Annotated in this window: 57 protein-coding genes and 1 pseudogene; 6 read left to right on the top strand and 52 right to left on the bottom strand. The window is 42.9% G+C overall.

Going from position 1 to position 57671, the window contains the following annotated elements; translation table 11 throughout:
- Nucleotides 1–28 precede the first annotated feature (28 nt).
- The 17 genes from F9817_RS13475 to F9817_RS13395 form a co-directional block, all read right to left on the bottom strand.
- Nucleotides 29–226: a hypothetical protein gene (locus tag F9817_RS13475; protein WP_161156371.1), complete on the bottom strand. Its 198-nt coding sequence runs from the start codon at nt 224–226 to the stop codon at nt 29–31.
- Nucleotides 227–305: 79 nt separating this feature from the next.
- Nucleotides 306–797 carry a GlcG/HbpS family heme-binding protein gene (locus F9817_RS13470; protein ID WP_345789734.1) on the bottom strand — a complete coding sequence of 164 codons (492 nt, stop codon included), beginning with the start codon at nt 795–797 and terminating at the stop codon, nt 306–308.
- A 283-nt stretch (nt 798–1080) separates the two neighbouring features.
- Complete coding sequence (locus F9817_RS13465) at nt 1081–1623, bottom strand: RBBP9/YdeN family alpha/beta hydrolase (protein WP_161156370.1); 543 nt, start codon at nt 1621–1623, stop codon at nt 1081–1083.
- Nucleotides 1624–1689: 66 nt separating this feature from the next.
- A complete protein-coding gene (locus F9817_RS13460; RefSeq protein ID WP_161156368.1) occupies nt 1690–1839 on the bottom strand; it encodes a hypothetical protein in 150 nt (49 codons plus the stop codon).
- Nucleotides 1840–2204: 365 nt separating this feature from the next.
- On the bottom strand, nt 2205–2876 hold the full coding sequence (locus F9817_RS13455; RefSeq protein WP_161156366.1) for an HhH-GDP family DNA glycosylase: 672 nt from the start codon (nt 2874–2876) through the stop codon (nt 2205–2207).
- Entirely contained in the window at nt 2873–3496 is a 624-nt protein-coding gene (locus tag F9817_RS13450; RefSeq protein WP_161156363.1) for a 7-cyano-7-deazaguanine synthase, read from the bottom strand. Before F9817_RS13450 ends, F9817_RS13455 begins: the two co-directional genes overlap by 4 nt.
- The gene (locus F9817_RS13445; protein WP_161156361.1) at nt 3493–4815 is read right to left on the bottom strand and encodes a nucleoside 2-deoxyribosyltransferase; all 1323 of its coding nucleotides are present in this window, start codon (nt 4813–4815) and stop codon (nt 3493–3495) included. Before F9817_RS13445 ends, F9817_RS13450 begins: the two co-directional genes overlap by 4 nt.
- A gap of 14 nt (nt 4816–4829) precedes the next feature.
- Nucleotides 4830–5201 carry a hypothetical protein gene (locus F9817_RS13440; protein ID WP_161156359.1) on the bottom strand — a complete coding sequence of 124 codons (372 nt, stop codon included), beginning with the start codon at nt 5199–5201 and terminating at the stop codon, nt 4830–4832.
- A 771-nt stretch (nt 5202–5972) separates the two neighbouring features.
- Nucleotides 5973–6959, bottom strand: a complete 987-nt coding sequence (astE, locus tag F9817_RS13435) for a succinylglutamate desuccinylase (protein WP_161156358.1) — start codon at nt 6957–6959, stop codon at nt 5973–5975.
- Between the two features lie 6 nt (nt 6960–6965).
- Nucleotides 6966–8309, bottom strand: a complete 1344-nt coding sequence (gene astB, locus F9817_RS13430; RefSeq protein WP_161156356.1) for an N-succinylarginine dihydrolase — start codon at nt 8307–8309, stop codon at nt 6966–6968.
- An 8-nt stretch (nt 8310–8317) separates the two neighbouring features.
- A complete protein-coding gene (gene astD, locus F9817_RS13425) occupies nt 8318–9805 on the bottom strand; it encodes a succinylglutamate-semialdehyde dehydrogenase (protein ID WP_161156354.1) in 1488 nt (495 codons plus the stop codon).
- A 3-nt stretch (nt 9806–9808) separates the two neighbouring features.
- The gene (astA, locus tag F9817_RS13420) at nt 9809–10843 is read right to left on the bottom strand and encodes an arginine N-succinyltransferase (RefSeq protein WP_161156352.1); all 1035 of its coding nucleotides are present in this window, start codon (nt 10841–10843) and stop codon (nt 9809–9811) included.
- 18 nt (nt 10844–10861) lie between these two features.
- Nucleotides 10862–11875 (bottom strand): arginine N-succinyltransferase, encoded by a 1014-nt coding sequence (locus F9817_RS13415; RefSeq protein WP_161156350.1) that lies wholly within the window; start codon nt 11873–11875, stop codon nt 10862–10864.
- A gap of 2 nt (nt 11876–11877) precedes the next feature.
- On the bottom strand, nt 11878–13095 hold the full coding sequence (locus F9817_RS13410; protein ID WP_161156348.1) for a bifunctional succinylornithine transaminase/acetylornithine transaminase: 1218 nt from the start codon (nt 13093–13095) through the stop codon (nt 11878–11880).
- A 190-nt stretch (nt 13096–13285) separates the two neighbouring features.
- Nucleotides 13286–14152, bottom strand: coding sequence for a GlxA family transcriptional regulator (locus tag F9817_RS13405; RefSeq protein WP_161156346.1), 867 nt, complete (start codon nt 14150–14152; stop codon nt 13286–13288).
- 246 nt (nt 14153–14398) lie between these two features.
- Nucleotides 14399–14851, bottom strand: a complete 453-nt coding sequence (gene soxR / locus F9817_RS13400) for a redox-sensitive transcriptional activator SoxR (RefSeq protein ID WP_161156344.1) — start codon at nt 14849–14851, stop codon at nt 14399–14401.
- Between the two features lie 115 nt (nt 14852–14966).
- Entirely contained in the window at nt 14967–15797 is an 831-nt protein-coding gene (locus tag F9817_RS13395; RefSeq protein WP_161156342.1) for an AraC family transcriptional regulator, read from the bottom strand.
- Nucleotides 15798–15894: 97 nt separating this feature from the next.
- On the opposite strand from F9817_RS13395, the gene F9817_RS13390 reads away from it, so the two are divergent.
- The gene (locus F9817_RS13390) at nt 15895–17103 is read left to right on the top strand and encodes an MFS transporter (RefSeq protein WP_202436459.1); all 1209 of its coding nucleotides are present in this window, start codon (nt 15895–15897) and stop codon (nt 17101–17103) included.
- A 157-nt stretch (nt 17104–17260) separates the two neighbouring features.
- Here F9817_RS13390 and F9817_RS13385 read toward each other — a convergent pair whose 3' ends face one another.
- The 5 genes from F9817_RS13385 to F9817_RS13365 form a co-directional block, all read right to left on the bottom strand.
- Nucleotides 17261–17854, bottom strand: a complete 594-nt coding sequence (locus F9817_RS13385) for a TetR/AcrR family transcriptional regulator (RefSeq protein WP_161156340.1) — start codon at nt 17852–17854, stop codon at nt 17261–17263.
- Nucleotides 17855–18061: 207 nt separating this feature from the next.
- Nucleotides 18062–18385 carry a thioredoxin family protein gene (locus tag F9817_RS13380; protein WP_161156338.1) on the bottom strand — a complete coding sequence of 108 codons (324 nt, stop codon included), beginning with the start codon at nt 18383–18385 and terminating at the stop codon, nt 18062–18064.
- A gap of 115 nt (nt 18386–18500) precedes the next feature.
- Nucleotides 18501–18833 carry a thioredoxin family protein gene (locus tag F9817_RS13375; protein ID WP_161156336.1) on the bottom strand — a complete coding sequence of 111 codons (333 nt, stop codon included), beginning with the start codon at nt 18831–18833 and terminating at the stop codon, nt 18501–18503.
- Nucleotides 18834–18842: 9 nt separating this feature from the next.
- Nucleotides 18843–19271 (bottom strand): OsmC family protein, encoded by a 429-nt coding sequence (locus F9817_RS13370; protein WP_161156334.1) that lies wholly within the window; start codon nt 19269–19271, stop codon nt 18843–18845.
- Nucleotides 19272–19320: 49 nt separating this feature from the next.
- Nucleotides 19321–20505, bottom strand: coding sequence for an MFS transporter (locus F9817_RS13365; RefSeq protein ID WP_161156332.1), 1185 nt, complete (start codon nt 20503–20505; stop codon nt 19321–19323).
- 198 nt (nt 20506–20703) lie between these two features.
- Here F9817_RS13365 and F9817_RS13360 point away from each other — a divergent pair, with 198 nt between their 5' ends.
- Complete coding sequence (locus F9817_RS13360) at nt 20704–20847, top strand: rhodanese-like domain-containing protein (RefSeq protein ID WP_161156330.1); 144 nt, start codon at nt 20704–20706, stop codon at nt 20845–20847.
- Between the two features lie 68 nt (nt 20848–20915).
- On the opposite strand, the gene F9817_RS13355 is transcribed toward F9817_RS13360, so the two are convergent.
- The 9 genes from F9817_RS13355 to F9817_RS13315 all read right to left on the bottom strand — a co-directional run bounded on the left by F9817_RS13355 (nt 20916) and on the right by F9817_RS13315 (nt 31955).
- On the bottom strand, nt 20916–21503 hold the full coding sequence (locus F9817_RS13355) for a hypothetical protein (RefSeq protein WP_161156328.1): 588 nt from the start codon (nt 21501–21503) through the stop codon (nt 20916–20918).
- Nucleotides 21504–21732: 229 nt separating this feature from the next.
- On the bottom strand, nt 21733–22083 hold the full coding sequence (locus F9817_RS13350) for a nuclear transport factor 2 family protein (RefSeq protein WP_161156326.1): 351 nt from the start codon (nt 22081–22083) through the stop codon (nt 21733–21735).
- 62 nt (nt 22084–22145) lie between these two features.
- Nucleotides 22146–22970, bottom strand: coding sequence for a shikimate 5-dehydrogenase (locus F9817_RS13345; RefSeq protein ID WP_161156324.1), 825 nt, complete (start codon nt 22968–22970; stop codon nt 22146–22148).
- A 120-nt stretch (nt 22971–23090) separates the two neighbouring features.
- Entirely contained in the window at nt 23091–24275 is a 1185-nt protein-coding gene (locus F9817_RS13340) for an ROK family transcriptional regulator (RefSeq protein ID WP_161156322.1), read from the bottom strand.
- A 413-nt stretch (nt 24276–24688) separates the two neighbouring features.
- The gene (gene copI, locus F9817_RS13335; protein WP_161156321.1) at nt 24689–25192 is read right to left on the bottom strand and encodes a copper-resistant cuproprotein CopI; all 504 of its coding nucleotides are present in this window, start codon (nt 25190–25192) and stop codon (nt 24689–24691) included.
- 11 nt (nt 25193–25203) lie between these two features.
- Nucleotides 25204–28344: an efflux RND transporter permease subunit gene (locus F9817_RS13330; RefSeq protein ID WP_161156319.1), complete on the bottom strand. Its 3141-nt coding sequence runs from the start codon at nt 28342–28344 to the stop codon at nt 25204–25206.
- Nucleotides 28344–30056 carry an efflux RND transporter periplasmic adaptor subunit gene (locus tag F9817_RS13325; protein WP_161156317.1) on the bottom strand — a complete coding sequence of 571 codons (1713 nt, stop codon included), beginning with the start codon at nt 30054–30056 and terminating at the stop codon, nt 28344–28346. Before F9817_RS13325 ends, F9817_RS13330 begins: the two co-directional genes overlap by 1 nt.
- A gap of 16 nt (nt 30057–30072) precedes the next feature.
- On the bottom strand, nt 30073–31446 hold the full coding sequence (locus tag F9817_RS13320; protein ID WP_161156315.1) for a TolC family protein: 1374 nt from the start codon (nt 31444–31446) through the stop codon (nt 30073–30075).
- Between the two features lie 68 nt (nt 31447–31514).
- Nucleotides 31515–31955 carry a hypothetical protein gene (locus tag F9817_RS13315; RefSeq protein WP_161156313.1) on the bottom strand — a complete coding sequence of 147 codons (441 nt, stop codon included), beginning with the start codon at nt 31953–31955 and terminating at the stop codon, nt 31515–31517.
- Nucleotides 31956–32205: 250 nt separating this feature from the next.
- Between F9817_RS13315 and F9817_RS13310 the strand changes: the two genes are divergently transcribed.
- Nucleotides 32206–33405 (top strand): CobW family GTP-binding protein, encoded by a 1200-nt coding sequence (locus F9817_RS13310; RefSeq protein WP_161156311.1) that lies wholly within the window; start codon nt 32206–32208, stop codon nt 33403–33405.
- A gap of 86 nt (nt 33406–33491) precedes the next feature.
- On the opposite strand, the gene F9817_RS13305 is transcribed toward F9817_RS13310, so the two are convergent.
- The 4 genes from F9817_RS13305 to F9817_RS13290 all read right to left on the bottom strand — a co-directional run bounded on the left by F9817_RS13305 (nt 33492) and on the right by F9817_RS13290 (nt 37423).
- Complete coding sequence (locus tag F9817_RS13305) at nt 33492–34973, bottom strand: TrkH family potassium uptake protein (protein WP_161156309.1); 1482 nt, start codon at nt 34971–34973, stop codon at nt 33492–33494.
- A 67-nt stretch (nt 34974–35040) separates the two neighbouring features.
- Nucleotides 35041–35721 carry a response regulator gene (locus F9817_RS13300; RefSeq protein ID WP_161156307.1) on the bottom strand — a complete coding sequence of 227 codons (681 nt, stop codon included), beginning with the start codon at nt 35719–35721 and terminating at the stop codon, nt 35041–35043.
- Nucleotides 35722–35723: 2 nt separating this feature from the next.
- Nucleotides 35724–36758: a sensor histidine kinase gene (locus F9817_RS13295; RefSeq protein WP_237476253.1), complete on the bottom strand. Its 1035-nt coding sequence runs from the start codon at nt 36756–36758 to the stop codon at nt 35724–35726.
- Nucleotides 36759–36865: 107 nt separating this feature from the next.
- Nucleotides 36866–37423 carry a sugar O-acetyltransferase gene (locus tag F9817_RS13290; RefSeq protein ID WP_161156383.1) on the bottom strand — a complete coding sequence of 186 codons (558 nt, stop codon included), beginning with the start codon at nt 37421–37423 and terminating at the stop codon, nt 36866–36868.
- A gap of 391 nt (nt 37424–37814) precedes the next feature.
- On the opposite strand from F9817_RS13290, the gene F9817_RS13285 reads away from it, so the two are divergent.
- Nucleotides 37815–38459: a DUF2628 domain-containing protein gene (locus F9817_RS13285; protein WP_161156306.1), complete on the top strand. Its 645-nt coding sequence runs from the start codon at nt 37815–37817 to the stop codon at nt 38457–38459.
- A 90-nt stretch (nt 38460–38549) separates the two neighbouring features.
- On the opposite strand, the gene mtgA is transcribed toward F9817_RS13285, so the two are convergent.
- Nucleotides 38550–39227: a monofunctional biosynthetic peptidoglycan transglycosylase gene (gene mtgA / locus F9817_RS13280; RefSeq protein WP_329604826.1), complete on the bottom strand. Its 678-nt coding sequence runs from the start codon at nt 39225–39227 to the stop codon at nt 38550–38552.
- A 201-nt stretch (nt 39228–39428) separates the two neighbouring features.
- Between mtgA and F9817_RS13275 the strand changes: the two genes are divergently transcribed.
- Nucleotides 39429–39815, top strand: a complete 387-nt coding sequence (locus F9817_RS13275) for a thiol-disulfide oxidoreductase DCC family protein (protein ID WP_161156301.1) — start codon at nt 39429–39431, stop codon at nt 39813–39815.
- A 390-nt stretch (nt 39816–40205) separates the two neighbouring features.
- Here the strand turns inward: F9817_RS13275 and F9817_RS13270 are convergent, their stop codons facing one another.
- The 11 genes and pseudogenes from F9817_RS13270 to F9817_RS13225 all read right to left on the bottom strand — a co-directional run bounded on the left by F9817_RS13270 (nt 40206) and on the right by F9817_RS13225 (nt 52880).
- The gene (locus F9817_RS13270) at nt 40206–41516 is read right to left on the bottom strand and encodes an MFS transporter (protein ID WP_161156299.1); all 1311 of its coding nucleotides are present in this window, start codon (nt 41514–41516) and stop codon (nt 40206–40208) included.
- 83 nt (nt 41517–41599) lie between these two features.
- Entirely contained in the window at nt 41600–42532 is a 933-nt protein-coding gene (locus F9817_RS13265) for a dihydrodipicolinate synthase family protein (protein ID WP_161156297.1), read from the bottom strand.
- A 16-nt stretch (nt 42533–42548) separates the two neighbouring features.
- Nucleotides 42549–43505, bottom strand: a complete 957-nt coding sequence (gene rbsK / locus F9817_RS13260) for a ribokinase (RefSeq protein ID WP_237476252.1) — start codon at nt 43503–43505, stop codon at nt 42549–42551.
- A gap of 117 nt (nt 43506–43622) precedes the next feature.
- Nucleotides 43623–43787: pseudogene (locus F9817_RS24525) on the bottom strand (DeoR family transcriptional regulator); the annotation flags it as partial.
- A 211-nt stretch (nt 43788–43998) separates the two neighbouring features.
- A complete protein-coding gene (gene katG / locus F9817_RS13255) occupies nt 43999–46167 on the bottom strand; it encodes a catalase/peroxidase HPI (RefSeq protein WP_161156293.1) in 2169 nt (722 codons plus the stop codon).
- A gap of 239 nt (nt 46168–46406) precedes the next feature.
- Nucleotides 46407–46889 (bottom strand): GNAT family N-acetyltransferase, encoded by a 483-nt coding sequence (locus tag F9817_RS13250; protein WP_161156291.1) that lies wholly within the window; start codon nt 46887–46889, stop codon nt 46407–46409.
- A 112-nt stretch (nt 46890–47001) separates the two neighbouring features.
- A complete protein-coding gene (locus F9817_RS13245) occupies nt 47002–47811 on the bottom strand; it encodes a methyl-accepting chemotaxis protein (RefSeq protein WP_161156289.1) in 810 nt (269 codons plus the stop codon).
- On the bottom strand, nt 47808–48992 hold the full coding sequence (locus tag F9817_RS13240) for a HAMP domain-containing protein (protein ID WP_161156287.1): 1185 nt from the start codon (nt 48990–48992) through the stop codon (nt 47808–47810). Before F9817_RS13240 ends, F9817_RS13245 begins: the two co-directional genes overlap by 4 nt.
- Before the next feature lie 49 nt (nt 48993–49041).
- On the bottom strand, nt 49042–49809 hold the full coding sequence (locus F9817_RS13235; protein ID WP_161156285.1) for a substrate-binding domain-containing protein: 768 nt from the start codon (nt 49807–49809) through the stop codon (nt 49042–49044).
- A 738-nt stretch (nt 49810–50547) separates the two neighbouring features.
- Nucleotides 50548–51540 (bottom strand): cytochrome d ubiquinol oxidase subunit II, encoded by a 993-nt coding sequence (locus tag F9817_RS13230; RefSeq protein ID WP_161156284.1) that lies wholly within the window; start codon nt 51538–51540, stop codon nt 50548–50550.
- On the bottom strand, nt 51537–52880 hold the full coding sequence (locus F9817_RS13225) for a cytochrome ubiquinol oxidase subunit I (RefSeq protein ID WP_161156282.1): 1344 nt from the start codon (nt 52878–52880) through the stop codon (nt 51537–51539). Before F9817_RS13225 ends, F9817_RS13230 begins: the two co-directional genes overlap by 4 nt.
- A gap of 424 nt (nt 52881–53304) precedes the next feature.
- Here F9817_RS13225 and F9817_RS13220 point away from each other — a divergent pair, with 424 nt between their 5' ends.
- Entirely contained in the window at nt 53305–53805 is a 501-nt protein-coding gene (locus F9817_RS13220) for a GNAT family N-acetyltransferase (protein WP_161156280.1), read from the top strand.
- Between the two features lie 185 nt (nt 53806–53990).
- Here the strand turns inward: F9817_RS13220 and F9817_RS13215 are convergent, their stop codons facing one another.
- The 5 genes from F9817_RS13215 to F9817_RS13195 all read right to left on the bottom strand — a co-directional run bounded on the left by F9817_RS13215 (nt 53991) and on the right by F9817_RS13195 (nt 57364).
- Nucleotides 53991–54341 (bottom strand): SH3 domain-containing protein, encoded by a 351-nt coding sequence (locus F9817_RS13215; RefSeq protein ID WP_202436458.1) that lies wholly within the window; start codon nt 54339–54341, stop codon nt 53991–53993.
- A 464-nt stretch (nt 54342–54805) separates the two neighbouring features.
- On the bottom strand, nt 54806–55465 hold the full coding sequence (locus tag F9817_RS13210; RefSeq protein ID WP_161156278.1) for a DNA-methyltransferase: 660 nt from the start codon (nt 55463–55465) through the stop codon (nt 54806–54808).
- Between the two features lie 6 nt (nt 55466–55471).
- Nucleotides 55472–55753 carry a hypothetical protein gene (locus F9817_RS13205; RefSeq protein ID WP_161156276.1) on the bottom strand — a complete coding sequence of 94 codons (282 nt, stop codon included), beginning with the start codon at nt 55751–55753 and terminating at the stop codon, nt 55472–55474.
- A gap of 136 nt (nt 55754–55889) precedes the next feature.
- Nucleotides 55890–56318, bottom strand: a complete 429-nt coding sequence (locus F9817_RS13200) for a hypothetical protein (protein WP_161156274.1) — start codon at nt 56316–56318, stop codon at nt 55890–55892.
- Nucleotides 56319–56530: 212 nt separating this feature from the next.
- A complete protein-coding gene (locus tag F9817_RS13195) occupies nt 56531–57364 on the bottom strand; it encodes a hypothetical protein (RefSeq protein ID WP_161156272.1) in 834 nt (277 codons plus the stop codon).
- Nucleotides 57365–57671: the final 307 nt, after the last annotated feature.

The following is a 57671-nucleotide window of genomic DNA, read 5'->3' as shown; positions in this document are numbered from 1 at the left end:
TTTGGCCTTTACTTAACAATGCAACCCCTTACTTTCTAGGCTCATCATTAGGTGTTGATGCCGCTTTTAACGTTTCAGCCAATGCTTGAGACACAATCGTTTTTAGGTCTAGCGGCTTATTTGCCTGACAGCGCTCAAGCTGAGTGGTTGCCTTGATGGTCGTCTTTGGCGGAGTGTAACGACTGAGTATTTGATCCACTGCCTCGGCAATTTCTGCATCATTCATGCTGTGTTTCCTATTTGTCGTTAACGTGAGACTTCAGGTGATACTCGTTAAACCTACTTAACGGGATGTCACCAGCACCTTATTTTGGTAGTAGCGAGTAATAACGTTGGCTAAACTGTGTAACGGCATAACGCGCGACGGTCATATCTTGTTCGACACTACCACCACTAACCCCCAAAGCTCCGAGCAACACATTCCCTTTCCATAAAGGAATTCCGCCTCCAAAACAGCATAAACTGGGATCATTTTGTAAGGTATACAGGCTCTTACCGGGTTGAATTTCTTGCGCCAGTTGCTGAGTCGTCATTTTCAGAGCAACTGCTGTCCACGCTTTTTTAACCGCAACCGAACTACTGACCAAAAGCGCATTTTCCATACTAAAGAAATAACGTTGATTGCCACTTGCATCCATCAAACAAAACACAACAGGCAAGTTCATCTCTAACGCTTTTTGTTTCGCAAATTCGCCTAGTAACATAGCGTCATGCAGTGAAATTTTTGTTTGCTCGTTAGATGGTTTAACTGCCTCTCCATCAACTGGAGCATCGAACAATTCATCATAGCTGTTCACGACTTTTACCCCTTCGTTCAATGAATTATCGCCTGTTGGATCTATCTGTTGTGCCGTAGCACCAACCTTATCGCCAACACAGAGATACCTTTAGTAGCTACGCTATCACTTCGACATAGAGATTGAGATGTCAGAACTTGTTGACCTGTAGCACTATTTTGCGCACTCACAAATGACATGGACAAAATAGTGCTATCCCCTAATAAAAAAAACACCCCAGCCAAGCCGACTGGGGTGTTTTTACTATCTCAATAGCACTCTAACGGTGATGCTCAAACGCTTATCACCAAGCTTTTGCTAATTCCTCTATCCATTCGAGCATTTGCGGCCAAGAACCGTAACCATTGTCGGCATTAATGTGGCCTGCTTGATTAAGCACGTGTACCGCTTTACTGCCCCAGCATTCAGCAAAATAGTGGGCGCGCTCCACGCTAACATGGATATCGTTATCGCTGCACACCACAACCGTTGGAAATGGCAATTTGGCCAGCATTAATGGTCGCTGCACTTTAATCTCTTCCATGGCATAGTCATCATCCACATCAGCAGGAGCCACCAAAATGGCGCCAAGCACACGCGAGTCTGCATAACGTTGTGCCCACTGAGTGATGGCAACCGAACCGCAGCTGTGACCAACCAAAATAATTGGCCCTTCAACACTTTCAACGGCGCGCTGCACGCCTTCTATCCACTCATCACGCTGTGGTGATAACCAATTGATTTGCTCTACTCTAACGCTATTTGGCAAGGTTTCATTCAACCATGTTTGCCAATGATCGGGGCTCGAATCGCCGTATCCAGGCGAAATAATCACTGTAACTGACATAATTTTTTCTTCTAATTAGTGAATATACCCATCCATATTTGGACGGCTCATTGGTATTTCAATGGTTTATCGAGAAGTCACTACAAGATCGAGGCTTAACCCGGATGCAGTACCAATAATGAGCCCTAAGGCCATGTTCCCCATCGCCCATCCAATTAATGTCCCGATTGCAAGACCGTAAGCATAATACTTACCATTCCCTGTTTTTTGTCTCATGATGAATCCCTGTATGCATCTGATACCACAATTATGGCATTATATTCTGTTGTTATTATTAGTGACTAAAATGATAAAAATAATTAATAAAATCAGTAAGAAAAAATATTCGTACCGATATCTTTAGATTAACCTTACCGTTTCGCTTTGCAACCGACATTGTTGTCGAAGGTCATAAAGTTCGAAAGTTTTCTTTTACTGTAGAGCGTGGCTATTCAAAGAATAGTGTGACAACAAAGGTCGCTAAATCACTTTTGGACAAAAGTGAGTTAGGAATCGAAGGAAATTAGTTTACTTCGGATTAGAAAATATATGGGAAATATCTAAGATAGTGACCAATTTTTACTTAGCCACTACAATATTTTTTAAAAAAGTAAAAGCTCTTGTTGCGACGATTGAGATTTAGATAAAGTAGTCCAAACCCACGAATCAAAATTTCTTCTAGAAATGGAAAGCAGGTCTGCAGCAGAACAGAATACATCACGCAGAAAATCATAGTCAGTATGTTCTACACCAGCATTTTGAGCAAAGGTCCTTATATGTCTATCTACTGCAATTGAGTCAATGCCAACTAAGCATTTCATATAATCAACAGTTTTGGGGCCAATTCCTTTCAGGCTTTGTAACTCACTACAGAACACTGTTGTTGATAGACGATCTCTTAAATCTACGGATGTATTAACCTCATTATTATACATAAATAAAACAAGGTTTTTGAACCGGCTTATTTTCGTAATATGTGACCAATTTAAAAACTCGCTGACAGTATCATTCTCAACAAGTACAAGAAGATCAAAAACAGTTTTTTTATCTTTGTGAGTCTTTAAGATAACATCGATCCTTGGCTTTACGACAGTCGCGTAGTTAAGCCCTGCTTGGAGGATTGAATCAGCTAATACAGCTCCCATATGCTCATATGTAGGTCGGCTGCTGTTGTTAATTGGTGATATACCCTGTGCTTGAGCATAATCAGCCACTTTTCTTGCGGATTTAATGGTATTTATTGCTGACTGATATACTTGTGTATCGAATGTCATATATCTATAAACTCTGAAAGTGCACTTAAGCGCTCAACGCAGTTGGGGCAAGCTCCACAAGGATACTGACTCGATGCTTGGCATGAGTAGGTTCTTCCTATGGGAACACCTAATTGCAAGGCAACTTTTACCACTTCAGCTTTAGATGAATATCGAAAAGGAGAATGGAATTTTACAGGGCCAATTGACTCTGTTAATCCATCTAGTTTATTCATAAAGGCTGAAGTGCAATCAATTTCCTTTGCGTGATTGCTGTTAATAAAGCCAGTAAATACATCTAAAGTGTTTAAAGTTTGTGCTCTGGCTGCAGCAGCGGCAAAAAATAGCATAGTTCTATAGGGGATGTACAGATCATCATCTATAACTTTTTCACTCCATAAATCTGCTTCTTTTATTAGTCTAGATTTAGAACCACTAAATACATCACTTATGTCGATTTTTTCTGGAACTGCAACTAAAGAGCTAGGTAAAACATCATTCAATCTAGTCCATTCAGTATCCATACAATGCTGACCATAGTTGAAAAAAAGTGGTTTTACTCTGATATTTTGGGATACAAGCTGGTAGACAACTGTTGTTGAATCTAGTCCTCCCGATGTCAGTACAATTGCTTCTTTCATTTGTATTCTTCTTCTATTTTGGAAAGAGTTATAAATAGTAAGTTTAGGCATAAATCCATATCGTCGGAGTAACAGGTACTTCCCACTGTAATCATATTATTATCATTCTCACATTTAGGGTCGTAAGTGATAACTGGTTTCTTTTGGGCCAACGCGATACCGACTTCAGCTAATGTTCCCGGATCTCGGCCTAAAGGGACAGCGAAGACCACATCGCATTGATTGATTAGTTCTATATCTTGGTGGAAGGTTTGTATTCGCTCAAATTCGTTTGACTGTGCATTTAACTCACCATTCTCTATTATTGGACGCTTAACGGTAAAATTGTGATAGCTCAAGCATGCTAAAACTCTGTCTAAGATTGTCCTATCCGCATATGAAAAATCAGGAGCAGCAAAATAGATATTGTACTTATTCCTCTCATGCCAAGGAAGGAAGGTTCCACCAAGCTTTTCTTGTATTTCAATAGGAAGCAAAAGACTTCTGTGCAAATCTCTTTTAAAGTCATCAGGGAAAGTTGTTTGAGAATAATGCGTTGCTGCTATAGATCCAACTCTAGATGCCTCTTTCCAACTCCTTCCGTCAGAAGCTAACGCTACAACAATTGCAGAATAAACATCTCCAACTCCTACAGAGTTGACTGTTCTATCTAGGGTCGCAGAAATTTTTAGTACTTCGTTGCTTGTTAAGTCAAATAGTCGACTTCCTCCTCTGTTTTCTTTTAGAAGGAAACTGTTAGGACGTAAAACAGATATTTCTTTTAATAATGATGAAATATCATTTCTTCCGTGTTCCATAAATAGGTCGGAAGAGGTTGATGTTATGACAGATAATAACCTCCCTTTAAAAAGGTCAAGACTTGATAATGAATCAACTCCGTAGGCAATATCAATACTAAAAATTGCACTGGTGCTGAATTGCTTGATGATTTCATTTAGGTCGAAACTACCCGGAAAAATTAGAATAGAGTTAAATTTGCAGAGGTCATTAGAAACATCGTTAAGTAAAACTTCTTTTGTCTCCCTTAGTAAATCCTCATAACCTTGTTCACTAACTTCCGTTGGGTCTGCTATAGCAATAACGTTTGGTGCACCTAAAATTTCACCCAAAAAAATTACTTCACTACATCCATGAGCTTTCAAGTAAGATGAGGTTTCTTTTTGTAGATAACTTGGACAAATTATGGCAACAGAATAAGAAATGTTTGCTGCCCATAGTCCTCGACACGCATGGACTATTCCCCCAAGCCTCAATTTGCATTTTTTTTGTGATGTAGGGAGCGTGAAGTCGACAAAGACTTCACCTAGAATCAGCAACATAAATATGTCTCCTACTATACGTGAGTCACATCAATACGAACTATAGGTTGTGGTATCAAACTCGTATTTGTAATTACACCTATGTAAGAGTGTCCATCTTGTAAACAAGCTGCTAGGTAATTGAACTGGGTGGGAAGTGCTCCCAATAGCAACTGGCTCTTAGCTTCAATTGCTACTATTCTTGATTGCCCAAAGTTTATTTGGACTGCATCACCAATGTTAGGTAAAGAATTATTAGTGGTGTAATATGCCGATATCCCTACGTCTTCAAGAATACAATTAAACGACATTAAACATTTGTCTGTGCCGCTCGCGCCCCCTGTTTCCCCTCCAACGCTTCTTGTTCCTGAATAATCGGTAAATCGGCCAGATCCAGTACTTCCCATGTAAAATTCCTTTTGTATATATCATGTGATTGTAATTTATCTAATATAAATGATGACCTTCGTTCTGTGTGAGATTCGCATCTCATTAATATGTACTTAAATGCTTATGTGGTTTTATATTTGAGTGCAATTGAATTCACAGGACAAAAAATCATTAATCGTGAGTTGGTAAAGATCAGGAAAGCAAGTTTTTCTATTCAGAGTTTTGTAGAACATCGTTTTACTACTTAGCAATTCGAAAGCTAAAATTATTCTCACAAAACCCTTGTTTTATTTGACGCTACCGACAAGGTTTCTCGTATTAATCCTATGGCATATTCTAGGTTTATAGCATTACAAAAATTTAGGCAAATACGAATATAGAAAAATGATAGGGAAAGCGTCTCTAGATTAGTTTGGGGCAAAAACGTTTCAACCAACGAAAGCGGTCAAAAAGATGATAGAGCTCATGTACTCATAAATTGCAGAACATGTCTGCACAATCACAAGAGCTCAACTAGGCTCATAATCTGTTATTAGTATATGTAGGTCAAAAACTGACTTAAGAAAGTGGTCAGGGTTTATTAACTAGTTCTATGTCTCAGTGTTCTCAGACAATTCTTCCTATCATGTGGACGAATAGAAAAAAGCGCGGGGAAATGTGTTGCATTTCCTAGCGCTCATTTTGGCTTAATATTGTGGCTTAAATCACATAGTGAAATCTGACTTACTCACGTAAATTCTCACGCTAGACTGAGTCAGAAAAGAAGGCCTACCCTCTTTTCACTATTATTAACTGTCGCTCGGCTCACGTACTAACATCAATCCGGCGCGAAGCCCTGCCTTTACCTTGGGATTAGGAAACAGCACATATTCGGTTTGTTTACCCACTTGGTATCGGGTTTCACCATCTTCAGCCAATACAAATCCAGGCTCATACGGCGTAAAATTTTTCACATCGTCTGCGACATAAAACTGGAATTTGTCACTGAGTTTAGTAATTTGCTGGGCCACGCGATACACCAGAGCGGGATGCTGACTTTGTAAAGGAGCCTTACCTTCGAGCATGGTGCGCAGCGCTTGATCAATATGCGTAAAGTCAGCTGCGTTATTGTGCCCAAACGGTTTGGCACTGCCGAGTTCGAGCGTACAACTTTCTACATTGAGCTGATCTTTAGTAAAAAAAGAAAACGTATTCGCAGGTGCATGATTAATCACCAACGCATCCAGAGCAAGAGCATTTAACTGCTCGACAAAAACATCCGGGTATTCACCACGTTCCACAAATGGCAACAAACCAAAACGCATGTGATGTGAACCGCGAATTGCTGTGTGCAAATCAAAATGATAAACCGGCCCTAGCTGCTCATTGGCAAAACGAATCACCGCTTTTTCCAGTTCAGCAGCACGCTTTGATTCACGAGCATCTGGGAAACGGCGATGATTTTGACAAAACAAACGGTTCATATCGTAATCAAGATAGCGCTCCCCTTGGTTCATCGCATCAAGGTTCCCCAATAATACCAATAGAGGTCGAGTCAGACTTAACGCTCCCGACCGTAAATCGGCAACCATGCTATCGAGTAACTCAATCGGAGCCGTTTCATTACCATGCACTCCCGCAGATAAGATAATGCTTGGCAATGAATCATCGACTCCTGCTGGCTCAATCACCATGACACCATGATTAAGCCAATGAAAGGTTAACCCATGGGCATAAAACACCGTGTTTTTTGGCATTTCACGCTTTAGTGTTAGCGCTAAAAACGATGTTTCCATAACCACCTACCCTAGCTGAAATGGATAAATAGAGCCTAACTGCATAATCTGAGTCAGTTCATCCAACGCAGTGCGGCATTCCAATAATAACTGAGGATCAGCCAGATCCTGCTCAGACAACCGGTCGCGATAATGTGTATTTACCCACGCAACAAGTTGGCGATATTTTTGGTCACCCATTAACGCATGGGGGTTCACCGCATCCAGCTCGTTCTGCTGCAAGGCAACTCGCAATCGTAAACAAGCAGGGCCGCCGCCGTTGCGCATACTTTCACGTAGATCAAACACTTGCACTTCTTTAATAAAAGAAGACGTGGCGATCAACTCTTGCAAATACGTCCACACACCCGGATGCTCACGCGCTTCATTGGGTACCACCAACATCATCGAACCATCCGCTTTAGTCAGCAACTGGCTGTTAAATAGATAGGTTTGCACTGCGTCGCTGATCGACACTTGGTCACGCGGCACTTCGATAGAATGGAATTCGCATTCATACTGCGCCAGTTTACGAGAAATCTCATCAAACGCAGGCGCTTGATGCAAAAACGCATCCTGATGATGGAAAAATACTGGGCCATTACTGACCGCAATAACATCATTGTGGAACACACCTTGGTCAATCACATCCGGATTTTGCTGTAAAAATACCGTGTTGTTTTCTGATAACCCATGCAGACGAGCAATAGCTTGACTCGCCTCTAAGCTGTGACGGGCTGGGAATTGACTGGGCTTGGGTGTATCAGAAAAATAGTGTTGACCATAAACAAACAGTTCCACGCCGCTCTGACCATGATTGGCACTAAAACGGTTGTGGTTCGCGGCACCTTCATCGCCAAGCGATTCATGCATCGGCAGAGCCGGATGATGAGCGAAGTAACGCGCGTCAGTAAAGATAGCAGCCAACGCGCGCCCAGTCTGCTCATGTTCAATGCTACGATGCAGTTTGTTATTTAAATTAGCCGGGGTGAAATGCACCTTTCCATCTAAGGTATCTGCCGATGGCGAAACCGTTGCGGCATTAGCCACCCACATGGAAGAGGCGGAGCTGGCATTCGCTAATAAGCGCGGCGCTTTGGTCGCCGCCTGCGTAATCACATCCGCATCACTACCGCTAAATCCCATTTGACGTAACGTCGCAATACATGGGCGTTCTTGCGGAGGAAGAATGCCTTGCTTAAAGCCCATATCGGCTAATGCTTTCGCTTTTTCTAACCCCTGCAAAGCCGCAAGTTTAGGGTTGGCGACCACGTTTTTATTATTGGTTGAGGCAACATTCCCGAAGGAAAGTCCAGCGTAGTTATGCGTTGGACCGACTAAGCCATCAAAGTTAACTTCGTATGCTGACATATTCGCTCCTACTTATTGCTTGAAAAATCCAGACCCGGAGAAACGGCTTCTGGCATCTCAACGTGATCAGTTTCCAACGATGCCACAGGCCATGCGCAGTAGTCAGCAGCGTAATACGCACTTGGGCGATGATTTCCCGATGCGCCTGGGCCACCAAATGGCGCATTACTCGCTGCACCGGTTAGCGGTTTGTTCCAGTTAATGATGCCCGCACGAACATCAATTAAGAACTGCTCATAAAAAGCTTTATCTTTAGAGACTAAACCTGCAGATAGACCAAAGCGTGTGTTGTTGGCAATATCGATCGCTTCTTCACGCGTGTTGTAACGAATCACAGTGAGCAATGGACCAAAGTACTCTTCATCAACCAAATCGGTCGCATTGGTGACATCAAGAATGGCTGGTGATAACAAGCCCGTTTCTGGGACCAACTGTTCCATTTTAACCAGAGAAATCGCGCCTTTTTTAATCAGCTCATCTTGCGCATTGAGCATATGCTGTGCCGCGGCCACGGATACGACAGGCCCCATAAATGGCTGTTCTTTTTCGGTCCACGCCCCAACTTTAATCTGTTTGGTAACGTCAACTAAACGAGCAATTAATGCATCACCTTGTTCACCATGCGGCACGAGTAGCCGGCGTGAACAGGTGCAACGCTGACCTGCACTGATAAACGCAGATTGAATAATCAGGTTCACGACACCATCAGTATCATCATAAGAATCAATCACTAATGGGTTGTTACCCCCCATTTCTAACGCCAAAATCTTATCGGGACGAGAGGCAAACTGCTCATGCAGTAAATACCCCACATTCGCACTGCCAGTAAATAACAAACCATCAATACCAGTGCTTGCTGCTAAAGCAATGCCCGTCTCTTTACCACCTTGTACAAGGTTAATTACGCCGCTTGGCAATCCGGCTTGCTCCCAAAGCTCAATGGTTTTTTGTGCCGTAAATGGCGTTAGCTCACTGGGTTTGAACACAATGGTATTACCGGCAATCAACGCAGGTACAATGTGCCCATTGGGTAAGTGCCCCGGGAAATTGTAAGGGCCAAACACGGCCATAACACCATGAGGGCGGTGGCGCAGTGAGGCAGTTCCGCCTGCAATGTCAGTCACTTTTTCACCAGTACGCTCGTGATAAGACGTGATTGAAATAGCAACTTTATTAGCCATCGCTTGCGCTTCTGTTAACGCTTCCCACAACGGCTTACCGGTTTCATTGGCAATGGTTTCAGCCAAGATTTGTTTGTTGTTTGCCACCAGCTCAGCAAAGCGTTTGACTATCGCAACACGCTCATCAAACGCTGTGCGCGCCCACGTTTTAAAGGCGGTACGTGCGTTAGAGACCACTTGTTCAACACACGCATTCTCTGTTTCATGACCTTGCCATACCAGCTCACCATTGGCAGGATTGGTTTTGCTAAAAAGCGCCGTTCCTGTGGTTTGCCATTGACCATTTGTAAAGACATTCGGTTGAGTTTTGATCATGATTTATACCTCTGGCTGTTTTGCAAACAAAGAGGCGACACGCACCTCATTCCCGGGTTTCACTTTTAGTGCATCACACTGTTCTTGCGTGAGATAAATACACTCATCATCCGGCTGCGACGCAATTAATGTGGTGCGAAATTGTTGATAATCTGTATTGCTTACTAAATAAGGTTGCTCACTTACAATAGGATGCTCAGCTATCACGACTTTGCGCATTTGGCTTTGTTTAACAATCCGCAAATCTTCAACGTAAGCTTCTAACGTTGGGCCAGCATCAAAAATATCGACATAGTTAGTGTAGCGAAAACCTTCACTTTCCAAAATTTTACGCGCAGGTGCAGTACACGGATGCACCTGACCAATCACCGCTTTGGCCTCTTCTGTTAGAAAATCGACATAGAGTGGATGCTTTGGCATTAATTCAGCGATAAAGGCTTTTTGACCAATCCCGGTCAAATAGTCTGCTTCACTAAAATCGATCGAGAAAAAATGGCGACCCAAAGATTCCCAAAATGGTGATTCACCGTTTTCATCACATACACCGCGCATTTCTGCGAACACTTTGTCGCGAAATTCTTCACGGAAGTTAGCGATAAACATCATGCGTGATTTTGAGAGCAATTGACCGTTTTTGCTGTGACGGTAGTCCGCATCGAGGAATAAGGTACACAGTTCACTGTGTCCGGTGTGATCGTTACTTAAAAACAAGGTTGGCATCTGTGTATAAACATTCAGCTCTTTAGACGCATGCACTAACGTGCCAAGACGGAAAGAATACCAAGGTTCATTTAGCCCGACCGCCACTTCAATACCGCTTACGCCCACGACTTTTTGCGTTGTGGTATCTTCTAATACAAATAAATAGCCTTGCTCGGGCAGTGGCGCTTTTTTATCCCAAGTGTTTAATGTACGTTCTAGGCGACTTAATAAACGAGCTTCATCGACAGGAAGCGAGGTAAAGCCAACGCCCGCTTTGCTGGCTAAGTCGAGTAATGCGTCCTTATCATCCCAATTGACTGGGCGAATAATCATCATGATTAAAATCCTTTTTAACTAAATTTCTACATGCCAAACGGTTTGTTTGTTTGTTATTCCCACCTGCTGTGCAATGGATTTATCCAACACTAACTGGCTAGATCTGGTTTGGCATGGCGCGATAAAAGCAGAAAAACCACTATCGCTTTTAAAACCGATTAAATGTGCAGGCGCATCAGGTGCAACCTCTGCAAATGTCACACTCTTTTGGCGCTGTTGCTGCCAAATGTTCAAGGTATTATGGGTGGCACTGAGAATGGGGCCACCGTCAAAAATTTCTACGTATTTATCAGGCTCAAAGCCCTGCCCGCTAAGCAAATTACATTGCAATTCTGCTTTAGGATGCACCATACCAATGGCTTGCTGCGCTTCTTCATCAAACAGCGGGACATACAATGGATAATGTGGCATGAGTTCTGCTATAAATGTGCCATCTTTGGTTCCGTTCAAAAACTCCACTTCATCATAATCTAGGCCGATAAATTTACGCCCGACATGTTCCCAAAATGGAGCGCGGCCAGCGTCATCACACAACCCCGGCAATACCGCCATCCATTCATTACTAAAACGCTGTGACTCGACACTCATGTACAGCAAGCGCCCTAGTGTGACCAAGGCGGGATACAGCGTTTTATGTAGCGAATCGACCACGTAAAAGCTACAAAGATTGGAGTGATCGCTTAAATCATGCGTCAACGACAAAGCGTGAACACGAGAATGCACATTCAACTCGCGAGAAGAGTGAATCAGCATATCATTACGGAACGCATAGAAAGGAGTGCGATAACCAGACAGCGCATTAATAGCGCCTGTGCCGACCACTTGTCCGGTTAAGCACTCTTCTAACACAAAGAAATAGCTCTCTTCACCTGGAGTGACCACGTCCTGAGCAAAAGAGTCGATAGAGCGTTCAATTTTACGCACTAAGCTCTCTTTCTTATCTGGCAAAGTGGACACCATGGTGCCACTTTCTTTCGCAAGACGCTCAAGCTGACCTAAGTCGCTCAAACGCGCAGGACGCAGTATTATCATGCTTACTTCCTTGTTTTATATTCCTTTAGAGCTTGCTCAAAGCGAGACAAACCGGTTTCCATTTCTGATTCACTAATATTAAGTGCTGGGGCAAAACGCACCACGTTAGCACCAGCAATCAATGTCATCACACCATATTCAGTCGCGAGAACGCTGATGGCTTTTGCTTGTCCGGCAAATTCATCAGTCAATTGACAACCAATCAGCAAACCTGCTGAACGGATGTCGCTAAACATGTTGAGTTCACTATTTATCTTCTTCAGCACTTCAACAAAATGCGCTTCTTTCGCACGTACATCGGCAAGAAATGCTTCTGAATCAATGATATTAAGCGATACATTCGCGACAGCACAAGCAAGAGGATTACCACCATACGTTGTGCCATGAGAACCCACCGTAAGACCAGTCGCAAATTTATCCGTCGTCAGGATTGCGCCAATCGGGAAACCACCACCAAGTGCTTTTGCCGTTGACAATACATCAGGAGTGACACCGTAACCTTGGTACGCATACAAATGACCGGTACGACCAACGCCCGTTTGCACTTCATCAAAGATCAGCACGGCATTGTGTTGGTCACACAGCTCTCGCACACCTTGTAAAAATTCAGGAGTGGCAGGAATCACGCCGCCTTCACCCTGAATAGGTTCAACAATTACCGCTGCTGTTTTATCTGAGCTCGCCGCTTTTAGCGCCTCGAGATCGTTGAAAGGTAAGTGCGAAATGCCACCTGGTAATGGCGCAAAATCTTTCGAGTAATTTGGCTGACCGCCAGTCGACACAGTAAACAGTGTACGGCCATGGAACGCATTGTTAAACGCAATGATTTCGTTTTTATCTTCGCTGAAATTCTGGCGAGCATAACGTCGAGCTAATTTTAGCGCTGCTTCGTTAGCTTCAGCGCCTGAATTACAGAAAAACGCTTTATCGGCAAAGGTCGCTTCCACTAGATGTTTTGCCAAGGTTAAAACTGGCTCATTGGTATAACCGTTACCGGTATGCCAAAGGTTATCTGATTGCTCAATCAAAGCCTTACGTAATTCGGGATTGGCGTGGCCCAGCGCATTAACCGCAATACCGCCAACAAAGTCGATGTAATCTTTACCGCTCTGATCAAACAAGGTTGAGCCATGTGCCTTCACTGGAATAAAGGGTGCCGGTGAATACACTGGGATCATGTATTGGTCAAAATCTTTCCTTGAGGGAATGGAGTTCTTCATCTTCGTGCCTCTGATTTATCAATGTACCCTATTAAACTACTCGGTTAATTGTTCAGAGCATTTCAAAATTACGACGCAAATTTATAGATTCTCGCGCTTTTATACCCAAATAACCTCACGATGCTGTTTCAGCGAGAATGGTTTCGCTCTTAGGCAAGACACTGATATTAAATAGATTTTATATCCGGCATTATCGGTTTAATTTTCGACTACGTTCTTCACGCGGGGTAATTTGATAAAACGCTTTATAGGAAGAAGAAAAATGCGGTCCACTCGAAAAACCACAACTTAAACCGATTTGAACAATGGAGGTATTGGTAGTCAGCAACAGCTTTTTAGCTCGCTCAAGTCGCAGCCCTAAATAATGTTTGGCTGGCATCGTATTGAGATATTGTTTAAACAAACGTTCGAGTTGACGCCTCGAAATATGCACCAAATCCGCGATATCATCAGTCGAAAGTGGCTCTTCTATATTTTGCTCCATCAGCTCTAGCGCCATGGTTAATCGAGGCTGGTTAACACCACCGATTAAAGAACTGGGTAAGCGTTGTTTCTCTTCTTGAGATCGAATTCGATCGATACAGAGGTAATCACAGATATCTCTAATGATTTCAGTGGATTGATAGCGGGAAATCAGGCATAGCACGGCATCTAATGTGGCCAGTTTCCCGACACAAGTAATGCAATTAGGCCCATCATGAAAGAGCTGAGTGCTGATCGGCTGTTGTGGGAAACTCTGCTGAAAATCTTCACTATAATGCCAATGCACAGCCACTGGGCTATCCGACATGAGCCCGATGGCAGCAAGCCAGTAAACGCCACCGTCTAGCGCCAATACCTTAGCATTTGTGTATTTCAGTTGGTGTTTAATAAAGGTGAGATCGGGGCGGAATAACTCGGTATTTGGCGCATATTCAGCCAGCAAAATAATCCAATCGAAGCCTGATTCTCCCACAACACTTTCTAGGGTAACAGCCTCGTTTTGCTGATGATGAATCACCTCAAACTGGCATTGTTCATTAAGCCGATTAGAGTGTGCAAACGGCTCAATGATCATTCCTAATGCCAACGAAGAACATGGCCTCTGGGAATAAATAACTACCCTGTTTGTCTTTACTGCTACCATCCAATCGTACTTCTTTCCATGAGCACCCATTCAGCCTTGCTGAATATTATTTGCGGGTAAGCATGACGAACAGAGGCCATTTAATCAATGCTTTTATTTCAATTTAAAACGCTTAAAATTGTGCTTAAAATTCACTATATGTTCTTAACGTGAATAAAAAATCATATATCGATTGTCTTATATACCATCATTCCACTCTTCGGGATGAGTTAATAATGTCTTATTAGCAAAAGTTTCTGCCCGAACATCTTGCGGATTATAAATGGCACAACTCTCAAGTGATAAGCAGCCACAACCAATACAACCACCTAGATCATTTTTTAACGCTTCAAGTTGACGAATTCGATGATTGAGCATTGCTTGCCAATGCGTTGCCATCTGCTGCCATTGTTCTCGAGTCGGCGCTTTGTGTTTGGGTAACACCGCTAATGAATCACCAATTTCTTCAAGGTTTAATCCCACAGTTTGCGCTGCTTTAATGACCGCAACCCGACGTAAGACCTGCCGATCGTACCGACGTTGATTTCCTGCGTTTCGCCAACTGGAAATCAGACCTTTCTGCTCATAAAAATGCAAAGTGGAGACTTTGACCCCAGCACGCTTTGCAACCTCACCCACGGTCATTTCCATTACTATTTTCCCATCCTTATTATTTACCTTGCCAGAACACAGTAACCTCAAGTTTTGTTGAGGTATAGTATTAAGCCATTAAATTGCAGAATCAATATGAACTGAGTAACAGCACCTAGCTGGCTTTGTCGAGATTATGGTTATCCATTTGATTTAAAGATGAAAAATATTGTGCTGGAGGCTTCCCTACCGCCTTTTTAAACATGGTAATAAACGCGGTAACGGATTGATAACCCAGATAATCAGCGACACTTTGTACCGAGCTATCGTTTGAGAGTTGATGCATCGCAATAATAAGATGTAACTGCTGACGCCACCGTCCAAACGTCATTCCCGTTTCATGTTTAAATAATCGTGCTAGGGAACGTTCACTCATTGCCACTTTTGTGCCCCATTCAGCCAAAGTGCGCCTGTCCGCTGGATGATTAAACAAATGCTTGGCTATTTTTTGTAACCTCGGTTCATCAGGAGTAACGAGAGATAAATGTTCAATCGGCATTTGTGCAAGTTCTTCAAGCAATACTAATGCCTTACGCCCCAACGCGCTGTCAGGTGAATACTGGTGAGGCTGCATACTTAAATTCAAAATCAATTCACGAACCAAAGGCGCAATCGAAAGTGTGCACCCGGCCTTAGGCAATGACGACACCGAAGGATGGATAAACAGATAACACACTTGGGCATTGGCTGTGGTGTGAATGCTGTGCATGACGCCCGACGGGATCCAAACCGCACACTGAGGCGGAACGATTAACGTAGATTGAGGAAGTTGACACCGAACGCCGCCTTTTAACGCATACACGAGCTGTCCGTGCTGGTGTTGATGCAAGGGCATTTCACTTTTTTCATCTTCAATATCAACCCACATAGCAATCACAGGCGTATTGCATGATTGAGATTCAAGCTGTTCGACGATATCACAGAGCGTGTATTGATCAGATTTCATTTTGTCATAATTTAGCGATTTTTAGTCATATTATATAAATTCATCCTACGTAACAAATGATAAGGTGAACTCAATGATTAACTAAGAGAACCATTTCATGAACAACCATACGAATGACAAACGGACATTGTCATCCATCATGCTCTTTATTGGGATATTACTTGTTGCGTGTAATTTAAGAGCTCCGTTTACGGGCGTCGCCCCTGTGCTCGATACGATTCAATCCGTACTTTCCCTTTCATCGTATCAAACAGGGTTACTCACAACACTGCCGCTCCTCTGTTTTGCGGTCATTTCACCTTTTGTTGCCCAGCTAGAGAAACGATTTGGTTTAAACATCACGTTATTAACTGCGCTCGTGGCCATTATGATCGGTATTCTAGTGCGATCTTTAGGTTGGGTATCCAGTTTGTATATTGGCACCTTGCTAACCGGAGCGGGTATTGCGGTGGGTAACACGCTGTTGCCCAGTTTGGTCAAGCAAAACTATCCAGACAAAGTAGCAAACATGACAGGGTTATGCGGCTTGTGCATGGGCGTATCCGCGGGGCTAATTTCTGCCACAATTGTTCCTTTAGATATGCTCGGAGGATGGCAAATAGCGCTAGGTACAATGGTCATTTTGCCATTATTGGGCGCTGTCATCTGGAGTAAGCAGCTCAACGGTACCACTTACCAACCCAAACAGATTAAAACGCCAAGCTCTATGCGGTCGATTTGGTTAGCACCGCTCGCTTGGCAAATTACGCTATTTATGGGCATCAATTCACTGCTTTATTACATGCTAGTGGCATGGCTTCCCACTATTTTGACCGATGCAGGATTCTCAACCTTAGAGGCGGGTTCGGTCCACGGCATGATGCAACTGGCATCAGCACTACCCGGGTTATTTCTTGGCCCCATCGTAAGCCGAATGAAAAACCAAGTCACCATCGCCATTATAATGAGCGGCTTGTTAACGGTCGGACTGATGGGTCTATGGATTGCCCCTCTTGGCGCTATGTTATGGGTATCCTGTTTCGGCGTTGGTTCCGGTGGTGTCATCCTGTTAGCGTATATGTTTATCGGCTTTCGCACTGGCAGCACCACTCAAGCCACCTTACTGTCAGGGATGGCACAAGGAGTGGGTTATTTATTAGCCGCCTCTGGCCCAACATTAGTGGGAATACTGCACAACATTACGCACAATTGGACGGCTGTACTCCTCATTGCTACTGGATTATCTGTGGTCATGTTAATTTCAGGGGCACTGGCTGGGCGTTTAAGAAGTATTGAATTAAGTGACGTAGAAGCGGTTCAAGTTTAATGCTTTCCAATCTAAAAAGGAGCCAATCTCTATGGCTCCTTACCTATCGTAATCTTACGTTATTGATTTCAATGGTAGGGTGACAACTCTATCTTCACACCTATTCTTTGCCTAAGAGCACATAACACTCTTTGGTCATAAGATTAAAGAGCGATAGTTACAATCGCTCCAAAAACAGGTCACAGGCACGAAATAAAGCGTCGCGGTCAACGCCGTCACGAGATTGAATAGAGATGCCATTCACAAAGGTATCGATCATGACGACGAAACACTCAACATCATTAGAATCAAGGTGCCATTCACTCTGCTGAATACCACGTTCTATACACTCTTTTAGCGCTTGGCGAATATCATTGCGCACCGATAGCGCCAGTTGTTCTACCTCTTTATTGTCGTCACAACAGTTCAAACCCGACAATACCGCCATACATCCCGTCGGTGTTTGCGTTGAGGTTTGTAACGTAATGGTTTTGACCAGCATATTTTTTATCGCAACTTTAGCGGGCACACTGGTGTCAGTCAGTAGTGATAGCGTTTCGCCACAAGTATGGGTATACAGCTCTAAACACTCTTTATAGAGCTCGCGTTTAGAACCAAATGCAGAATAAAAACTCGCAGCAGAGAGATTGCCCAAGGTTTTACGTAATTCAGCTAACGACGTACTTTCAAAGCCTTTTTGCCAAAATAGATTCATTGCGCGTTTCACCGCAGCTTCGCGGTTAAATTCTCTAGGGCGTCCAGTACGAGCCATTACGATACCTCTTATTGAAAAACGTAGCGATTATGGCGTATCAGACATCATGGGGAAACCCATAATCCACATTTGTGTGTCCAACTCGCCAAGATTCTTCAATTCATCCCTGAATTTGAAGCACGATACGATTTTTTCTTTCGCTGTTAACATTCGCTCCCAGCATACTATCGCATCACTTCCCTAAGTCCAAATACCCAAATCTATTTAGCTATTCTGAATCAGAGCGGTTAATTGTGGTGCAGGGAGAAGTCCAGCAGAACGGTTGATTTCTTTACCATTTTTAAACACAACCACCGTTGGAATACTTCTCACACCTAAAGAGGCCGCGACAGAAGGAAATTGGTCAATATTGACTTCTGCCATTACCAGCGATTCATCCGCAATTTTGTCTGCCACTTCCTCATAGATTGGTGACATCATACGACATGGCATACACCACTCAGCCCAAAGACGCACTGCAAACGTGCCCTCTTTACTCAGATTCTCTTGATAAGTTTCATCATTTAACGTTAATACTTTTGAAGTCATTGACTGTCTCCCATTTACTTTTAGAACAGTCGATCCACAATAGAGATACAGTACTGCCTTAATGCATTAAGGAACCTTCACTATCATGGACCGAACACGATTAATTACAGGTAAATCACCTGCTATTTTTACTGTATTTTTCTACCAGTTGTTGTAGCTCATCAGCCATAACAATACCGCCTACTCGTTTCACCTCTTTACCATTTTTATAAATGATAATGGTCGGAATACTGCGGATTCGACATTGCTCAGCAAGCTCTGTATGGCGATCAACATTCACATCGTAAAATTCAGCTAAGCCATTGGTTCTTTTCTGGGCTTGCTGAAACACCTTTGTCATCATCCGACAAGGTGGACACCAACTTGCCCAAAAGCGAAACAGGGATACGCCTTGATTCTGCTTTACTACCTGATTAAAACGCTTGGTATTCGCGTCAAGTACTGGCATAGCTCTCTGTTACTCGGCAACTGTAATATTTGGTTCAGCTGTAACATTTACACCTGCTTTACGAGCCAAATTACCTACAGCACAAATAGAGTCAGCTGTTGCTGTGTAATCTGCTGCTTTTTTCTTATCAGAATCTGTTGCATCGCTTTTAAGAACAATATTTGCAATATGATGAATTGAAAATTCGTCATCACTTTCATGTGCATTTGTTTCAACCGATAGAGATTCTAAAGGCAATTTTTTATTATCTGAAATAGCCGATAGCGTAGATAGAAAACACGCAGCGGTTGATGCAACATACAGCTCTTTAGGGTTACTGTATTCACCTAAACCACCGTATACAGCAGGAATACTAATTTTAGTAGATAGGCCTTCGCTCTGAATAAGGCCTTCACCTTTCATTCCACCCGTCCAAGATAAGTTCAATTTGATATCCATTTTGTTCTCCTCATTATAAGTTTTGAAGCTAACTTCTCATTGATATTTACTACTTGTTTGTAGCAAGCTTTTTATTGTCTTTTGCTTCTAACACGCCACTGTAAGCGATGAGCAATACACTTAATGCAACCACGGCAGCAGCTGCAGGTGCAGTTGCAATTAAACCGTATTTAGCAACCACGAAACCTCCGACGGAAGCACCAACCGCGATACCTAGGTTAAATGCAGAAATATTCATACTTGATGACGCATCAACAGCATGAGGGAAATGCTTTTCTGCTTGTTGAACAACATAAAGTTGTAATACAGGCACACTGCCAAATGCCGCTGCGCCCCAAATCATGATCAATGGGATTACGTAAAATTTATTCGTCGCCACAAAACCAAACAGCAATAACGTGATAGCAAGAGCAACGAAAATAACGGCCGACGCTTTGAGAGGACCTTTATGATCCGCTAACTTAGCTGCATAAATATTGCCGACCACAACAGCCACCCCATAGAAAATCAAAATGGTGCCGATAGCTGATGCCGAAAATCCAGTAATTTGTCCCAATATTTCAGAAAGATAGGTGTACGCAATGAATGAACCACCGTAACCAACACCTGTGATCAAAAAGACCAAAATCATACGTGGGACACCGATGACAGATAGCTGCTTAAATACACTCGCAGGTTTCGGACGTTTTAAATTAGCAGGTAATACGAACCACAGCGCAACCATCGCGACAAAGCCAAGAATGCTAATGACTGCAAAAGCAGCGCGCCAATTCAACCAATCGGTAATGAACGCCCCCGCTGGCACACCAGAAACAATCGCGATGGTCATTCCAGAAAAGACAATGCCAATGGCTCGTCCTGATTTCTCTTTTGATACCAAATCAGCAGCAATCACCGTGGCAATGGAATAAAAGACGCCTTGTACGACCCCAGCTAATACCCGACCTAAAAGTAATAATGAATAGCTCGGTGCAAGAGTGGTGAGCAAATTGGCTAATCCAAATAAAAGCATTAACCCGACCGTTAATTTACGACGATCATATTTGCTAAAAAGGGCTGTCAAAATAGGGGCTGCAACCGCGACACCAAGGGCATAGTACGAAACGAGCTGTCCTGCCGTTGGAATATCAACATGCATGTCCATCGCGATAGCAGGCAAAATTCCTACCACCACAAACTCCGCCATACCAATACCGAAAGCCGCAGCTGCAAGTGCATATAAAGCAACTGGCATAATAAAAAACCTCAATTGTAGAACGATTGATCCACAATTTAAGATCGATCGTTCCATAAGTCAAATAAATTATGGAACGATCATTCTTTAATTATTTATTTCGCCATAGCTTAGCTTTGTGTTCAATTTAGTGAGTTTCTCCACTAGTTATCTACGGATTAATTGCGCTATAACAACTAAAAGAAAGGCAATGCTGACATGATCGTTGTCTACTGTGATGGTTATTACTGCCTTGAGGCACTCGATGCAGTTAACCTGCTCATCGGGCGTGGTTTTAAAGTTAAAATGTATAAAAATGGCTTAGACGAGTGGCGTTCTGCTGGGTTTGATGTTGAATATTGAATCACCCACCGATTGACAGGTAGCAGCTTAAACGACGCTGCTACTTATATTTATACTTGTGCGATAACTTACTGCTCAGCTTCAATCCAACTCATCATACCGGTATATTCAACACAATCTTTGACAGCACTGCTCGCGTCTTCAATAAAAATTTGCTGACTTTTCGATGTGGGATAAGAGAGGTATTGTGAGCATTCGGCACTTTGTCCACCTCCTAATACGATTTTTGTGCCCGGTTTTAACGTGCAGCGGACCAATTTATCGAGTGGTGACCACTGATAGCAGATCTCATAGTTTTCCCGATATTTAGCAATTGACCCAGACGGTTGGCTAAACGCCCACCAGCTACCCAATTTACTATTGGGGTTGGTACTATTCCACGCGCGATAGATCACCACTTTCGTTTTAGGTTTTGCCTGATAAACTGCGCCATTGCAGAGCTTTCCTTTACCTGGTTCGCCAAGGGATTGATTCAATAATTTACTGTCGTTCACCGCATAAAATTGATTCGCAAGCTTTTCGGGAAGTTGAGTGTGCCCAAGGCATTGAGCGAGAGGCGTGACAGTGGTGTCACTAGTGGCATTGTTCTCTGATTGCTGCCACGCTGAGCATCCAGATAAAGCGACTGGAATACAAAATAACAAAATCCGTTTCATTTTTAACTTCCTCTAATACATTCATTTCTAACAAGTATAATAGAAAGTTAAGCGTATGATTGCTTATCGTCGAAAGAGGCTAATCACTCCTTTCATGATTGGGCTGACCTGGGCTCTTTTAGAGCGCTCTGAATTCGGCATTCTGAAGTGATTTGGGTATATCAAACGAATAATGCCTCAGTGTGGTGACATCTGAGGCATGAAACTAGAGAGGCTTGACCCATTGAGATCACCATTCTGGCGCTGGGTAATTGTCTGGAAAATATTCGACCTGTTTAACAATCAAATCATATTCAACAGTATGAAAAGTAATGACTCGATCATTAACCACACTATCGGTAATGGAAACATCGGTCACGACCGTATTGTTTTCGGCGACGATGGAGTGAATAACAAATTGCCACCGCCCATTTGCTGGATATTGGGAGTTAATCGCTACGAAATTATCGCGCCCTTCAATTAACTCAGATGATTGCACCCAGTGGCCTTGAAATTCAGGGGCTAGCCATTCACTTGCTTGAGTGAAATCATTCGAATTCATCGCTTTCCAATAGGCGATAACAACGTCTTTTGGTGTCATAATTTACTCCATTAACTTATTGAAATAAAAGTATAACTAAAAAGAGCAAGTCTATCGAATTGTTAACCTATACTCCGAGAATAATCTCTGGCTTGATTAAATAACGTTTCTGAGATGGTCACACCGGTATAGAGCTTAAATTGCTCGACCGCTTGAATGGCAAAGACTTCACTACCAGAAATCACCGTTTTATTCAGAGACGTAGCGTATGCCATTGCGGGTGTGACTAACGGTTTCGAGACCACATCGAACATGACACTCGCAGCTTGAATATCTTGTTCAGAGAAACACAGCTGCCCTTCGGTATCGCCACCTTGCATACCAAGTGGCGTCGCATTAATCAGTAACTGTGCATCAATACCAGCCATCTCCTTTTTCCAAGTAAAACCCGTACTTTCTGCTAATGCCGCACCACTTTCTTGATTACGAGAAATGATATATCCCTTGGTAAAACCCAATTTAGAGAGGCCATATACGACTGCTTTCGCCATACCACCACTTCCCTTTACCGCAAAGGTCATCGTGTTTGGCACTTGGTATTGTTCAAGGAGTTTAACGATCGCAATATAATCGGTGTTATACGCTTTAAGGTAGCCGTTTGTGTTAACGACAGTATTGACTGACATAATGGCCTGCGCCGATTCATCTAATTCATCAACACAGGCAATAACCCTTTCTTTAAAAGGCATCGAGACTGAACAACCGCGAATGTTTAACGCCCGAACGCCAGTAATCACATCTTCAATACTTTTACTCGAAAACGCTTTGTAGACGAAATTCAGATCCAATTTTTGATACAGATAATTGTGAAAGCGCATCCCATAATTGGTCGGACGAGCCGCAACTGAGATACATAACGTTGAGTCTTTATCTATTGCCACTTCCATTCGCTATACTCCTTTAAAGGGTTTAAACAATTAGAGAATCAATAAGATACCTTAAAGTGTTGGGCAATTACTTGAAGTGACATCATAAAGATGACGCCACTACGTTTAATTCGAATAAAACTAAATCACTATCTGACTGTTAGTAAGTTGAATTAAGCCACCGACAGACGCCTTAACATCCGTAACTCGTATAATTTTGGGCTTTGTCAATAACGTTTGGTAACGCTTATCGCTGGTTAAATATTGTCGAATATACTGCTCTAAATAGTGAAACAAGACCGCGGTATCACCGCTCATGAAAATAGTGCTGATATCAAATGTCACCATCAACTGGGCAAGAATATCGCCAACCGCTTGACTGACCTTTTCAATCGAACGATGGGCTGCCACATCGCCACTGGACAATAACTGTTTGATAGATTGCATTTTTTCACTCACATCGTTACCTGAAATTGATAGGCCTCTTAGCGATTCAATTTCATCTATAATCGCATCACTGGTAACGTAGGCTTCAGTACACCCTTTTGCTCCACAGTAGCATTTCTTTCCGTTAGGTTCGTAATTAACATGCCCTATCCCGAGTGTAGAACCTAAACGCCCCGTCACTAACTGACCATCTAAACAGAGACCGAGTCCCAAGCCAAGGCCGAGACACAGCGAAATAAAGCTCTCTTTTTCCGGATACATCTGCTGCAACTGAAAAGCGCAGCAGTAGTCAACGTTAAAGATCTTGGTGGTAACACCTAAGCATTCACCAATAATTTCCGCCAACTTCACGTTGGTATCTTGGAAAAACTGGCTATGAACCACAATGCCATCTTGCTGTGACACTTTGCCAAAAGTCGCAATCGAAATCAGTTCTAGTTGATCTAACGTTAATGAGTGTTGAGCACATAATACGTTCGCTTCTTGCTTCACAATATTAAGCAGCACATCCGTTGAGTAAGCGACATGAATATCATGATTGGCAGGATCCACCGGCCAATCTACTTCATTAGCAGCATGGATCTTTCCGGTAAAATCAATCAGATAAGAACTCACGCCCTGTTTTGTCAAATAGAAACAGAGGCTAAACTTAATATTAGGCACCAACTGCAATAAGGTTTCTGGTCGGCCACGACCTTGCTCGCTCGACTGTTTTACAGCAACTTGCGCCTCTTCAATAATACCTTCGTCAAACAATGCTTTTGTGACTTTTGTTAGAGCAGATTTACCTAATCCGGTCGCACGAGCGAGCTCAACTCGAGAATAAGCTTCTTTCCTGAGGAGCGCGACGACGCGGTTCTTACCGTTTAATTTTTTCATTATTGAAACTTTACAACATCAAATACAACATTACATTAACATTTATTTTTACAATTAGCACAAAGTTAATGATCAAAATCACATGACTGCTTGCTTTTTATTCGACATCTATATTCTTCGTAATTTTATTACTAAAATATTCACACATAATCGCTCTCACTCACGGGTATCACTAGTGGCACATCATTCACCCCACTGACCGCAACCGTGTGGCGAACAACAATGACATACTTTTAATGACAAATAGATGATCCAAAAGCCGAACACACAGGCTTTAATGACGCCCATATTGATTTTTATAAAATCAAAAATCAATTTATTTTTACAAATAACAGCTTTTTGGGACAAATAGTCGCGCTGAAATTGAACTAAAAAAGGCGCTCACTGAGCACCTTTTACTTGAATATTAAGGGTTAAAGTACCAATGTTTTTGTCATCCCTTTGCCGTAATGCCCTGACATATTACAATCAAATTCAACGGTTGTTGTTCCATGAAAATGCCACAACATTCGCTGTGCTTGTCCAGGTTTAACCACTACCGAGCTGCCGTCTGTTTTATGATGATTTGGCATGCTGCTGAGCATCGCTCGATAATCGGCTTGCTCTTTTGGCGAACCAATAGAGAATTCATGTGATTGCTTGCCTTTATTCATAATCACAAACTGCACGATGTCGCCTGGTTTTATCGGTGTCGAGCTTTTAAATTGAATGGTCATGTCATCAGATAACACCACCGGAATGACTTTATCAGGTTGAGCGCCATTAGCTGGCATACCAACCGCAGAGACGCTTGGCATACTCATGGCGTTATGCTCCATACCCATTTCAGAGCTCATATGATCGTGACTGTTCATCTCTGCAATAGCTGGTGTGCTGATCGCACCCAAGATTACTAAAGACATGATAGATTTATTCATTTGTTACACCCTCAGTTTGTTGTCGACGTTTGCTTGGTAATTTCGCGTGATTTCCATAGTTTGAAAATTGCCGGGATAACTAACAAAGTCAGTATCACCGCCGATCCCATGCCACCAATCATGGGGGCAGCGATCCGCTGCATCACACTCGCTCCTGTACCCGATCCATACATAATGGGCACTAAACCAATAATGATGGTGGATACTGTCATCATGACCGGGCGTACACGTAGCCCTGCCCCTTCTTGAATTGAACGTATTAAATCGTCATTGGTTAACATTCTCTGTTGCTCTAATGCATCGAGTTTGCAGCGATGCCACGCCTGGTTAAGATAAACCAACATGATGACCCCAATTTCAACAGCAACCCCTGCTAACGCAATAAAGCCGACCCCCACTGCCACCGAGAAGTTGTAGTTAAGTAAATGCATTAACCACACACCGCCTACCATTGCTAAGGGCAGTGTCGCCATAATAACCAACACTTCCCCGACGCGTTTAAAAGCGAAGTACAATAGCAACATAATGATGCCAATAGTGATAGGAACAACGATACTTAACCGCTGCTTCGCCCTTTCCAAATATTCATACTGCCCCGTCCAAGAAATAGAGTAGCCTGTTGGTAATACAAGATTTTTAGCAACCGTTTGTTTGGCTTCATTCACATACGATCCTAAATCACGCCCCGCGATATCGACGTAAACCCAGCCATTGGGTCGAGCATTCTCTGTTTTGATCATTGGCGGTCCATCTTCATAACGAATGGCAGCCACATCAGCTAAAGGAATACGCGCCCCCGTCGGCGTAACAATAGGTAAGTCTTTCAGCTTTTCAACCGAATCACGATACTCTTGCGGATAACGGACATTAATAGGAAAACGTTCTAACCCCTCTACTGTTTCTGACACATTCGTGCCACCAATCGCAGTGGCGATCACCTGCTGAATATCTGCGATATTCAGACCATAACGAGCGGCCACCTTACGATGGATATCGACCGTAATATAGCGGCCACCAGCAACACGTTCAGCATAAACAGACGTCGTCCCTTGAATGCTATTTAAGATAGGTTCCAGCTTAGCGCCAATATCTTGGATGACTTTCAGATCAGAGCCAGCAATCTTAATACCAATTGGAGTTTTGACACCTGTAGCTAACATATCAATCCGAGTTTGAATCGGCATCACCCAAGCATTCGTCACGCCAGGGAATTGAATCAACTGATTGAATTCTTTACGCAAAGACTCACTGGTGACTCCCTTACGCCATTCAGATTTAGGTTTAAGCTGAATCGTCGTTTCCACCATGGTTAAAGGCGCTGGATCAGTCGCCGTTTCCGCTCGGCCCACTTTGCCCCACACCGTTTTAACTTCTGGCACAGTTTTAATGAGCTTGTTCGTTTGTTGCAGTAACTCGCGTGCCTTACCGACCGAAATACCTGGATAGGTCGTTGGCATATACATGATATCGCCCTCATCCAACGGCGGAATAAACTCACTACCCAGTTGTGTCGCTGGATAAATCGCAGAGATCATTAACGCGATGGTCAGCATAATCATGGTTTTCGGGTGAGAAATACTCACTTGAAGCAGTGGACGATAACCAGCAATCAAGCCCTTGTTGATGGGATTGTTATGTTCTGAACGAATTTTTCCTCGTACAAAATAGCCCATCAAAACAGGCACTAAAGTAATCGCCAGCCCAGCCGCGACAGCCATAGAATAGGTTTTTGTAAACGCCAGAGGCGAAAACATTTTCCCTTCTTGTCCTTGCAAGGAAAACACTGGCACAAAGCTTAACGTGATAATAAGCAGTGAGAAAAATAGAGGGGCCCCCACTTCTTCTGCTGCATCCGCGATCACTTGCCAGCGATTTTCCTTCGTCAGTGGGGTCCGCTCGATGTGCTTATGCACGTTTTCAATCATCACTATCGCGCCATCGACCATGGCTCCAATCGCTATAGCAATTCCCCCTAGCGACATGATATTGGCATTAATTCCCTGCCAATGCATGATGACAAATGCCCCTAAAATGCCCACGGGCAAACTGATAGCAATCACCAGAGAAGAGCGAATATGAAATAAAAATAGAGCGCACACGATCGCCACGACTATAAATTCTTCAGCTAACTTATGCCAAAGGTTCTCTACCGCATGGTTGATGAGTGTGGAGCGATCATAGGTAGGTACAATTTCCACGCCAGGCGGTAAGCTACGTTGTAACGTTTTCAGTTTTTGCTTAACTCGCTCAATCACCGCACTAGCATTTTCACCGTAACGCATCACAACAATGCCGCCGACAACTTCGCCTTCACCATTAAGTTCTGATACCCCACGGCGCATTTGTGGACCAATGTTAATATCCGCCACATCCCCCAACAGTACGGGCGTACCCGATGATGTCATTTTTAATGGAATGGAACGTATATCTTCAACATTGGATAGATACCCATTGGTGCGCACCATATGCTCGGCTTCGGCCACTTCAACGACTGACGCACCGGTTTCCTGATTGCCCCGTTTTATGGCTTGATTCACTTGTTGCAGCGTTAAGTTGTACGCGCGCAGCTTGGCCGGATCAATTTGCACCTGATATTGCTTAACCATGCCGCCAACAGTCGCGATTTCCGATACGCCATCCACGGTTTGCAATTCATATTTTAAAAACCAATCTTGAATAGCACGTAGATCGGCTAAATCATGTTTACCGGTTTTATCTTGTAATGCATAGGTGTAAATCCAACCCACTCCTGTTGCATCAGGCCCGAGTGTTGGCTTTGCTTGCGCAGGTAATTTGGAGGTCACTTGACTTAAATATTCCAATACCCGTGAGCGAGCCCAATACATATCCGTCTTGTCATTAAAGATGATGTAAACATAAGAGTCGCCGAAGAACGAGTAGCCCCGCACCGTTTCCGCCCCTGGAACTGCCAGCATTGCGGTTGTTAACGGATAGGTCACTTGATCTTCTACCACTTGTGGCGCCTGACCGGGGTAACTGGTTTTGATAATAACTTGGACATCAGATAGATCCGGCAAAGCATCAATGGGAGTTTGCTTTACGCTGTATAAGCCCCCGGCGATTAAGACCAGTGTTGCCAAAATAACCATCAGCCGATTTCTGACCGACCAGTGAATAATTCGACCAATCATTATTTATCCTCCCGGTGCTGAGAGTGAGAGGCGGCAATATCGCTCAACTGGTAATCCGACCCTTGTTTTATCAACGTTACCGTTACCTGTTGTCCTTCTTTGAATGCACTCAAATCAATTGCGTCACTGACCGTGAAATTCATCTCTCCGGTTTTCCAACCAAGAGATTGCACCGCAGGATGTTGAATGGTTAACATATGAAAATCAGCCATCACCATGTTGATCGTCGCATCGAGCGTTACTGGTTTTGCCACTTCCATTGACCCTAATTGATACTGGGTAATTTCATATTGTCCTGTTGCGGTTTTATGTAACTGAAAATCAATGGATTGCCCGACAGAAGCCGCCTGCCAATCAACGTCCTGCGCCAAGGTGAAATTCATGTCCATACTTGGCCAATTCCATTGCGCTACAGGCTGGTGATGAATGGTTAACATACGATGGGCCTGCATCACTTTAGTAATATTACCTTTAGCCCAAACCGTTGTTGCCACTGGCTTATTTTCAGGAGAATTAATACGACTTAAATCAGCCGATAAGCTCGATTCAGAATCAATCAGGAATTGTGCCGAAGTAACGATACGCTCACCGGCGCTCAAACCACTCACGACTTCTATTTTTCCCGCGGCTTCACGGCCAATTTTTATGCGCGCAGAACGAAATTTGCCCTCACCTTGGGCAAGTACCACACGCGTCATATCGTTGGTGCGTATTACGGCTTGAGAAGGAATCAACAAATGTTCGGCGGTTGTTTGCGGTTCTAATGACACATTAGCAAACATATTGGGTTTTAACGTTTTATCACGATTATCAAAAACCAAACGGACGCGTAATGTGCGAGTTTGACTATCAATAATCGGATAGATGTAATCCACTTTACCAACCCAAGTTTTTCCCGGTTGAGATGCCAGAGTCATCACAGCAGGTGTGCCCTGTTTAATCCAATGCAACTGCCGTTCAAAGATCTCAGTGTTTACCCATACTTTATCGATGGAACCTGCGCTTAACGCAGTGGCAGCAGGTGTTAAGTAACTCCCGTTACGTATATTTAGCGAAGCAATAATGCCGTCATCAGGCGCATAAATGTTAATAACGCGCTGCGATTTTCCTTGCTTAACCAGTTGTTCTATCTGCTGGCGCTCTAGCCCTAAAGCGAGTAATCGTTCACGCGCTCCGTTGATCAGATTGGGCCGGTTAACTCGATAAGCGTTAAACAATTCATCTTGCGCATTCACCAATTCAGGAGAATACAAAGAAAATAAAACATCGCCTTTTTTGACCTGTTCACCGATAGCATGCACATGAGTATTCTCGACCCAGCCGCTCACTCGCAGGTTCAGTTGCCATACTTGGCTATCATCAAACCCTACATACCCAACAGTATGTATTTTGGGCGTTAACACGCCTTTGCTAACCAGCGCTGTTTTTACACCCAAGTTATTAACCACCGCAGGATCGATTTTGACCGTGCCGGGTTTATCTTGGAGCGATTGTTCATCGGCATAGACGGGGATTAAATCCATCCCCATTGGTGATTTCCCTGGCTTGTCGCGTTTATATTTTGGATCCATCGGTGCAACCCAATACAAAGGTTGTTTGTTGCCAGCTTGCTTGACTGTCGCTCCATCACTATCCGATAAATACGCATGAGTGGCATAACCAAACCCGCCACCAATCGCAAGAGCCAACACTGACATTATGATCTTATTCATTGTTTTACCTCAAAAATTAAAACTGATAGTGATTGATGTGATCGCCCAATGCAGCAGGCGAAAACCCATCAAACCAATACGCTAAATTTGCTTTCGTCTGGTTCTGTTCGGTGAGAAGCTTTTGGTAATTCAGTTCTAGCGACAGATGGTCAAGATTGGCAGAGACCAGATCTTTAAATGAGGCCGTACTGGAATCATAAGCTCTCGTCACCGCAGCCAGGTGCGAATGCGATTGAGGTATGAATTGATCTCGATAGCGAGTAATGCGTTGATCTAACCCTTGTAGAGTCGTCAGTTGTTGGTTCACCTGAGCATTAATTTGCTGCAAGAGTAAATCCCGTTCTAGTTTTGCAGAGCCCAATTTATATTTGGCTGCATTCACAGCACGATCTTGTTTGTTATCGGTAAAAATCGGGACATCGAAGGTCACAAATGCACTTGCCACATCGGGAGCATTACTACCATCCATTAACTTCCCATCACGATGCCCATAAGAGACTTCCACACCAAACTGAGGTTTGTAGCGCTGCTGTTGCAATGACACATCCGTCTCTTGCACAGCAATCGCCTTTTCAGCCTGTTTGATTAATGGATGCTGCATAAACAACGCGTGATTATCTCCGGGTTTTACATGCTCAAATACCGGTTGTAACCGCGGCCATTGCACCACATTGGAGGCGAGAGAAGGATCGTTAGATGACATCCACTCAGCACCAAACCATTCGGAAAGCTGACTGACTACTTGGGCTCTTAGCTGCTTATTGGCATCAATACTTTCTTGAGTTTGCGTGACTTGCAGTTCAACAGAAAGCACATCTTGCGCCGCCTTTTTGCCTAACGAATAATTGGTTTCATTATTTTTTACCAATTGCTGTTGGAAAGACAAACGCTGATTTAAGTTATCGAGTGCAATATTGAGATAGCCCAATTGCAGCCAAAGACGACAAACATTACGAGCAATATCTAACGAACGTAATTGAGCACTTAATTCACTCGCATCGGCTTGTTGATTGGCCTTTTGTTTCATTAAATTTAGCGTATCGCCACGTGAGAATTGTTGACCAATTCCAACCACAACACTGGTCATTGATTCATCATCCAATGCCCATGAGTCAATCGGCACATTTGAAGCACCAAATTTAATTTTTGGATCAGGTAACGTGGCATCAGCAATACCTTGCTCTCGCATAGATTGCGACTGATGCTCAATGCTTGCACGTTTAAAATCACTGCTTACCGCTTGATTAATCAAACGATTTAACTGTTCGGTTGATTGATAGATTGCCTGCTGTTTGGACGCAGCAGTACTCTCTGCAGCCATACTGTAAGCGACAGGCATCGCGAACAGTACACCTAATACGATAGGTGTCCATCGACGGAATTTTCTCATTGTATAAATCCATAACATATTGCGTCTTAAGTAGGCTTAAGACAAAAAAGACAAGTAATATGAGATGGTTAAACTATTGGAGGTCGATATAATGAAGAGGGGTAGCCTTGCTGCGCTTTATGCACAGTTAAACTAGCAACATGGGTGGTTAAACGTTCTATGACTGAAAAAGTATGGACAAATAACGCGCCAACAACGTGTCCGCAAGAGCTGGAACCACACTGTTGTGACATGGAGTGATCACAATGATCACTCATTGCTTTATGTTGCTCCGCACATTGATTCGCACAAGCGTCATGATGAGATGCCGTTGCCATTTTCATACGAGGAGAATGCATCGCAGAAGCAGGCTTGCTCATTAATATTGTATTGTGGGAAGAAAATGCCATCGCCGAATGCGTCGCTGTATCATACGTGCCTAACACGGCCGCAATACTCTGCCCACCCGTTGCAAGCGCGAACAGTGTACAAAGAATAACGACGATACGGTGACTCAGCGTAAATGACAATTCAGTAAATCCCTAGAAATATTGCATTTATTCTTGTTGATAAATTCGATTCTTGTCAACAAGGAAATGCTAAATAATTATAAATTACTTCTCTATTTACTGTTGTTAACCTCAATTTTTACATAGACGGTTCAAGGTCGTTACATCGCTAACAAAAATGCTGCACTGACAATCCCGTGGCTATTGTAAATATCGCTAAAGTCTTTAGGATCCCCTATCAAATCACATCGATAAACACTGGATAAAGCCCATGAACACCGTCCCTATTATTATCCTAAATGGCTTTCTTGGTTCAGGTAAAACCACCTTGCTCAGAAACCTACTGGTTCAATCACATGAACAAAACCGCGCAGTCAGCGTGATTGTTAACGACATGAGTGAATTAGATGTTGATGGTGTACTCGTCGCCAACACGGATATAGTAGGCAAAGAACAGCATAACTTTGTGACTGTCGCAGCAGATAGTTTAAGTAGCCCGACGGGGATCAAAAAGCTCGATCAAGCCATCACCGATCTGCTAGCTAATAAAACCCCAGACTTGATTGTGATAGAAACCTCGGGCAGTAGCCATCCACTGCCTTTAGTGAAGTATCTGCGTACCCAAACCCAACGGGTTGCGCTGAAAGGTGTGTTAACGCTAGCGGATAGCTTGATGCTCGACCAAGATTATCAGTCTGGTTCTTTACTGATCCCGCGACTGCAGCACAATTTGCAAGCGGGAGTACGCAACACGGTCAACTTGCTGGCAGAACAAATTATGTTCTGTAGCCACCTATTGCTGACCAAAACCGACCGCATCAACAATGACAAGTTGTCACAAATTGCACAGTCGATTCACCCTTTAAATCCGTACGTTGCAATTCTGTCCATGCAATGGGGGAATTTTGCTTTAGAAGAACTATTTTCACTGCCGGATTACGACTTTCATCGTGTGGAACAGTTGATTACCGAACTGGAACCAGAAATTGCGACAGAGCCAGAAAGTGCTCGACCATACAATATGGAAACTCGGGTAATTGAAGATGACCGCCCTTTCCATCCGCAGCGATTATGGGAAACTTGTCAGCAGTTTCTAGGCCAAGAAATTTACCGCAGTAAAGGCTTCTTTTGGTTACCGACTCGCGATGATTTAGCCCTACTGTGGAACCAAGCGGCAGGCAGTATCAGCTTAGAATTTATTAGCTATTGGCGAGCTGGGATTGTTGAAGATCCGAATAATGGTTTAACTGAAAATGAGGTGGCATTATTGCGCGAGAAAGTTGCTCAGGAATCAGGCCGATTCGGTGACCGCCGTTGCCGATTAACCGTGATTGGTGATCGCTCTCAAGTCGATGATTTTACTCAAGCGTTAAAACGCTGTTTTCTTACAGAAGATGAAATCACCGACTGGCAAGCGGGCGCTCAATTTCCTGACCCTTGGCCAAAAACCGTTACCAAGCGCAAGGGTTAACGCATTATTAAGCCCTGCACCAAAAACACAACACCGAGCACTATTGCTCGGTGTTGTCTATTCAAACGACCTTATTTATTTGCTGCTTAGTAACGCCAAAACGATTTTGAAAACACAATCAGTACGGGGAAGATCTCTAATCGGCCAAAAATCATCGCTAAACACATTAGCCATTTCGCTGGATCTTTGAGGGGTTCAAAGCCTGCTGCCGTTTCACCCCAGCCAAGCCCCATATTATTAATGCAAGCAGCAACGGTGCCGTACGCGGTTTTAAAATCATGGCCAATTGCCACCAGCCCCCAAATAAAAAAGCAGGTAAAGAAAATCCATAAAAAGAACAGGCCCCAAATCGATCGCATCACCCGATCATTCACTTTTTCACCGGCGACTTTGGTGGTAATAATGGCATTAGGTCGAACAAGCTGATTAATTTCACTACGCCCTTGTTTATAAAGCAATAAAAAGCGCATCGCTTTAATCCCGCCACAGGTCGAGCCGAAACAACCGCCAAAGAAACTGGCACCTAACATCAGTAAAACAACCGCATCAGGCCAATTAGGGAAATCTGCCGTACCTAGCCCGTTATCAGTCATGACAGAGACCGCTTGGAAAAAGCCATGAATAAACGCATCTCCCGCACCAAAGGTATGGGTTCGCACCAGTTCCAGCCACGAGACCACTACGACAATTGCCATAATGAGCATCATAAATTGAAATTCGGCATTGCGATAAATTGGCTTTAAACTGCGCTGAATAATAGCGATGTAATACAGTGAAAAGTTCACTGCAGCGAGGATCGAAAACACACCGCCAACCAATTCAATTGCGGAGCTGTGATAATAGCCAATACTGGCACCATGGGTCGAAAAACCGCCCAAAGACACCGTAGATAAACTGTGGCAAATGGCATCAAACCAGTTCATTCCCGCCAAGTAATACGCTACGGTGGTCACTAATGCCAATAAAGAATACAAGCCCCACATGCTACGCGCGGTATCGGCTAGGCGCGGTGTCAATTTCTCTTCTTTCATTGGGCCGGGCATTTCTGATTGGTAAATACGTGCGCCACCAATACCGAGAAATGGCATGATGGCCACCGCCAATACAATGATCCCTAACCCACCAAGGAAGTTAAGTTGCGCTCGGTAAAAAAGAATCGACTTGGGCAAAGTATCAATGTTGGATAGAACCGAGGCACCTGTAGTGGTAATGCCAGAAACCCCTTCAAACATGGCATCCGTAAATGATAAATCCAAACGTTGATCGAGATAAAAAGGCATGGCACTCATAATGGAGAAAATCAGCCAAAACAGACAAGCCACCATAAAACCATCACGTTTTTGGAGGTATTTATCTTCGCTGTTATTGGTGAGCTTCCAACCCATCACCCCAATCAACATGGAAACCACAAAGGTATTAAAAAATGGGGTGATATAACCATCGCGAAATAGCCACGCCACTACCATTGGTACCAGCATGGTTAAACTGTAAATGATGATTAAAAAGCTGCATAAATGAAGTACAGTACTCACCCGAGTATGAGTACGGAAAAAGGTTTGAATATTCATGGTATTTCAATCTATTGATGGCGAGAAAGAACGCGTTGGCAATAGTGAATCATTAGCGAAAAACAGGTTAATTTAACAAACGATAGCCAAGGCCGGTTTCCGTTTTTAGCAACGCTTGTTCATCCACACTATCGTTTAATTTACGCCGCAATTGGCTCACCAAAATACGTAAGTAATGCGTATCTTCGCGGTGAGTTTCTCCCCAGATTTGTTCCAGCAAATCGGTCTGCTTCACCAGCTTGTTTTGATGCATGGCGAGAATCAACATAAAAGCGAACTCTTTATTCGTCAGCGCTAAAATATCATCATCAAGCCAGGCTTCATGCGTACTTTGCTGTAAACGAATTCGGCCACAATGCACCACATCACTCAAGGCGCCATCTTCCACTAAATCACGCACTAACACTTTAATTCGCACAATCAGCTCACGCACACCAAAAGGCTTGCTTAAATAGTCATTCGCTCCAGCTTCAAGTAACCGAATTTTTTCATCTTCTTCATCACGAGCCGTTAAGATCAATGCCGGTACACGACTGGTTTGGCGAACTTGCTGCAAAAAGCGCATACCATCCCCATCCGGTAATCCGAGATCGAGCACCACAACATCAGGCTCTAGGCTTTGAAAGCGCTCTAACGCTTCGCCTATCGATCCTGCGCCAATATATTCAAAACCTTCCGCCATTAACGAAATACGGATAAAGGTGTGAATTTGCGGCTCGTCATCCACCACTAATACTGTATAAGCCACGCTTAATTCACTCCTAAGGGCAATTGAATACGAAAGAGGCTGCCTGTTTTATCAGGCATTGCCTCGATTTGCCCGTCATGAGCGGTAATCAATCCTTTTGCAACAGCAAGGCCCAGCCCCGATCCGCTGTCGTTATGTTTTAATCCTGCATCAGAATAAAACAGTTCAAATATCTGCTGGGCCTGCTCAGATGAGACACCAGCGCCCTCATCTTTAACATCCACCCAAATATGCTCCCCTTTCTGGAAAGCATGAATAGACACCTGTGACGATATAGGTGAATAACGCAAAGCATTATCCACCACATTATAAAGAGCCTGAGCAATCAGGCTGGCACTTACCATTACTGTGGGTAAATGAGATTCGACTTGAACCACGACTCGCGATTGACGCTCACCTAAACGCGCCACCACTTGGTTGATCACCTGAACGATAGACTCTTCAGCTTTATTTATGATTAACGCGCCATGCTGCAACTTAGTGGCTTGCAAAAGGTTTTCGATGTACTGGTGAAGACGATGGCTTTCTTGGGTAGCACTATCAATCAGCTCTGTTGTTTCCATGCGAGAAAGGAGTGGGGAGTACTCTTTCAATGTGCTCAACGTGCCAATGATAGTGGCTAAAGGTGTGCGCAAGTCGTGAGAGACTGACAATAAAATGCGATTGCGCAATTCCGCCTGCTTTAATGCATCTTGTTGGCGCTTGTAATGATCAGCCATCTGGGTGGTAATCACGGCCACCAAAACGAACACAATCACATTTATTGTGTCATCTAATCGCCACATAACCAGGGAGTATTGTGGCGTGGTAAACAAAAAATTAAAGCACACAGCCTCCACCACTGCAGCGATATAAGCGAATTTTGCATTTGCTTGAAACGCAATCACCATTACCGCTAACTGCAAAAGCAGTAACACTGCAATGGTCGACCCAAGCAACAAATACACACCATAACTGCTAGCAAGAGCACCCAACATCACAGACACCGTTAACAGTATCTGCTTTGTACTCTCTTTTAATGTCATTGTTGTTGCCATCTGTCTTAACCAGTGCTGTGAACTCTATCAAAAGCCTTTTTATACCGCGCGTAAAAAAAGCGTAAAAAATCATTTTCACGAGAACGATAACCCGTATGTATCATTGGTTACGGCTTCTGGTATTGATGAGGTTGTTCTAAATGCCTTAATATTTTGGCTGGATTACCCGCTATCACCACGTTATCTGGAAAGCTTTTTGTCACCACACTGCCCGATGCCACCACCACATTATTGCCTAATGTGACACCCGGATTAATGGTGGCATGCCCTCCAATCCAACAATCGTCACCAATGGTTATCGGTTTGGCAAATTCGTACACTTCACGCTCTGCCAAATCAAGCGGATGTCCCGCAGTATAAATACCAACTTGAGGACCAATTAAGCAGTTGTCACCAATCGTGACTTTTGCACAATCGAGGATCACTCCGCCAGTGTTCATATAAAAGTTTTCCCCAACATGAATATTCGCGCCGTAATCACACATAAACGGACTACGAACCAACAGCTTTTCACCACAGCCACCAAACAGGGTACGTAAAATATCCTTACGCTCCGCTCTTTCTCTATGCCTTAATTGGTTGTAATCATCCAACAAATCTTCCGCTCTAGCACGTAATTCAACTAAGGTCTGTTCATCTGAAAGATACAACTCGCCCGCACACATCGCGCGCCACTGCTTCTCATCACCAGATTGCAAGATTTCAATAAAAGACGGATAAGACACCATAAATTCCTTGTAAAACACAATGGCTGCATTCAAAGCCTAAAACGGTCTAGTATAACCGGATATGGGATGAAAAGACGCCCTCAATGTAGAGATGATAGAAGTAACTATACATTGCCCAATTAAATCACGAATGTGATCTCTGCCGAGAGGTAACGACATTTCCCCCTAACCAATACCCAATATTCTCTTTACTAACGCTACAATGCGTACGCTTACGAATAAACACCAATGAAAGATGCATGGCTTAATTAAAAGTATCGGTGTTGTAAACCACACTTGGCTAGCACGCGCATATCAGTCTGCGCATCACAACATTAAAGAGAAACAAATGACGTCAGAAATAACGATTCCGAATAAGAAACCACTATCAAAGAAATGGCAAAGGCGCTTTGAACTATTTGAGCAACTAGATGCGAGTAATAAAACACGCTCAGAAATTGTGAGTAGCAATGAGTTTCGCCAACTAAAATTTCGAGAACGCTCACTTATCTCAATGAATTATTGGGGATTTTTCCTAGGGCCACTGTACTATTTTTATCATCGAATGCCACTAAAAGCATGCCTAATCTTAGCCATTTCTTTTATCTGGAGCTCTATTCTTATTACCATAGAGCACCTCGCCATCATTACTATCCCTAGTATTGTATTTAGCGCGACATCATCAGTTATCGCTGCGCTGTATGTTAACTTCGATGTGTATCGCAAACACACTCATGGTGAAGTGATGTGGCCTAAATTTCCTATGTGGTGTCACCATAAGGCGTTGATGATCACCTTAGCCGTTGGAGCATTTATCATCAACGTTGGTATCGGAGCCTTTATTACTACTCATGAGTATTATAGTAACGCGGCGAGCTCCGATTTTTTCCCTGCTAAATTGAACTGCAGTGGCAAGGTGCTTTATGTCACTGATGACGAACTGTCTTATATCGGAAAACCAGCACTTTGCAATGCATTAGATAATTTAGAATAGCGTTTTCCCTGCATCCCAAAACAACGCCCGCATTAACGATTAATACGGGCGTTTTTGTATAAATTGGCGATTACCAAATCAATTAACTCATCACTCAAGGCGTCGATAATCTTGCGTATCTAAGTGGCGCATCTGGCCTAACACCCAATGAACGCGCTCTTGTACATACTCAGTCATTGGTGTTGGGTGAATTTTATATGGATTCGGCAACACCACCGCCAATTGCGCGGCTTTACGACGCGTTACCTGACTGGCTGAAAGACCAAAATAGTGCTCACATGCGGCTTGCACACCGTAAATACCCGGGCCATATTCCACCACATTTAAATACATTTCCATAATGCGCTGCTTGCCCCAAATAAGCTCAAGTAACAAAGCAATATAAAGCTCATACGCTTTACGAATATAGGTATGGCTGGGAAACAAAAACACGTTTTTAGCGGTTTGTTGTGTAATCGTACTCGCGCCACGATCGGGACCACCATCGCCACTTTCTTCAATTACCGACACTAACGCATCAACATCGATACCCCAATGAAATGGAAAACGCTGATCTTCAGAGGCCATCATGGCTAAAGGTAATGAAGGAGACATTTTATCCAGAGGTATCCACTGATGTTTGGCGTGTGCCGGATACCCTTGCGGCGGAAACAAAGTACGGTGTACTTCCCACATCCAAAATGGTGGGTTAACAAATTTAAGCAATATCACCAACACGATAGGCATACCAAGTAGCACCGCGATGGCAGTAATAAACACACGTTTAATACGACGTCGAACCCGTCTGATAAAAGCTTTCACACCACTTCCTTTTTTATCCACTGCCATTAATGTAGAGAGAGCCTGCTGACAAATCAACTCTATGGCTTTTGCTATTATGAATATCTAAATCAATATCTTGTTTAGTTGTTTTGATCGAATAATGGTTTGTTGCGTAAAACCAGTAAGTTTACAAATTACGAGTGGTATATGGTTAAATTAACGCTATTTTTTGACGGAACATGTCCGTTGTGTGTAAAAGAAATGACCGCGCTGACTCAACACGATAGCAAAAAACAGATAAAAATCGTCGATATATATAGTGATGAATTTGTGCAATACCCCATGATTGATGCAGAGAAAGCCAACAATATTCTCCATGCACTGGATAATAATCAGCAGCTCTATTTAGGACTGGATGCCACCTATCAAGCTTGGAAATTAGCGGGCAAAGGATGGCTGTATGCCCCGCTACGCTGGCCAATCATCAAACCCATCGCAGATATAGGCTACCTCCTATTTGCCCGTAATCGCTATAAATTCTCTTATTGGCTCACGGGTAAGTCTCGTTGCAGCAACAATCAGTGCATGAAATAACAGCGTGTTCAATATGATTCTTTCCTTTCTAGGGGGATTTGTAGGATGTACAAAGGGAGGGAGCCTGTTCATAACTTGCTGTAACATCAACGAACACCGTTGCATCAACGACCAGCAAAACTCATCGCGATCTCGATCTGGTTCTCACCCTTTCAGGGGGATTTAGAGGGGGTTACTTCAGCGATCTCTCAGAAAAATAAATCTCAGAATCAGTAAGTTAACAACAAACATCCACACCGTAACCTCCTCAGCCACGGATTTACTGTAAGCCCCTTCCCCAGTCTTCCCTAGGGGAGCGAGCCTGTTCGCCGCTTACTGTATCGTCAAACGAAAAAACCAGCGAATTGCTTCGCTGGTTTCTCCGCACCCTACTCGATAAATGGCAAGTTTCTAAGCGTGTTTTTCCGATGTTGGGCGAACAAAAAAGGCATAACTGATCGCGCCAATCATCAATAAACAAGCCCCTAGAATAAATACATCAGTAAAATTACCGGTCGCATCAAGAACCATTCCTGCTACTATCGGAGCGCAAGCTGCACCAAGGAAACCACCAAAGTTTTGGATGGCGCCTAACGATGAAACTTGGCTACGTGGCGCAATATCAGAAGCCAATGTCCAGATGGCACCTTGCGGTAACTGAGAGAAAAAATACCCCAGAGATAATAGTGCAATACTCAATGTGTAATTATGTACAAACGCAATCGGTGCAACAGAGCAAGCGGCAAAGGCAGCACCTGCAACAATCGGCACTTTACGGGCAGTTACCGCTTTCACCCCTTTACGCACAAGATAATCTGAAATCGACCCACCACAAAGCACACCTAAAATACCGCATAAAAATGGCAGCGCAGCAACCCACCCTGTTTCTTGAACAGACAATCCCATGCTGTTTTCTAAATAACTAGGCAGCCAAGTAAGATATACCCAGATGGTAAACATAATAGAAAAGTTGCCAATAATCATGAACCAGGTATTTCGTTGTTTGAACAAATCACCCCATTTTACAGATTCCATATGTTGTGGCTCTGCGGGCGCATCATCTTCCGCATGAATCACATCCATTTCTTTTGTGGTTGGATGACGAAAATACTTAAGCCATACCACAATTACAGGGATGCTCATTAAACCAATGGCTACAAACATTCCACGCCAACCTAACGTCAGTAGCAACACAGTTAATAGCGGTGGCGCAACGGCATTAGCAATTTGCGAACCAGTATTAATGATCGATGTAGGAAAGCCTCTTTCTTTATCGGAGAACCACATGTCGGTCACTTTAATCCCAGTGGTAAAGAAGGGAGACTCTGCCACGCCCAACAGTACACGCGTGGCGTATAACATACCAAAGCCACTGGTAAAACCGGCGATGACGGTCACTGCTGACCATAAAGTTAAACCATAGGAAAAGATTTTTTTCGGTCCAAACCTATCCACTAGCCACCCGGCTGGCAAGTTAGCGAGTGCATAAGGCCATAAAAATGCTGATAGTAGCAACCCCATTTCAGTCGAGCTCAAACCAAATTCTTTGGCGATAGTGGTATTAGCAATACTCAAATTAGCCCGGTCAAAATAATTAATAATTGCCGCGACCAAAATTAGTATCACAATTCCCCAACGGTAATTGCTGATGGTATTTGTTTTAGTTTGAACAGGTGTAGTAATACCTACCTTTCCTAAAGGCAATGATGTCGTATCTTTCATAATATTACCTATTTTAGAGGTTAATATATTTGTAGGGTAAAGATGCCCATATATATTGGGCACCTTGAGTTATATTATTTTTATTAGATTTCTTTGATTTTATTATTGTAAATATCTGAGCCTTGTTTTATCTGTTTTAATAACACATCAAGCGCCCAAAACTTCTCAATAACATCATCTTTAATAACGCGACAATAATTACTATTAAACGTCGGTAGCTTATTCATCAAGTGATATTCTTTCGCATTTTTTGGATAACCAAGGTTTTCAACCACCGCACTCATTGAAAGAAAGACGGATAACTCATCCGCCAGCGCAAGATCTTTATTCGCGTCATGATATATCCAGCGATACAGATCGGGATGGAAGTTCGTAAACACGCCGCAGAACCCTTTCGAGCCCGCTTGCATCGCCGGATAAGCGATTGCCGCATTCGCATTCACAATATTTAGTGGAGTATCTTTCACTAACTGCACGCGTTTAGTGACTGTTGCTAAATCACAGCTCACATCTTTAAGCGCGACGAATCGGCCACTTTCAGCACAATAGGTCAACTCTTCATCGGTCAATAAACGACGGTATGGCGCAGGACATTCATACAGGCCAAGCGGTAAATCACTAGGCAATTTTTCAAGAATGGCATTTAAGTGACTCATAAAGGTATCAGTGCCTTTATTTTCTGGGTCGAGATGGTTAGTGACTAAAACCAACACATCGGCACCACATTCGGCCATGGCTTGCAGTTCGTTAATTTGTGTCTCTAAATCATCGCTAATATGGCCAGAGGTCATCACCGGGATTTTCCCGTTAACTTTATTCACCACACACTTGGTAATATCGATCCTTTCTTGCAGAGTTAGATACTGCATCTCGCTTGACTGGCAAACAGCAAATAGACCATCTACACCCTTGTCTAAATACCAATCAACTAAATGTTCCAATGATGAATAATCGACGCTTCCATCATGATTAAAAGGAGTAAGCATTACAGGGATAATGCCTTCGATACTTTTCATAAGCACCTCATTAGATTTAAAGTGAGTAAGCAGCAGCAGGAGAAAATGACGGTGTTTGGCTCGTCAAACGCATACTGACTTGTTCTTTGTCTGGCATAGCTGACGCCCCTTCTAGCTCAACAGCAAGAGAAGCAAACGCAGCAGCAAAATTGGCCGCATTAATTACGGAATAGTTTTGTGACAGTGCCGCAGCAAATGCGCCATTAAACGCATCACCAGCTCCTGTGGTGTCAACACACACCGCATTGTAAGCAGGAACATGAGTGGTATTGCCGTTATCATTCACCAGTACACCTTTAGCGCCAAGGGTAATAACCACTTTATTCACCCCCATATTCAGAATGACTTTCGACGCTTCAATAGCACTATCGATATCGGTAATTAGCACTCCGGATAATTCATACGCTTCGGTTTCATTCGGTGTAATCACATCCACGTAAGGCATACATTGAGCGATATCTTTTGAATATGGTGCTGGATTTAAGATGGTAAGAATGTCGTTTTTATTCGCCATTTTCAGACAATTGACGGTGGCATCAATGTTATTTTCCAGTTGCACAATCAAGATATCTGATTTAGTGAGTTCTTCTTCAATAGCAGACACTTCCTCATTGCTAATTGTTTGATTTGCACCAGGATTAATCGCAATCATGTTTTCGCCATCACTTTGCGAAACATAAATAAGCGCATTACCGGTTGATTGGGTGTCTGATTGATAAAGAGTGAACGAAAAAATGCCTGAATTTTCTAGGTGCTTAAAGGCAAAATCACTGAATTGATCTTTGCCGACCTTAGAAACAAAATGCACTTGGGCGCCCGCTTTACTGGCAGCTAACGCCTGGTTTGCCCCTTTACCTCCTGGACCTAAAATACTGTCGATGGATTTCAACGTTTCACCCTTATTCGGAAAACGTTCGACTTTCGCGACAATATCTACATTAAAAGATCCCATTACGCAGACTTTTCCTGCCATAGTTAATCCTTTCTTATTACTAAATTTCAATTTATCACTGGATTTAAATATGCTGTCAATTTCATTACTGAAGTTATTGATTATTTCACTTTGCATCTTCTTACGTGAATATATAGCCCCACCGTAACAACGAGAAATAATTTTCTTAGAAGATAAGTAATTAAGATCGTTACGTATCGTCTTTTTTGAAACATCAAACTTATTAGCAAGCTCATTCACCGATACACGATTAAATTGCTCCAATATATCCAATATTATTTTTCTTCTTTCTTCCGTAAACATATTGAACCCCTCTTGATATTATTTAGATTAAATTTAGTGACACAATCATATCGTGATAAAACTCAGAGTTTATATTGGAAAACGGAAAGAAACGGAAAATATAAAAATACTATCTATTTTGTATTTTTCATTTGATTTATGAATGCAAATAAAAAAGCCGGCGAATGACTTCGCCGGCTTAGTAGGGGAGAAAATTTGAAAGGACTACGTGTTACACGTCGAATCGGTCGGCGTTCATCACTTTGGTCCAGGCCGCAATAAAATCACGCGCCATTTTTTCTTTGTTGTCATCTTGAGCATAAAATTCTGCATAGTTACGCAAGATGGAGTTTGAACCAAACACGAGATCCACACGTGTTGCCGTCCATTTTACATCACCACTGGCTCGGTCGCAGATATGGTAACTATTGCGCCCAGTTGGCACCCAACGATTGTTCATATCGGTTAGATTTACGAAGAAATCGTTAGACAGAGCCCCAACGTTATCAGTAAACACACCATGTTTACTGCCCGCATGGTTAACACCCAGCACGCGTAAACCACCAATCAATACCGTCATCTCTGGCGCCGTTAGCCCCATCAACTGAGCACGGTCAAGCAACAACTCTTCTGGTTTAACCGAATAATGCTCTTTTTGCCAATTACGGAAACCATCGGCGAGCGGCTCTAATACCTCAAACGATTCCACATCGGTCATCTCTTGAGTCGCATCACCACGACCTGCTGTAAAGGGGACAGACAGTGATAAACCGCCGGCAGCAATCGCTTGTTCAAGCCCAACATTCCCTGCTAAAACAATCACATCAGCCACACTGATACCAAAACCAGCGGCGATAGGCTCTAATACCGCCAATACTTTAGTTAACCGCTCTGGCTCATTGCCTGCCCAGTTATTTTGCGGTGCTAAGCGGATGCGCGCACCATTGGCACCGCCACGATAATCAGATTGACGGAAGGTTCTCGCACTATCCCAAGCTGTTGCAATTAACTCAGCAACACTTAACCCGCTTGCGGCAATTTTCTCTTTCACCGCATCCACGTCATAATCGCGCTTACCTGCGGGAATAGGATCTTGCCAAATCAGCTCTTCGTTAGGCACATCTGGGCCGATATAACGCTGTTTTGGCCCTAAATCACGGTGAGTTAACTTAAACCATGCGCGAGAAAACGCATCGGCAAACAGCGCTGGATCACGATAGTAACGTTCAGCAATGGCGCGATAATCAGGGTCCATTTTCAGAGCCATATCTGCATCAGTCATAATAGGGTTATGACGAATACTTGGGTCTTCCACATCCACTGGTTTATCTTCTTCAGCAATATCAATAGGTTCCCATTGCCATGCACCTGCTGGGCTTTTCTTCAATTCCCAATCGTATTTAAATAGCAGCTCAAAATAACCGTTATCCCATTGCGTTGGGTTGGTTGTCCAAGCGCCTTCAATCCCACTAGTGACTGTATCTCGGCCCACGCCGCGGGCTTGATGATTCATCCAACCAAACCCTTGATCTTCAATAGCCGCGCCTTCTGGCTCTGGCGACAGTTTACCGGCATCACCGTTACCATGACATTTACCCACGGTGTGTCCGCCTGCGGTTAACGCCACCGTCTCTTCATCATTCATCGCCATACGAGCAAACGTCACCCGCATATCTTGCGCGGTTTTCAGTGGATCAGGATTGCCATCCACGCCTTCAGGGTTGACATAAATTAATCCCATCATTACCGACGCCAATGGGTTTTCTAAATCTCGCTCACCGCTATAACGGGAATGTTCTGCATCACTGGTTGCAAGCCACTCCGTTTCTGCGCCCCAGTATGTATCTTTTTCAGGATGCCAAATATCTTCACGACCGAACGCAAAACCAAAGGTTTTTAGCCCCATCGATTCATACGCCATATTGCCGGCTAGAATCATCAAATCCGCCCAACTGATTGCATTGCCGTATTTCTTCTTAATTGGCCACAACAAACGACGCGCTTTATCTAAGTTGGCGTTATCTGGCCATGAGTTCAGAGGTGCAAATCGTTGGTTACCCGTCGCACCGCCTCCGCGACCATCAGCAGTACGATAGCTGCCAGCTGAGTGCCAAGCCATACGAATCATCAAACCACCATAGTGTCCCCAATCAGCAGGCCACCAATCTTGGCTATTGGTCATCAAATGTTTTAAATCTGTTTTAAGTGCATCAACATCGAGCTGTTTCAAGGCATGGCGGTAATCGAACCCGTCATCAAGTGGGTTAGTTTTCCGGTCATGCTGATGCAAGATGTCTAGATTTAGGGTCTTTGGCCACCACTCTTTCGCCATATTTGGCGACGTTAGGCTACCGTGCATTACAGGACATTGTCCTTTTGGCGTGTTCGATTGCTGCGTCATTGGTGCTTCCCTTTTTAGTAATGATGATTGATGACGTTTTTACTAGCTTGATGTAAAAGACGATCACCTCGGGCTAGTTGTTACCCTTCACTCTACTCGGGAAAAGTGCCGCTGGATAATACTGTTTAGCGATTAATCTAATAGACAAAACTGATGAATCAATAGGTTAAATGTATTGTTCAGCCAATAAAAAAGCGAGCCATGGTAGGCTCGCTCAGCATTTAACTCGTGATAATCGGTTAGAACTCTTTTTGCCAAAACAGCGCATGTCCTGCTTCTGGGTCGAGTTCATATCCAGCAAAACCGAACTTTTGGTAGGTCTGTTTTGCCGCATCATTTCCTGATAACACTTCAAGTGTTAATTTGCAGCACCCGCGCTCTTTTGCCACTTCTTCCACTTTTGCCAATAACCCTTGGCTCAAGCCCTGACCGCGAAATTCAGCCCCCACCACCACATCGTGGATATTGATTAACGGCTTGCATTTAAAGGTAGAAAACCCCTGCAAACAATTAATTAACCCAGCGGGTATGCCATCAACAAATGCCAGCACTGAAAATGCATTCGGCACCCGGCTCAGTTCCGCGACCAAATTTTCTTGAACGTATTTAGAAAGCGTCGAACCGCCCCCCATTGGATCAGCCGCGTATTGCACCATTAGGGAAACAATAGCCTCGGCATGCGCTGGCTTTGTATAATCCGCGATGATAATTTCTGTGCTCATTGGTTCTCCTACTTCATGGACAGATATGCAATGACGTTAGCATAACTATGCATAGATAAAAACCCTAACGCCATCACCTAACCCACTTAATCAAATAGAACCACAAGCACAATTAAACGCTAAACTGCGCGATAATCTTATGCTGCTTAACCGCTTTATTATGCAAAGTTTGACTTGATATTGCGTTTTCTTCTGCGCCACTTGCCGTTTTGTCAGCGGAGTCGCTAATGTTCACTACACTTCTGCTAATATCTTTTGCAGTGGTGCTTTGTTCCTCAGTGGCAGCGGCAATTTGCATATTCATTTCAACGATCTGACCGATCACTTCTCCCATCACAGTCAGGCCGACTTCCGCTTGTTCTGCCACCGCAATATTGCTCGAATTACTGCTCACATTAACTTTAATGGTATCCACAACCGCTTGAATCAAACGCTGCATAATTTCAATCATGTTCTTGATTTCTTCAGTAGAATTCTTAGTCCGGCTGGCCAAACTGCGCACTTCATCTGCAACCACCGCAAAACCGCGGCCTTGTTCTCCTGCACGCGCTGCTTCAATTGCCGCATTCAATGCTAACAAGTTGGTTTGCTCCGCAATATCCTGAATCGTGCCAATAATGCTATCAATTTGGCGTCCATAGTCGTCCAATTCGATGGCCGTTTTCGAGGTCTCTTCAATCTGCGTCGCTTGCTTGCGAATGTTATCGATGGCTTTTTTGATACTGACACTCACATCGGTCACTTTGCTATCTGCCTGCTCTGCCGAGGTCATCGTATCGTGGGCGCGCTGCGCCACTTCTGCGACGGAACTTTCCATCTCTGTCATGGCTGAGGCCGTCGATTCCAATAAATGACGCTGCTGCGACACTGCTTTGGTCGTCATGTCACTGATCTGAGCATTTTGATCCGCCACATTCATCATTTCATCATTTCATCAGCCGACACATTCAGTGAGGTAAACACATGTCGCAAATTATCAACTAACCCATTTAAATAACCACTCAGCTCATCAAACTCATCTTTCGATTGGTCGTTAAACCTTACTTTCAAATTGCCCTGAGTCAGGTTCAGTAACACTTCTCTAAATTGGGACAGTGTTTTGCGAATCCAGGTTGCCATCCATACAGGCATTAGAATCGCTATCAGCAATGCAGTGGTACTGACGATAAACATGGTTGTTTTAATCACACCAAAGTTTTCATTGGTATTTTTCTGCGCAGCAGCCACGATGAGTCGCGACTGATCAACAAAAGCACTAACAGATTCTAATAATTGCGCAATATCCTTATGGGTATGATCGAGCAATAAGTCAGTTTTTAAATCGTTGTCGTGTTCATTGAGATATAAATGAAACAAACCATCAGGGTCATTAATTTCCTTAAGTAAAGGCAACAGCATTAAACTGAACAGCTTTCCTTTGTTCGTATCGTAAGATTTAATTTCCTCATAGCGGCGGGCAATCACGATATCCATGCCATCCATGCCTTTTTTGAGCTTATCGGTATTCCCATCAATCATATAGTTATTAAATGCATTGAGAACTTGCTTTGCCTCACGCTCTAATCCTTCCAGCGTCAATAAAAACTCAGGACTAAGATTTTCACGAGAAGAATACTTGTCGAGATAATAATTTATCCGGCGGTCAACATGGCTAAGAATTCGGGTTTCTTTATTGATTTTTTCTTGTGTTTCAATGGTATTGAGACGAATCTCTATGAGACTATCCGCCTGATGTTCAAAAGATTTGCGTACTTTTTCTATGGTTGATAATTCTGATTCTAGCTCAGGGTTATTTCTGATCACGTCTTTTGGCAAACTGCTTAGCGATTCATTAATACTCTTACCATACGCGACAAATTGTTTTCTCTGATCCTCAACTTCTGCCGCCTTAGAGGTAGAAAAAATAGCAACCACACTCTCATATTGCTGCACGACCTCGATTTTAATATCACTGGCTTTCTTCGCTATCGGCAGGCTTTCATCCATCACTTTATTCAGATCACTCTGAACCCCTGTGATGGAAACATAACTGACCCCAACCAAAATAAGTAAGGCCACCAGCAAAACCGCAAAGCCCACTATGATTCTTTGTACTAAAGACATACTGTCCGTCCTCAACATCCAGCCCACTCAGTGACTGAGTTTTTATAATTTATTTCAGATAGTTAGAAAGGTTATCCGGTGTGATTAACTGGAATGGGACCCAAACAACAGGCTCAACCGATTCTTTATCAATCACTTTATAAGCGACGTTCACAGCGGTTTGCGCTTGACCCACCGCGTCTTGAAGTACCGTAACATCGAGATTGCCCTGCTCCATTTCGCTGAGCGCATCTTTACTGCCATTAATACCGCCCACGAAGTATGCTTTAGGATCTTTTCCTGAATCTTTAATCGCCATGAGACCGCCCAACGCCATTTCATCGTTATTGGCCACGAGCACTTTAAAATTCACACCATCAGCCAACCATTTTTTGACCACGGTATACGCTTGGTTTTTTACCCAGTTTGCCGATTCAGATTTCACTAATTTCATATCAGGGTATTGAGATAACACATCTTTCACGTCCTGAGTTCTGACTTTAGCCGCAGGATGGTTTACCTCACCCATCAGAAGCGCCACATTGCCTTGATGACTAGCAAGCTTTGCCAACGCTTCCATTTCCATAGTGCCCGATTCTTTTTCGTTCGAACCAACATAAATCGCTTTCGCAGGCAGCTTACTCAAATCTTCAACAGGGGGGACGTTCAAAAAAATGAGGGGATGAGTTTTTGCCAGCTTGACTATCTTTTGCTTCCTTTCAAAATTACCGGTGGTCAAAACAATAATGGCATCGGCGCCCGCCTCGATATAACTTTTAATCTGCTGATATTGAAACTCTTCATCTCCACCAGCAGAATCGATATATATCATCACCATGGCTATCTACTGATTTCTCGATATTTTTTGTGATTAGATTTCGATAGTTATCTTGTTCACTAACAGAAACAGCGATGAACTTTGCATTAGCTTGAAAAGACGCAATACCGAATAAAAAGGCTATCGGAATAAACCTTATTAAATAAAGAACATTGTATTTTTTTGACATTGACTCTTTTAACCCAAAATAAATAATTCCCCCTCATTTATATAAGGATATAAATGAGGTTGATAATCTTAAATTGAAATTAATATTTCATTTTAAGTCGATTAATGGACGGAGAAATATAGCGATTTTTAAGCAAAGCGATCCCTGCAAAGAAAATTGCACTTTGACACCACAAAGATAATTCCATTTACCGTCTGGTTAGAGATAAGCCGCATATACATTATGACGAACATATCAATACCGCTATATCTATGATATTAATTGCTTAATAGCAATCACTATTAGCACATATGAGATGTGTTACACATATTTCTTAATAAAACATGATCCATATCGCTATATTTAAATGCGGCGGTATTGAACGGTTATAACTACCCAGTATATGTATTTTATATACATCCCATTTAAAAAATTTCAATCAACTATATTAGGATGTATTTCATTAGAAATTTTTATTATTGAGCGGCTTTCACTTTAAGAAAAACAGACCGAGTTGCTGTGGTTAGCACTGAATATAAAAAGGCCTCAGCACCACATGCTGAGGCCTTTGTTTCACTGTAATTAAGCCGCTATTTATAGCTTAACTCCGAGGCTTTACCTTTAAAGATGCGATACACAACAAAGGTGTACATCAAGATCATCGGCACCACGATAGCGACTCCTATACCGGTAATCACCAAAGTTTCTGGCGCACTAGCGGCTTGCTGAGCAGTTAACCGCCCCGGCACCACTTGCGGAAAGAAGCTGTATGCCAAACCAAAAAAGCTCAGAGCAAATAGAGTCACCACACCAAAGAACGGAAAACGGCAACCAAAATCATCACGCGTTGGCACTCGCACTAAATAGCGATCAATCGCCAATACCAATGCAATCACGATAACTGGGACAGGCGCTAACATCAGTACGGCAGGAAATTGAAACCATCGCGCAGCCACTTGTTCACTGACCAAGGGATTGGCAATACTCACAGCAACCACACCCAGCAGCGCCACCCAACCAGCTTTACGCGCCCACTTCGCTGCGCGAATTTGTAACTCTCCTTCGGTTTTCAGCACTAACCACGCACCGCCGATATAGATATAGGCCGCCGTCACACACAACGCACTTAACACAGCAAATGCATACGCGATTGGCTGCTCTGAAAAGCCCAACACATATCGGCCAATCATGTACCCTTGTGTTGATGCCGCAATAAACGAGCCGAGTTTAAAACACACGTCCCAGCGATCTTTATGGTCCGCTTTTGCTTTAGCACGGAAATCGAACGAGACCCCACGCATAATTAACCCCAGCAGCAATATTGCGGTCGGGAAATAGAGCTCGGTCAAAATTAAGCTATGCGCGCTAGGAAAAGCAATCAGCAGCACACCGACAGCTAATACTAACCATGTTTCATTGGCATCCCAAAATGGTCCGATGGAGGCTATCATGCGGTCGCGCTGTGGTTCATTATTGCTCGGTAATAACATCCCGACGCCTAAATCATAGCCATCAAGCACCGCATACATAAATACTGTAAACCCGAGGACCAACAGATAGATTTCCGGTAAATATTGGCTCATGCGATGGTTTCCTTTTGAGTGTCAGACGTAGGCACTGGCGATTCAGAGAGTGATTTGTTCGCGAGATAAAAGATAGTGCGCAGATACGCATACAACAGCGCTGCGTAAATCATTAAATACAGAGCCAATGTCACCGCTACCGAACTGCCCGCGACCGGAGTCACAGCATCCGCCGTTCTTAATACACCAGAAACCAACCAAGGCTGCCGCCCGACTTCGGTCACATACCAGCCGGCGAGTGTCGCAATCCAGCCAGAAAATGTCATCACAACAAAGGCTCTCAGTACCAAAGGTTTGAGTGCGAGGCCGCGATGCACTTTCCATGCGCCAAACCAACTGAAGAGCAGCATTAACACGCCCATCCCAACCATAATCCGAAAACCAAAAAACAGCGGTTTGACTGGCGGATGATCTGGCGCAAACTCGTTGAGCCCAACAATTTCGCCATTAAAATCATGGGTTAATATCAAGCTCGCCAAATGTGGCACTTCAATCGCAAAGTCGTTACTGCGTGTCTCTTCGTTTGGCACCGCAAAAAGAAGCAACGGCGCGCCACGTTCGGTTTCCCACACGCCTTCCATCGCTGCAATTTTGGCTGGTTGGTGCTCTAGTGTGTTTAAACCGTGCATATCACCAACCAGCATTTGTAGTGGCGCCAACAATGCCGCAGCGGTAATCGCCACCTTAAACGATCGCTGTGCGGGTTTGTGGTGCGACGATTTAAGCAGTTGATAGGCCGAAATCCCCACGGTCACAAAACACGCCGTTAACCCAGATGCCAGTAACATATGGCTTAAACGATAAGGCAAAGACGGATTAAATATCACCTCACGCCAACTCACCACATGCACCACGCCATCAATCACTTCGTGCCCTTGCGGAGTGTGCATCCAACTGTTTAACACCAAAATCCAAAATGCCGAGATGGATGTGCCAACGGCCACCAGCACCGTGGCTAAATTATGCAGCCATTCAGGCACGCGCCCGCGCCCAAACAGCATCACGCCCAGAAAGGTCGCTTCCATAAAAAATGCCGTCATCACTTCGTAGCCAAGTAGTGGCCCGGCAACATTCCCTACCTTCTCCATAAAGCCCGGCCAGTTGGTGCCAAACTGAAAGCTCATCGTGATACCCGATACCACACCCAGCGCAAAGGTCAGTGCGAAAATCTTCACCCAGAAGAAATACACATTCAGCCACATCGCATCTCCGGTGCGATTAAAACGCCATTTGTAAAACACCAACAACCAACCTAATGCGATGGTTAAGGTCGGGAATAAAATATGAAAGCTAATGTTCGCGGCAAACTGAATCCGCGACAGTATGAGAGTTTCTAGCATAAAGGTGTCCTCGCTCTATTCACTCGGGCATCGTGCTCTAGGTTTAGTAAGTTGTACGTAGCAAATACATTAGCGATCATTAATAAATAACCTATCCAATATTCACACTACGAATTTAATTGGCCGACAGTGTAACGAGGCTATATATGTATTTCTTAATCAAACTGTGAGGGGATATTGCAATCTATGACATCTGAAATAACACAAAAATCATAGGGATAAAAACCAAGGGAGAATGAAAAGAGAGGATGGATGAGTCCAATAACCGCAACAATCAGGCTAAACGAAATGAAAACACCCTAACGCCACTCATACCTGCTCCGGCCTTTTGCTTGCTAAACACGATAGGCATGGTTATATTCACCATAAATCATGATGTTATCGCATTATAAATAACCTGAATGGAATAACTAAGGAGCCACTATTGATTCGTTACGCGACAGAGCAAGACTTGCCCGCCATCGTTGAGATTTATAATCACGCGATTGTGAACACCACTGCCACGTATGATTACACTCCTTATCAAGTTCATCAGCGTAAACCTTGGTTCGACCGCCTCACTCAAGGCAATTACCCCATTTTGGTGTGGGAAGAACAAGGTGAGATCGCAGGCTATGCTGCGCTTGAACCGTTTCGCCCCGATAGAGCGTATTGCGCCAGCGTGATGCACAGCATTTATCTTTCGCCAAATCATAAAGGTAAAGGGATTGGGTTTAAGTTGGTTGAGGCGCTTATCATCGAAGCCAAGCAGCACGATTTTGCGACTATGATCGCTGAGATTGATGGTGCTAACCCAGCCAGTATCGCCCTACATCAAAAGCTCGGGTTTACATACGCTGGTACGCTTAAAAACGCAGCAAAGAAATTCGATACCTGGTTAGATTTGGTCTTTTATGAATACGATTTGTTGGGTGAGACTCAATAATGAGAAATAAGAAAAGCTTTTATAACAGTACTTACACACGGCTTAGCTAGCCATTAAACGTGTAGTGCCAAGTGCACATCACTTATCGAACACCGCCAACAAGGATAATGGATCCTATGCAGAAATGAGGGCGAGTTCGATAATAATCCTATTCGGCGGTTAATCACTGAAGTGATTCGCGCCATTTACGCGATAAGTTGTAAGCAGTTTAAAGGCGCCCAGCCAATCACAGTCGGTTTAGATTCTTTAAATCCGTAGATCCAACCATTCATTTTTCTATAAGAGATCAGCACCTCACCCTCTTTTAAATTGAACTCGGTAGCGTCGTAATCAAATAATGCGGTTGCTTGAGTGCCTTCAATACGAAGAATTTGCTTCGGTACCCAGCCCTCTTTTTCGACACCTTGGCACAGCATCCAATTCGGCCAATCGCCTTGTGGATTAGACTCTTGGATAAAGGTAAGCACTTCGTCTTTACTGATTTTGATCGGGTGAGCAGGTGCATCATGGTATTGCTTATTGGCAATGTATTTCAATGTTATGTCCTTTGTGATTATTACGACAGTAGAATACTAAGCGCCTAAGCAGTTAATTTTCTAATTACTATTCTAGTTAAGTTTCTTATATTCAACAATATGCATCAGGAAATTAATAATTAATTAGCAATCAATAATGTACATCTAAGTGGAAATGTCCGGGCTACTGAAACCCGATTTGAAGAGCGACCTTTTGGTGGTGGTGAGTTGTGAATTAGAAAGTGCAATTTTAACCAATATTCTCTATTGCTCATATATCAGTCCCTAGATATACATAAGGAAATATATGCCTGTTTATCCTACTCTGTTACAAGCAAATACAGCATACATAGGCTTACCTTAAAACACTCATCAAGCCTCCCTTGATGTACCGCCAAAAAACGGTCACTTCTACCATTATTGCAGAGACTGACTTCTTTTGTACGACCAATACCGAAGTATTAAGCACATATTAATTTACTTTATTAGGTTTCTATCACTCGATTTAGGAAATGTATATGTGCTGAGTCTGAAATATCACATCCCAAGAACTGACGATCTAAATTTTTTGCTGCAACTAATGTAGACCCCGAGCCAAAAAATGGATCGACAACTAGATCTCCTATTTGAGAGCTTTGAGAAATCAATACTTCAAGAAGTTTAACTGGCTTCTCTGTCGGATATCCTCTGTAAACTCGCTTAAATTCTAAGACATCAGGAACACCTAAATTATTTAGCTTTCTTTTCCCCTTTTCAAAAAACAAAATAAATTCATGTCGAGATCTATAGTGATATCCCATTCCGATAGAGATTTTATCCCAAACTATAGGTTTCCAAAATTTAAAACCAATTTTCTCCGCAATTGGTTTAATATAAAACATAGTTTCTTGGTCACAAAATAAATAGAAGTGAGCATTATTTTTTAAAACTCTAAAAACTTCCTTTAATAAACTCTCGAATCGATCATTAGGAAATATATCAAACCATTGATTACTTGAGCTTTTACTTACTTTTAATCTTGTTGTAGTCCCCACTTTCCTATGTTTTTCTAATGACTCATATGGTGGATCAGTTACCAAAAGATCAACGCTCGCATCAGCGAGCGTTGTGAGCCAATCGACAGCATCCTCTTTAAATATTTGCATAAACTTCTAGACCAAACTGCTACAAACGCGTCCATTTTGATAAACAGTAGACACTACACCTTTATCTAAATGACGGCAATCGACACAATAACTTTGATAACCGGTAGGATTTCGCGCTGTTTTACGTGCAGGGGTGTTACCAAAGTTAGATGGATAAGGATGAAACACATGCTCTCCACCATTTGCATCAGAACAATGCGGACATGATTTGTATTTTTGTCCCGTAGTGGCATCTTTCTTGTGAATCATGCCGTTATTTAGAGCTTTACCACAACAACTACAACTCATAAATCCTCCTTAATTGAGCTATAAATACGAATGCTAAAAAAATAATAATTTACAATCGTTTGTCGCTAATAAACCAGCTACCCACGAAAATCATGAGCAGATAATTGCTAATTGATGATGAGGAGAAAGTAATATTTTATTTCATCTCCGGACATGCTTTCGAAGAAATTTGCAATTTCGGTTTTATCTCTTTTGTTTCGATTTTTTTATCAAGGCTATTAATAGTGACAGATATACTAATACCACATTCAGTAATTATAGCTACTGTAGATTTTTCACCTGGCTTAAGGTTATTTTTTATAATAACTGCTTTTTTATTTTTTGTTATAGTACTGCTTATTCTTCCTGAATTATTATGTTCGCTTTCAAAACTATCCCCCCTATCAATGCCAATGGTTGCTATAGAATCATTAGTAACGTACAAGTTAACATGAGAATTCATAGCTTGTTCTGCTGTAATAGAGTATGGACCTATTAATTGCACCACATCAGGAAGTACTGATGGAGACTTGGCAAATACAGATGTAGATAATAACACCACTGCTGTCATTAAGTATTTTTTCATAATAATCTTATAACCTTGGTTTATATAAAATAAATATGAATTTAAACTTCGCGATCTTTTAAATTCATCTATAAGTTTGTCCTATTTTAATTAGCTTTTTTTCATTGCAGATTTTTAACGCCGCAAACAGTCGAGCAAACTCCAAAGTTACAGCGAGTAAATGACTATACACAACGACCGCCAAGCTGTTGAGAGTCCATTGATTTGCTTTGTTAACTGGCGTTTTTCTTATACACACTTACGGCCATTATTGCTTCTAAACTGTAACGACGGTAAAACTTAACAAAGCCAATATAAAAAATATATGCAAAGACACCAAATGTTATTATATGTTCAATTTTTATATTACTATCCGAAACATTGAAATGGGAGTAAACCGAAAACCAAAAAGCCAATAAAAAGACAAAAGATACATTTCTAGTTAACCCATATAATGCTACGTAATTTTGTAATTTATTAGCATGCCTTTCAGAGTTTTCGAAAACAAAGTGATAAAGTAATCTCAGATAATCTCCATCAATACCTTTATCTATTACCATCTCATCTACATTAACGCCTATTTCGTCTCTTAATATATCTTTGCATTTTTTGAATGTTTCGCTTTTTAATTTTTCAGGTAAAGATTTAGCTTGCATAAACATCTTTATTTTCAATATATCTTTCATTATTAGCTTTAAAACTGATATAGGTAATATAATGATAAAGAGTAAAAGCCTACCTAAATTTTTGTAGCCTTTATTACAACTTTGATGAAAGTATGGCTTAGCTTTAACCTCAAATAAAAACTCAGATGGATACCCATTAGAATACGTTGAAAATGCTTCTATTACTGCTGAAGATCCAATTGCCAGTACATGTCCAACAAGGTACGAACAAATTACTGCAGGAATAAAACTTAATAATTGATTAGCATCGGTACTGTCTTTTAAATTAAGAACCGACACTAAACTATCCATTTTGAATACAAAATTCATAAGATACAAAAGTACCGCACCTGGAATCATATATCCAAGAAAATCATAAAAAGAAAATGGATTTTGTTTCATTTATGGCCCTTACAAAATTAACTAACATTTCATGAAGACAGTTAACTCCCAATTAAGGGGTGAGCAACGCCACCACCCAGCTTAAAGCATTGTACCGTAGCCACCAAAATTGAAGTAGAAGAAAAAATGCCAAGCGTTGGGAACCCCTCTTAAATTGCTTGTATGGATAATAATTACCGATTTAGGGTAATGTGAGACCCAGGCTTTAGCTGCAACTAAAGCTTTCTATGTCGTAGTTCGATTGAACGTTGGCTCCTCTATTGAGAGACCGGTAACAAGATGGAACGCGACATAGGACTCCAAGCAC

The organism is Vibrio eleionomae, from assembly GCF_009874545.1.
GTDB classification, from domain to species: Bacteria; Pseudomonadota; Gammaproteobacteria; order Enterobacterales; family Vibrionaceae; genus Vibrio; species Vibrio nitrifigilis.
This window is presented reverse-complemented; position numbering and strand designations above follow the sequence as displayed.

What these genes read in the sequence shown, in the direction of transcription:
- F9817_RS13475 (WP_161156371.1), bottom strand. Translation starts at nt 226, where the DNA reads ATGAATGATGCAGAAATTGCCGAGGCAGTGGATCAAATACTCAGTCGT.
- F9817_RS13465 (WP_161156370.1), bottom strand. Translation starts at nt 1,623, where the DNA reads ATGTCAGTTACAGTGATTATTTCGCCTGGATACGGCGATTCGAGCCCC.
- F9817_RS13460 (WP_161156368.1), bottom strand. Translation starts at nt 1,839, where the DNA reads ATGAGACAAAAAACAGGGAATGGTAAGTATTATGCTTACGGTCTTGCA.
- F9817_RS13455 (WP_161156366.1), bottom strand. Translation starts at nt 2,876, where the DNA reads ATGACATTCGATACACAAGTATATCAGTCAGCAATAAATACCATTAAA.
- F9817_RS13450 (WP_161156363.1), bottom strand. Translation starts at nt 3,496, where the DNA reads ATGAAAGAAGCAATTGTACTGACATCGGGAGGACTAGATTCAACAACA.
- F9817_RS13445 (WP_161156361.1), bottom strand. Translation starts at nt 4,815, where the DNA reads ATGTTGCTGATTCTAGGTGAAGTCTTTGTCGACTTCACGCTCCCTACA.
- F9817_RS13440 (WP_161156359.1), bottom strand. Translation starts at nt 5,201, where the DNA reads ATGGGAAGTACTGGATCTGGCCGATTTACCGATTATTCAGGAACAAGA.
- astE (WP_161156358.1), bottom strand. Translation starts at nt 6,959, where the DNA reads ATGGAAACATCGTTTTTAGCGCTAACACTAAAGCGTGAAATGCCAAAA.
- astB (WP_161156356.1), bottom strand. Translation starts at nt 8,309, where the DNA reads ATGTCAGCATACGAAGTTAACTTTGATGGCTTAGTCGGTCCAACGCAT.
- astD (WP_161156354.1), bottom strand. Translation starts at nt 9,805, where the DNA reads ATGATCAAAACTCAACCGAATGTCTTTACAAATGGTCAATGGCAAACC.
- astA (WP_161156352.1), bottom strand. Translation starts at nt 10,843, where the DNA reads ATGATGATTATTCGCCCAGTCAATTGGGATGATAAGGACGCATTACTC.
- F9817_RS13415 (WP_161156350.1), bottom strand. Translation starts at nt 11,875, where the DNA reads ATGATAATACTGCGTCCTGCGCGTTTGAGCGACTTAGGTCAGCTTGAG.
- F9817_RS13410 (WP_161156348.1), bottom strand. Translation starts at nt 13,095, where the DNA reads ATGAAGAACTCCATTCCCTCAAGGAAAGATTTTGACCAATACATGATC.
- F9817_RS13405 (WP_161156346.1), bottom strand. Translation starts at nt 14,152, where the DNA reads ATGATCATTGAGCCGTTTGCACACTCTAATCGGCTTAATGAACAATGC.
- soxR (WP_161156344.1), bottom strand. Translation starts at nt 14,851, where the DNA reads ATGGAAATGACCGTGGGTGAGGTTGCAAAGCGTGCTGGGGTCAAAGTC.
- F9817_RS13395 (WP_161156342.1), bottom strand. Translation starts at nt 15,797, where the DNA reads ATGAAATCTGATCAATACACGCTCTGTGATATCGTCGAACAGCTTGAA.
- F9817_RS13390 (WP_202436459.1), top strand. Translation starts at nt 15,895, where the DNA reads ATGAACAACCATACGAATGACAAACGGACATTGTCATCCATCATGCTC.
- F9817_RS13385 (WP_161156340.1), bottom strand. Translation starts at nt 17,854, where the DNA reads ATGGCTCGTACTGGACGCCCTAGAGAATTTAACCGCGAAGCTGCGGTG.
- F9817_RS13380 (WP_161156338.1), bottom strand. Translation starts at nt 18,385, where the DNA reads ATGACTTCAAAAGTATTAACGTTAAATGATGAAACTTATCAAGAGAAT.
- F9817_RS13375 (WP_161156336.1), bottom strand. Translation starts at nt 18,833, where the DNA reads ATGCCAGTACTTGACGCGAATACCAAGCGTTTTAATCAGGTAGTAAAG.
- F9817_RS13370 (WP_161156334.1), bottom strand. Translation starts at nt 19,271, where the DNA reads ATGGATATCAAATTGAACTTATCTTGGACGGGTGGAATGAAAGGTGAA.
- F9817_RS13365 (WP_161156332.1), bottom strand. Translation starts at nt 20,505, where the DNA reads ATGCCAGTTGCTTTATATGCACTTGCAGCTGCGGCTTTCGGTATTGGT.
- F9817_RS13360 (WP_161156330.1), top strand. Translation starts at nt 20,704, where the DNA reads ATGATCGTTGTCTACTGTGATGGTTATTACTGCCTTGAGGCACTCGAT.
- F9817_RS13355 (WP_161156328.1), bottom strand. Translation starts at nt 21,503, where the DNA reads ATGAAACGGATTTTGTTATTTTGTATTCCAGTCGCTTTATCTGGATGC.
- F9817_RS13350 (WP_161156326.1), bottom strand. Translation starts at nt 22,083, where the DNA reads ATGACACCAAAAGACGTTGTTATCGCCTATTGGAAAGCGATGAATTCG.
- F9817_RS13345 (WP_161156324.1), bottom strand. Translation starts at nt 22,970, where the DNA reads ATGGAAGTGGCAATAGATAAAGACTCAACGTTATGTATCTCAGTTGCG.
- F9817_RS13340 (WP_161156322.1), bottom strand. Translation starts at nt 24,275, where the DNA reads ATGAAAAAATTAAACGGTAAGAACCGCGTCGTCGCGCTCCTCAGGAAA.
- copI (WP_161156321.1), bottom strand. Translation starts at nt 25,192, where the DNA reads ATGAATAAATCTATCATGTCTTTAGTAATCTTGGGTGCGATCAGCACA.
- F9817_RS13330 (WP_161156319.1), bottom strand. Translation starts at nt 28,344, where the DNA reads ATGATTGGTCGAATTATTCACTGGTCGGTCAGAAATCGGCTGATGGTT.
- F9817_RS13325 (WP_161156317.1), bottom strand. Translation starts at nt 30,056, where the DNA reads ATGAATAAGATCATAATGTCAGTGTTGGCTCTTGCGATTGGTGGCGGG.
- F9817_RS13320 (WP_161156315.1), bottom strand. Translation starts at nt 31,446, where the DNA reads ATGAGAAAATTCCGTCGATGGACACCTATCGTATTAGGTGTACTGTTC.
- F9817_RS13310 (WP_161156311.1), top strand. Translation starts at nt 32,206, where the DNA reads ATGAACACCGTCCCTATTATTATCCTAAATGGCTTTCTTGGTTCAGGT.
- F9817_RS13305 (WP_161156309.1), bottom strand. Translation starts at nt 34,973, where the DNA reads ATGAATATTCAAACCTTTTTCCGTACTCATACTCGGGTGAGTACTGTA.
- F9817_RS13295 (WP_237476253.1), bottom strand. Translation starts at nt 36,758, where the DNA reads ATGGCAACAACAATGACATTAAAAGAGAGTACAAAGCAGATACTGTTA.
- F9817_RS13290 (WP_161156383.1), bottom strand. Translation starts at nt 37,423, where the DNA reads ATGTGTGCGGGCGAGTTGTATCTTTCAGATGAACAGACCTTAGTTGAA.
- F9817_RS13285 (WP_161156306.1), top strand. Translation starts at nt 37,815, where the DNA reads ATGACGTCAGAAATAACGATTCCGAATAAGAAACCACTATCAAAGAAA.
- F9817_RS13275 (WP_161156301.1), top strand. Translation starts at nt 39,429, where the DNA reads ATGGTTAAATTAACGCTATTTTTTGACGGAACATGTCCGTTGTGTGTA.
- F9817_RS13270 (WP_161156299.1), bottom strand. Translation starts at nt 41,516, where the DNA reads ATGAAAGATACGACATCATTGCCTTTAGGAAAGGTAGGTATTACTACA.
- F9817_RS13265 (WP_161156297.1), bottom strand. Translation starts at nt 42,532, where the DNA reads ATGAAAAGTATCGAAGGCATTATCCCTGTAATGCTTACTCCTTTTAAT.
- rbsK (WP_237476252.1), bottom strand. Translation starts at nt 43,505, where the DNA reads ATGGCAGGAAAAGTCTGCGTAATGGGATCTTTTAATGTAGATATTGTC.
- katG (WP_161156293.1), bottom strand. Translation starts at nt 46,167, where the DNA reads ATGACGCAGCAATCGAACACGCCAAAAGGACAATGTCCTGTAATGCAC.
- F9817_RS13250 (WP_161156291.1), bottom strand. Translation starts at nt 46,889, where the DNA reads ATGAGCACAGAAATTATCATCGCGGATTATACAAAGCCAGCGCATGCC.
- F9817_RS13245 (WP_161156289.1), bottom strand. Translation starts at nt 47,811, where the DNA reads ATGATGAATGTGGCGGATCAAAATGCTCAGATCAGTGACATGACGACC.
- F9817_RS13240 (WP_161156287.1), bottom strand. Translation starts at nt 48,992, where the DNA reads ATGTCTTTAGTACAAAGAATCATAGTGGGCTTTGCGGTTTTGCTGGTG.
- F9817_RS13235 (WP_161156285.1), bottom strand. Translation starts at nt 49,809, where the DNA reads ATGGTGATGATATATATCGATTCTGCTGGTGGAGATGAAGAGTTTCAA.
- F9817_RS13230 (WP_161156284.1), bottom strand. Translation starts at nt 51,540, where the DNA reads ATGAGCCAATATTTACCGGAAATCTATCTGTTGGTCCTCGGGTTTACA.
- F9817_RS13225 (WP_161156282.1), bottom strand. Translation starts at nt 52,880, where the DNA reads ATGCTAGAAACTCTCATACTGTCGCGGATTCAGTTTGCCGCGAACATT.
- F9817_RS13210 (WP_161156278.1), bottom strand. Translation starts at nt 55,465, where the DNA reads ATGCAAATATTTAAAGAGGATGCTGTCGATTGGCTCACAACGCTCGCT.
- F9817_RS13205 (WP_161156276.1), bottom strand. Translation starts at nt 55,753, where the DNA reads ATGAGTTGTAGTTGTTGTGGTAAAGCTCTAAATAACGGCATGATTCAC.
- F9817_RS13200 (WP_161156274.1), bottom strand. Translation starts at nt 56,318, where the DNA reads ATGAAAAAATACTTAATGACAGCAGTGGTGTTATTATCTACATCTGTA.
- F9817_RS13195 (WP_161156272.1), bottom strand. Translation starts at nt 57,364, where the DNA reads ATGAAACAAAATCCATTTTCTTTTTATGATTTTCTTGGATATATGATT.